38 protein-coding genes and 1 pseudogene are annotated in these 41915 nt (G+C 67.8%); 6 read left to right on the top strand and 33 right to left on the bottom strand.

Features of this window, described 5'->3' with window-relative positions; genetic code table 11:
- A partial coding sequence (locus AC1DR1_RS19100) for a glycerol-3-phosphate dehydrogenase/oxidase (protein WP_476993088.1) occupies positions 1-1777 on the bottom strand: 1777 nt, incomplete at its 3' end.
- A 123-nt stretch (positions 1778-1900) separates the two neighbouring features.
- On the opposite strand from AC1DR1_RS19100, the gene AC1DR1_RS19095 reads away from it, so the two are divergent.
- The 4 genes from AC1DR1_RS19095 (at position 1901) to AC1DR1_RS19080 (ending at position 5842) form a co-directional block, all read left to right on the top strand.
- Positions 1901-2863, top strand: coding sequence for a sugar-binding transcriptional regulator (locus AC1DR1_RS19095; RefSeq protein ID WP_476993087.1), 963 nt, complete (start codon positions 1901-1903; stop codon positions 2861-2863).
- Between the two features lie 83 nt (positions 2864-2946).
- Positions 2947-3816 carry an aldo/keto reductase gene (locus tag AC1DR1_RS19090; protein ID WP_290369397.1) on the top strand — a complete coding sequence of 290 codons (870 nt, stop codon included), beginning with the start codon at positions 2947-2949 and terminating at the stop codon, positions 3814-3816.
- Between the two features lie 11 nt (positions 3817-3827).
- Complete coding sequence (locus tag AC1DR1_RS19085; protein WP_229995424.1) at positions 3828-4754, top strand: alpha/beta fold hydrolase; 927 nt, start codon at positions 3828-3830, stop codon at positions 4752-4754.
- Positions 4751-5842, top strand: coding sequence for a glycosyltransferase family 4 protein (locus AC1DR1_RS19080; protein ID WP_476966318.1), 1092 nt, complete (start codon positions 4751-4753; stop codon positions 5840-5842). The genes AC1DR1_RS19085 and AC1DR1_RS19080 overlap by 4 nt, the downstream gene beginning before the upstream one ends.
- Positions 5843-6132: 290 nt before the next feature.
- Here AC1DR1_RS19080 and AC1DR1_RS19075 read toward each other — a convergent pair whose 3' ends face one another.
- From AC1DR1_RS19075 to pyrR, 13 genes are all read right to left on the bottom strand, one after another.
- Entirely contained in the window at positions 6133-8307 is a 2175-nt protein-coding gene (locus AC1DR1_RS19075; protein ID WP_229994563.1) for a primosomal protein N', read from the bottom strand.
- A 168-nt stretch (positions 8308-8475) separates the two neighbouring features.
- On the bottom strand, positions 8476-9711 hold the full coding sequence (gene metK / locus AC1DR1_RS19070) for a methionine adenosyltransferase (protein ID WP_229994564.1): 1236 nt from the start codon (positions 9709-9711) through the stop codon (positions 8476-8478).
- Positions 9712-9788: 77 nt separating this feature from the next.
- Positions 9789-11105: a bifunctional phosphopantothenoylcysteine decarboxylase/phosphopantothenate synthase gene (locus tag AC1DR1_RS19065; protein ID WP_476966320.1), complete on the bottom strand. Its 1317-nt coding sequence runs from the start codon at positions 11103-11105 to the stop codon at positions 9789-9791.
- A 52-nt stretch (positions 11106-11157) separates the two neighbouring features.
- Positions 11158-11418, bottom strand: coding sequence for a DNA-directed RNA polymerase subunit omega (gene rpoZ, locus AC1DR1_RS19060; protein ID WP_229994566.1), 261 nt, complete (start codon positions 11416-11418; stop codon positions 11158-11160).
- Positions 11419-11457: 39 nt separating this feature from the next.
- The gene (gene gmk, locus AC1DR1_RS19055; protein ID WP_229994567.1) at positions 11458-12030 is read right to left on the bottom strand and encodes a guanylate kinase; all 573 of its coding nucleotides are present in this window, start codon (positions 12028-12030) and stop codon (positions 11458-11460) included.
- A gap of 39 nt (positions 12031-12069) precedes the next feature.
- The gene (gene mihF, locus AC1DR1_RS19050; protein WP_229994568.1) at positions 12070-12387 is read right to left on the bottom strand and encodes an integration host factor, actinobacterial type; all 318 of its coding nucleotides are present in this window, start codon (positions 12385-12387) and stop codon (positions 12070-12072) included.
- Positions 12388-12599: 212 nt separating this feature from the next.
- Positions 12600-13466 (bottom strand): orotidine-5'-phosphate decarboxylase, encoded by an 867-nt coding sequence (pyrF, locus tag AC1DR1_RS19045; protein ID WP_229994569.1) that lies wholly within the window; start codon positions 13464-13466, stop codon positions 12600-12602.
- Positions 13459-16758 (bottom strand): carbamoyl-phosphate synthase large subunit, encoded by a 3300-nt coding sequence (gene carB / locus AC1DR1_RS19040; RefSeq protein ID WP_090581086.1) that lies wholly within the window; start codon positions 16756-16758, stop codon positions 13459-13461. Before carB ends, pyrF begins: the two co-directional genes overlap by 8 nt.
- Positions 16758-17990 (bottom strand): glutamine-hydrolyzing carbamoyl-phosphate synthase small subunit, encoded by a 1233-nt coding sequence (gene carA / locus AC1DR1_RS19035; protein ID WP_476993089.1) that lies wholly within the window; start codon positions 17988-17990, stop codon positions 16758-16760. The genes carB and carA overlap by 1 nt, the downstream gene beginning before the upstream one ends.
- Before the next feature lie 19 nt (positions 17991-18009).
- A complete protein-coding gene (locus AC1DR1_RS19030; RefSeq protein WP_229994570.1) occupies positions 18010-18531 on the bottom strand; it encodes a PH-like domain-containing protein in 522 nt (173 codons plus the stop codon).
- The gene (locus AC1DR1_RS19025) at positions 18528-19916 is read right to left on the bottom strand and encodes a dihydroorotase (RefSeq protein WP_476966322.1); all 1389 of its coding nucleotides are present in this window, start codon (positions 19914-19916) and stop codon (positions 18528-18530) included. Before AC1DR1_RS19025 ends, AC1DR1_RS19030 begins: the two co-directional genes overlap by 4 nt.
- Positions 19916-20968, bottom strand: a complete 1053-nt coding sequence (locus AC1DR1_RS19020) for an aspartate carbamoyltransferase catalytic subunit (protein ID WP_229994572.1) — start codon at positions 20966-20968, stop codon at positions 19916-19918. The genes AC1DR1_RS19025 and AC1DR1_RS19020 overlap by 1 nt, the downstream gene beginning before the upstream one ends.
- A complete protein-coding gene (gene pyrR / locus AC1DR1_RS19015; RefSeq protein WP_290369379.1) occupies positions 20965-21564 on the bottom strand; it encodes a bifunctional pyr operon transcriptional regulator/uracil phosphoribosyltransferase PyrR in 600 nt (199 codons plus the stop codon). The genes AC1DR1_RS19020 and pyrR overlap by 4 nt, the downstream gene beginning before the upstream one ends.
- A 136-nt stretch (positions 21565-21700) precedes the next feature.
- Here pyrR and AC1DR1_RS19010 point away from each other — a divergent pair, with 136 nt between their 5' ends.
- Positions 21701-22963 carry a PrsW family intramembrane metalloprotease gene (locus tag AC1DR1_RS19010; RefSeq protein ID WP_476993086.1) on the top strand — a complete coding sequence of 421 codons (1263 nt, stop codon included), beginning with the start codon at positions 21701-21703 and terminating at the stop codon, positions 22961-22963.
- Positions 22964-23016: 53 nt separating this feature from the next.
- Here AC1DR1_RS19010 and nusB read toward each other — a convergent pair whose 3' ends face one another.
- The 15 genes from nusB to AC1DR1_RS18935 all read right to left on the bottom strand — a co-directional run bounded on the left by nusB (position 23017) and on the right by AC1DR1_RS18935 (position 37593).
- Positions 23017-23427: a transcription antitermination factor NusB gene (gene nusB / locus AC1DR1_RS19005; protein WP_018773145.1), complete on the bottom strand. Its 411-nt coding sequence runs from the start codon at positions 23425-23427 to the stop codon at positions 23017-23019.
- Positions 23427-23990 carry an elongation factor P gene (efp, locus tag AC1DR1_RS19000; RefSeq protein ID WP_018773146.1) on the bottom strand — a complete coding sequence of 188 codons (564 nt, stop codon included), beginning with the start codon at positions 23988-23990 and terminating at the stop codon, positions 23427-23429. Before efp ends, nusB begins: the two co-directional genes overlap by 1 nt.
- Before the next feature lie 155 nt (positions 23991-24145).
- A complete protein-coding gene (locus AC1DR1_RS18995; protein WP_229994574.1) occupies positions 24146-24664 on the bottom strand; it encodes a tetratricopeptide repeat protein in 519 nt (172 codons plus the stop codon).
- Positions 24664-25755, bottom strand: coding sequence for a 3-dehydroquinate synthase (aroB, locus tag AC1DR1_RS18990; protein ID WP_229994575.1), 1092 nt, complete (start codon positions 25753-25755; stop codon positions 24664-24666). Before aroB ends, AC1DR1_RS18995 begins: the two co-directional genes overlap by 1 nt.
- Entirely contained in the window at positions 25755-26363 is a 609-nt protein-coding gene (locus AC1DR1_RS18985; protein ID WP_290369380.1) for a shikimate kinase, read from the bottom strand. Before AC1DR1_RS18985 ends, aroB begins: the two co-directional genes overlap by 1 nt.
- Positions 26363-27562 carry a chorismate synthase gene (gene aroC, locus AC1DR1_RS18980; protein ID WP_229994576.1) on the bottom strand — a complete coding sequence of 400 codons (1200 nt, stop codon included), beginning with the start codon at positions 27560-27562 and terminating at the stop codon, positions 26363-26365. Before aroC ends, AC1DR1_RS18985 begins: the two co-directional genes overlap by 1 nt.
- Before the next feature lie 26 nt (positions 27563-27588).
- Positions 27589-28566 carry a shikimate dehydrogenase family protein gene (locus AC1DR1_RS18975; RefSeq protein WP_229994577.1) on the bottom strand — a complete coding sequence of 326 codons (978 nt, stop codon included), beginning with the start codon at positions 28564-28566 and terminating at the stop codon, positions 27589-27591.
- Positions 28563-30335, bottom strand: a complete 1773-nt coding sequence (gene mltG / locus AC1DR1_RS18970; protein WP_229994578.1) for an endolytic transglycosylase MltG — start codon at positions 30333-30335, stop codon at positions 28563-28565. Before mltG ends, AC1DR1_RS18975 begins: the two co-directional genes overlap by 4 nt.
- Positions 30332-30916, bottom strand: a complete 585-nt coding sequence (ruvX, locus tag AC1DR1_RS18965) for a Holliday junction resolvase RuvX (RefSeq protein WP_229994579.1) — start codon at positions 30914-30916, stop codon at positions 30332-30334. The genes mltG and ruvX overlap by 4 nt, the downstream gene beginning before the upstream one ends.
- A gap of 10 nt (positions 30917-30926) precedes the next feature.
- Positions 30927-33605 carry an alanine--tRNA ligase gene (gene alaS / locus AC1DR1_RS18960; protein ID WP_229994580.1) on the bottom strand — a complete coding sequence of 893 codons (2679 nt, stop codon included), beginning with the start codon at positions 33603-33605 and terminating at the stop codon, positions 30927-30929.
- Positions 33606-33772: 167 nt separating this feature from the next.
- Entirely contained in the window at positions 33773-34039 is a 267-nt protein-coding gene (locus tag AC1DR1_RS18955; protein ID WP_229994581.1) for a DUF6167 family protein, read from the bottom strand.
- A gap of 19 nt (positions 34040-34058) precedes the next feature.
- Entirely contained in the window at positions 34059-34433 is a 375-nt protein-coding gene (locus tag AC1DR1_RS18950) for a DUF948 domain-containing protein (protein ID WP_229994591.1), read from the bottom strand.
- Between the two features lie 167 nt (positions 34434-34600).
- A complete protein-coding gene (rpsD, locus tag AC1DR1_RS18945; RefSeq protein ID WP_018773157.1) occupies positions 34601-35227 on the bottom strand; it encodes a 30S ribosomal protein S4 in 627 nt (208 codons plus the stop codon).
- Positions 35228-35414: 187 nt separating this feature from the next.
- Positions 35415-35813 carry a cupin domain-containing protein gene (locus tag AC1DR1_RS18940; protein ID WP_229994582.1) on the bottom strand — a complete coding sequence of 133 codons (399 nt, stop codon included), beginning with the start codon at positions 35811-35813 and terminating at the stop codon, positions 35415-35417.
- A gap of 244 nt (positions 35814-36057) precedes the next feature.
- A complete protein-coding gene (locus AC1DR1_RS18935) occupies positions 36058-37593 on the bottom strand; it encodes a replication-associated recombination protein A (protein WP_229994583.1) in 1536 nt (511 codons plus the stop codon).
- Positions 37594-37658: 65 nt separating this feature from the next.
- On the opposite strand from AC1DR1_RS18935, the gene AC1DR1_RS18930 reads away from it, so the two are divergent.
- Positions 37659-38306 (top strand): acVLRF1 family peptidyl-tRNA hydrolase, encoded by a 648-nt coding sequence (locus AC1DR1_RS18930; protein ID WP_229994584.1) that lies wholly within the window; start codon positions 37659-37661, stop codon positions 38304-38306.
- A gap of 78 nt (positions 38307-38384) precedes the next feature.
- Here AC1DR1_RS18930 and AC1DR1_RS18925 read toward each other — a convergent pair whose 3' ends face one another.
- The 4 genes and pseudogenes from AC1DR1_RS18925 to AC1DR1_RS18910 form a co-directional block, all read right to left on the bottom strand.
- Positions 38385-38708, bottom strand: coding sequence for a 2Fe-2S iron-sulfur cluster-binding protein (locus AC1DR1_RS18925; RefSeq protein WP_229994585.1), 324 nt, complete (start codon positions 38706-38708; stop codon positions 38385-38387).
- Between the two features lie 16 nt (positions 38709-38724).
- The gene (locus AC1DR1_RS18920) at positions 38725-39978 is read right to left on the bottom strand and encodes an NAD(P)/FAD-dependent oxidoreductase (protein ID WP_229994586.1); all 1254 of its coding nucleotides are present in this window, start codon (positions 39976-39978) and stop codon (positions 38725-38727) included.
- Positions 39971-41248 carry a cytochrome P450 gene (locus AC1DR1_RS18915; protein WP_476993085.1) on the bottom strand — a complete coding sequence of 426 codons (1278 nt, stop codon included), beginning with the start codon at positions 41246-41248 and terminating at the stop codon, positions 39971-39973. The genes AC1DR1_RS18920 and AC1DR1_RS18915 overlap by 8 nt, the downstream gene beginning before the upstream one ends.
- Before the next feature lie 237 nt (positions 41249-41485).
- Positions 41486-41915: pseudogene (locus AC1DR1_RS18910) on the bottom strand (hypothetical protein); the annotation flags it as partial.

The raw sequence follows: 41915 nt of genomic DNA, 5'->3' as shown, positions 1-41915 counted from the left end.
CGACCAGGCTGTGGACCTGGACGCGGTGGAACCGCTGAAGCACCTCCTGCGTGTGGCTGATCTCCTTGGCCCGGCGAGCCGCGTCCCAGCCGAGCGGGCCCGAAAGTATATCGGCAACTTCGTTCAGCAGTTCCCCGGTCACGAGTCCCCGGAAGGCCAACGAGGTGCGGCGGATGAGGACGTCCACGAGGTGTCCGACCTGCTCGTGCGCCGCCATGAACTCCAATTCACGCGTGCTGAGTTCGCGTGTTGAGTGCAGCAGCCTGTCCGGCGCACCTGCCCGGTCCGCATCCAGGAAACGGATGACTTCCTCGGCGCGGGTCCCGTAGCGGGTCAGCAGCCCGGTAACGCGGGCGGCGTCGCGGCCGGCCGACATGTGGGCCTTGATCCAGCGCTGGATGCCGTCCTCGCTGTCAGGGAACCCGGCGCCGCCGCCGATGGCGAGCTTCGCCGTCGAGACCTTCCGTTCCATGCCGAGTTCGGCCAGGACGTCGTTGCTCAGGTGCTCGGCGAGGGCCCGGAACGTGGTCCACTTGCCGCCCACGAGGCTGAGGACGGCCCCGCCCGCCGCCGCACGGCGTTCGATCCGGTAGTCCCGGCTGACGAACCCGGGCTGGGTGGCGTCATGCCTCGGAAGCGGGCGCACACCGGAGAACGTGTAGACAATCTGTTCCCGGTCCACGGGGATGCCCGGGAACACGTGGCCGATCAGGTCAAAGAAGTAGTCGATTTCCGCCTCGGTGCAGACGGCGTCCTGGGCCATGTCGGCGTCGACGTCGGTGGTGCCGACCAGGACGCGGTCCCCCATCGGATAGATCAGCACGATCCGGCCGTCGGTGTGTTCGAAGAAGATTTCCCGGCCGTTGCACGCCGCGAGCAGCTCCGGATGGTCCAGCACGATGTGCGAACCTTTGGTTCCGCCCATGAACGACGACGCCGCCCCCATCGCCTCGTTGGTCAGGTCGACCCAGGCGCCGGTGGTGTTCACGATGACGTCGGCGGTGAAATCGAACACTTCGCCGGTCTGCTCGTCGCGCAACTGGACTGTGGTTCCGGTTCCGGTGGTGCCGGTCCCGCTTGTGGCGGCGCCCGCGTTACCCGGCGAGAGGAACGAGACGTAGTTGCTGGCCCGGGCCATGCCGCCGCCGGCCTTCTCGCCGTCCTGGAGCACATCCAGGGTGAGGCGCTCGGGGTTGTGGACCGAGGCGTCAAAGTAGGTGGCCGCGTATTTGATCCCGGGGTGCAAGCGGGGCAGCTCGGCGAGGGCGCGCTTGCGTCCGCGGAACTGGTGGCGCGGAACCGTGCCGCCGTCGCGGGAGAAGAAGTCGTACATGCTGAGGCCGAGCTTGATCAGGAACGCTCCGCGCTCGGTGTGCTTGCCCTGCTTGTGGGTGAGGAAGCGCATCGGGGCGGCCAGGACTCCGGAGAAGGTGCTGAAGATCGGGATCGTGGTCTGCAGCGGTTTGACGTAGTGCGGTGCGATCCGCAGGAGCCTGTTGCGTTCGACCACGGACTCCTGGACGAGGCGGAACTCGCCGTTTTCGAGGTACCGAATGCCGCCGTGGATCATGTGGGAGGAGGCGCCACTGGCTCCCTGGCAGTAATCGCCGCGCTCAACGAGCGCCACGTCGACGCCCTGCAGCGCCAGGTCACGGAACGTGCCCACCCCGTTGATGCCGCCGCCGATGATCAAAACCTGCGCGTGCCGCCGCGTCCGCAGCTTCTGCACCGAGGCGCGATCGTTCGCCGCTGTGCCGACTGAGTCCTTCTGTCCCAAAACTGCTCCCTTGGGTTTGGTTCTGTGCGGCACGCCCGTGGCGCGGCGCCGTTCAACACTATTCTTTGGACTAATGGAAAATGGAGTCAAGCACTATGCACAAACGTGCAGACGGGAAATTTCATGACGCATTCACGCCAGTCCGACGCCCTCCGCGCGGCCCAGCTGTATTACCTCCAGGACCTGACCATGGACGCCATTGCCCGCGAGCTCCGGACGTCCCGGTCCACGGTTTCGCGGCTGTTGGCGGCGGCACGCGATTCGGGTCTGGTGCAGATCCAGATCCGCAGCCCGCTGGACACCGGGCCCGAACTCGAGGGAATGATTCGCGCCGAATACAAGGTGGATGTACATGTTGTTCCGGTGGTGGACACCCTCAATGAGGCGGAAACACTGGACCGGGTGGCCATGCAGGCCGCCCGGACGATCGGACCGCTGGTGGACTCCAACGCCACCATCGGCGTCGCGTGGGGCTCCACCCTGAGCGCCGTGAGCCGGCACCTGACCCGCAAGATCACCCACGACAGCGTTATCGTCCAGCTCAACGGCGCCGGCAACATGCAGACCACCGGCATCACCTACGCCTCCGACATCATGCGACGGTTCGGCAGCGCCTACGGTGCACGGGTGGAACAGTTTCCCGTGCCGGCCTTCTTCGACCACGCCGCGACCAAAACGGCCATGTGGAATGAGCGCAGTGTTCAGCGGATCCTGGAGCTGCAGGCCCGGATGAGCATCGCGATCTTTGGTGTCGGATCGGTCGACGCCGACTATCCCAGCCACGTCTACGCCGGCGGCTACCTCGATGAAGACGACTTGAGCGTCCTCGCGAACTCCGATGTGGTGGGTGATGTTGCCACGGTTTTCTTCCGCGCTGACGGGTCCTCGGACGGCATCACGCTCAACAAGCGGTCCACCGGCCCGGACCTGGCCCAGCTCCGCCAGGTGCGGCGCCGCATCTGCGTCGTGTCCGGAGCCTCCAAAATCAACGGGCTCCGGGGCGCCCTGGCAGCAGGACTGGCCACCGACCTGATCCTGGATGAGGCCAGCGCCCGCCGGCTCGTCCGGTTCGACGGACTGTCCTGAGCGGCCGCGGTGCGCGGCGACCGATGCGGCCGCCGGCACCCGCGGTCCGTCGCTCGCCAGCGCCAGTAGGTAAAGTCATTGTCATGAAACTCTCCTCCCAGCTGACCCTGAACAACGGCGTATTGATCGACCGGCTGGGATTCGGGCTGTACAAGGTCCCCCCGGCCGACGCCGCCAGCCTGGTGACCATGGCGGTCGAGGCCGGCTACCGGCACTTCGACACCGCCGCCATGTACGGCAACGAGACCGGCGTCGGCAAGGGAATCGGTGCCCTGTCCGGATTTGAGGGCACGGGCGGAGGCCCCGGGGAAACCGCCCCCTACGTTTCCCGCCAGGACCTCTTCGTCACCACGAAGGTCTGGAACGACGACCACGGCTACGACGCCACGATGCGGGCGTTCGACACCTCCATCTCCAACCTCGGCCTGGAATACATCGACCTCTACCTGATCCATTGGCCGTGCGCGCGCCGTGGCCTGTTCCCGGAAACATACCGGGCCCTGGAGACGCTGTACCGCGAGGGCAAGGTCCGGGCGATCGGCGTCTGCAACTTCCAGCCGCAGCACCTGGACCGGCTCCTGCAGACAGCGGAGGTGGTACCCGCCGTGAACCAGATCGAGCTTCATCCCTGGCTGCAGCAGGACGAACTGCGGGAACAGCACGAGGTCCTCGGCATCCGTACTGAGGCGTGGAGCCCCCTGGGCCGCGGCCAGGTGCTGAAGGACCCCGTGATCCTGGCCCTCGCCGCCGAACACGACCGCACCCCGGCGCAGATCATCCTCCGCTGGCACCTGCAACTTGGCAACATCGCCATCCCCAAGGCCAGCTCGTCCGGGCGGATCCGCGAAAACTTTGAGGTTTTCGACTTTGAGCTCACCCCGCTGGACATGTCGGAGATCGGCGGCCTCGAACGCGGATTCCGGACCGGCTCCCACCCCGACAACGTCGCATAGGATTCGAACCAATGGAACAAGTGGATACCGGGTCCTCACGCACGCCCCTGTTCAGCGGCGGACTTGACGCCCGCACCCGTGCCGCGTCCGTCGAGGTTGACGGCGCCCGGATCGCGTACTGGGTGTACGAACCCGTCCGCGTCACCCCGGAGACCCGCACCATCCTGGTGGTACACGGTTTCCGCGGCGACCACCACGGCCTGCTCCGGGTAGCGGACCAGCTGACGGACATGCGCCTGATCATGCCGGACCTKCCGGGCTTCGGCAGCTCGGCAGCCTTCGAGGGGACCGGGCACAGCGTTCGTGCCTACGGCAGTTTCCTCGGCGATTTCATGGCCGCGCTGGGCCTGGGCGCGGATACGGTCCTGCTGGGACATTCATTCGGGTCGATCATCGCCAGCCACTTCGTGGCAGCCAATCCCGGCGCCGTGGCCGAACTGATCCTGGTCAATCCCATCGCGGCGCCCGCCCTTGAAGGGCCCAAGGGCCTGATGACGAAGCTTGCCGTGCTGTACTACGAGGCTGCGGCGCGCCTTCCCCAGCGGCCCGGACTGGCCCTGCTGCGCAGCCAGGCGATCGTGCGGGTGATGAGCGTGACCATGGCCAAGACCGGGGACAAGGACATCCGCCGGTTCGTGCACGCCCAGCACAGCGCCTACTTCTCTTCGTTCGCGGACCGCGACAGCCTGCTTGAGGCCTTCAAGGCCTCGGTCGGCAGCAACGTCAGTGAGGTGGCCAGCGAACTGACGTTGCCCGTGCTGCTGATCGCGGGAGAGAAGGACGAGATCGCCATGCTGGCGGACCAGCACAAACTCGCGGCGCGGCTTCCGGACGGGAAGCTGGAAGTCATTCCCGGCGTCGGGCACCTGATCCACTACGAAACCCCTGAACCGGCAGCCCGCTACATCCGACGCTTCCTAAAGGACCACGCCGCATGAAGATTCTCATTGATGCCCGCTTCACCCGGCTGGACCAGCACGACGGCATCAGCCGCTACGGCGCCAGCCTGATCGCGGCGGCCGCCAAGATCGCCGACGTCTCGATGCTGATCAGCGACCCCCGCCAGCTCGCGCTCCTGCCCGATGTCCCGTACACCGTGATCAACAGCCCGCTGTCCCCGGCCGAGCTCTTCGTGGCCGCAAGGGTCAACAAGCTCGGCGCGGACGTGGTGGTGTGCCCCATGCAGACCATGGGCAGCTGGGGCCGGAAGTACGCCCTGGTGCTGACCCTGCACGACCTCATCTACTACGAGCACCCCGCCCCACCCGGGTTCCTGCCAGCCCCCGTCCGGATCCTGTGGCGCCTCTACCACAAGGCCTTCTGGCCCCAGCGGGTCCTGCTGAACAGGGCGGACATCGTGGCAACCATCAGCTCCACCACGGCGGCCCTGATATCGAAGTACCGGCTCACCCGGCGTCCCGTCAGGATTGTCGGCAACGCCCCCCAGCACGGCCACACACCGCGCGACCCCGGGGCGGGGGCCGACAAGACGCTGCTCTACATGGGTTCGTTCATGCCCTACAAGAACGTGGAAACCATGGTCCGCGGCATGGCGGAACTCCCGGACATGACCCTCCACCTGCTCAGCCGCATCACCCCGGAGCGGCGGGCCGAGCTCGAGGCGCTGGCCCCGCAGGGCGCAAACATCGTCTTCCACAACGGCGTGACCGACGCCGAGTACGAGGCCCTCCTGGCGCGCACCACCGCCCTGATCAGCCTGTCCCGGGCCGAGGGCTATGGCCTGCCGCTCGTCGAGGCCATGTCGCACGGCACGCCTGTGATCGCCAGCGACATCCCGATCTTCCGGGAAGTCGGCGACGACGCCGTCAGCTACGTGCATCCCGACTCGCCGTCGGAGTTTGCCGAGGCAGTGCGCGAGCTCGAAGACCCCGCACTGTGGAAGGCCCGTTCAAGCCGCTCAGTGGAGCGGGCCGGCGACTTCAGCTGGGACGAGTCGGCACGGCGGCTCGTGGCCGTCGCCGAAGAGGCCGTCGCGCTCCGGGGCCGCCCTCGCAACCGGAAATAGCCGGGACGGCTGTCAGTCGCCGGCGCGGAGGGCCACTCCGCGCCGCACCCGCATCGAGGCCGGGATGACGCCGGGGGCAGCGCGTCGAGGAGCACCCATTTGCCGCAGAGGGCCGCAATGGGAGCCGCCATTCCGGCCAGCTGTGGCGAATGGCCGTTGGCGACACGCCGAAAATGGCGAGTGTTCTTATGATGCAGACCCAGCTTCCGTGTCCTCGGCATCAAGGAGGTCGCAGGAACGCAGGAACGCAAGGACGCAAGGACGCAAGGACGCAAGGACGCAGCGGAATTTTAGAGGACGTCCACGCCGTCCAGGCGCAGCTGCACCGGGTCGTCGCTGCGCTTGGCTGCGGCTGATGCCTTGACGGCCCGCATGACCGCCGTGGCGTCCGCGGCCTGGGCGTAGGGGATGAACAGCAGGGTCCGGACCTCCTCGCCGGAATCCCGCGCCGCAGAATCCCGCGGCGGCGTGCGGCCGGCCCCCGCGGCCGCCGGCAGGATGAGGGGCGCGGGCCCGGCCGTCCGGAGGACGGTTCCCTGCGCCGCCAGCCGCTGCTGGATGGCCTCCGTGAAATGTCCGACGGCGGTCCTGCCGCCGGTGACGGAGGCTACCCGCACGGCGGGCGGCAGCTGCAGCTCCTGCCGCAGTGCCAGTTCCCGGCTGGCGTACCCGGCCGGATCCCACCGCAGCAGGGCACCAACCCCGGCGGCGTCGTCGGCGGTAATGACCACCAGGCCGCCGTCGGGTGCCGGCCGCACCAGGGCCGCCGCGTTGAACCAGCGGCGGACTGCGTCCTCCCCCGCCCTCAGGTTTTCCCGGCGCAGCAGCGAGTCGCCGTCGAGCAGCAGGGCCGCGGCGTACCCGCCGGTGGCGACCGGCTCGGCACCGACGGTGGCAACCACGAGGGCTTTCGTCTCCGGAACGGTGGCCTTGATCTGGTCTCCGGAGGAGGTGATGACCGGTTTTCCCGGAAACGCCCGGCCCAGCTCCTCCGCCGTGCGCAGGGCTCCCGTGGCGCCACGCCGGAGCCTGGCACCGTTGCACGTGCCGCACCGCCATGCCGGGGCCGGGGACGAGCACCAGCGGCATTGCGGCACGGCGCTGCTCCCGCCCGGGCCGGCAATCGCCAGGGGCCCGCTGCAGGCGGTGCAGCGCGCCGGTTCCCGGCAGGTTTCGCACACCAGCGAGGGAGCGTAGCCGGCGCGGGCCACCTGGACCAGGACCGGACCGCGTTCCAGGCCCTCCTTGGCGGCCCGCCAGGCCGCCGCGGGGAGGCGGGCGACGCGGGCAAGCGGGTCATGTTCGAGTTCATAGCTGTCGGCCGTGTTCAGGACGCGCGGGACCGTCCGGCGGAGGACGGTCCGCTCCGCTTCCACGGCCTGGGCCCAGCCGGAGGCGACCAGCCGCTCCGTTTCGGTGCTGCGTGAATGGGCCGCGAGCAGGCACGCGGCCCCCTCCTGGCCCGCGCGGAGCAGGAGGACTTCGCGGGAGTGCGCGTACGGGGAGCGCTGCTCGATGTGGAGGTCGTCGCCGTCGTCCCAGCAGACCACGAGCCCGAGGTTCGGCACCGGCGCGTAGGCCGCGGACCGTGTGCCCACGGCGACCCCGGCCGCGCCGCTGAGGACGCGCAGGAAACTGCGGTAGCGCGGCGTCTGGCCGTCGTCCGCGGTGAGCCGGGCGACGTCGCCGGCAGGGAGGAGTTCCAGCAAGGCAGACTCCACGCGGTCGAGGTCCCGGTAGTCGGGCACCACAACGACGGCGCCGCGGCCGGAGATCCGGACCGCGGCCACCGCTTCCGCGATCATCCGCGGCCAGCCGCCGTGCCCGTACCCCTGGAGGGCGGTCAGCACGGCCCGGGGCGACTCCCCCGCGGCGAGGTGGGCGAGGAACGCCGGACCGTTGCGGTACGTGGCCCAGACGCTGCCAGCGGCCGGGGACGGAAGCGACACGTCGGTCGCAAGACCGAACATCTCAGTACCGAAAAGCGCGGGGTCGAGCCGGCCGTCCGGGGCGAATTCCCTTTCGAGTTTGGCCATGCGGGGCGGCACGGCAACGCGCAGGACGTCGCTGACCGTTCCGGCGTAACGCGAGGCGATCCGGCCGGCGAGCTCGGCCACCGCAGGGGTCAGGACTGGGACGGGAGAGAGCACTTTGTGCAGCGGCACGAGGGGGTGTCCGGCGTCGGACCCGGCCGTGCGCTCCAGCAGGTATCCGGCCAGCTCCTGCCCGTTGAACTTGACCTTGACCCGGACGCCGGGCACGGCCTCGGCGTCGAGGGCGGCAGGCACGCTGTAATCGAAGGGCCGGTCCAGGTGTGGCAGCGAGGATTCGATCAGCACCCGCGCCACCGGCAGCTGCGCAGCAAGGGCGGGTCCGGAGGCTTCCGCGGCGGAGGCGGGAAAGCCCTGGAGAAGGGACAGCTGCTGGGGTTCGCCGGGCGCGCCGCCGGCAGGACTGGGACTCACGGCTCGCACCTCCCTCGGGATCGTTCGACAAATGCACTGTTTTCCCAAATGCACTGTTTTCCCAAATGCACTGTAGCCAGGCCACTGGAGAGTGGCCTGGCTACAGTGCATCACACAGGACTGACAAAAACGCGCCGACGAGTCGGGCTCAAACGTCGTGGCCTAAACTCAGGCGTTGAAGAACGCCTTCAGCTCGTCCACCCGGTCCAGGCGTTCCCAGGTGAAGTCCGGGTCTTCGCGGCCGAAGTGCCCGTGGGCGGCGGTCTTGGTGTAGATCGGGCGCTTGAGGTCGAGGGCGTCGATGATGGCCCGGGGGCGCAGGTCGAAGATCTCGGCGATCGCGGCGCTGATCCGTGCCGGGTCCACGGTTTCGGTTCCGAACGTCTCAACGTAGGTTCCCACCGGGCGGGCCTGTCCGATCGCGTAGGCGATCTGGATTTCGGCGCGCTTGGCGAGGCCGGCGGCCACCACGTTCTTGGCGACCCAGCGCATGGCATAGGCGGCCGAGCGGTCCACCTTCGACGGGTCCTTGCCGGAGAACGCGCCGCCACCGTGGCGGGCCATGCCGCCGTAGGTGTCGACGATGATCTTGCGGCCGGTGAGGCCGGCGTCGCCCACGGGGCCGCCAATGACAAAGGCGCCCGCGGGATTCAGGATGTTGCGGGTCCGTGAGGTGTCCAGGTTGGACAGCGCCATGACCGGTCCCACCACATGCTCGGCGAGGTCGGCCCGGAGCCGGTCCAGGCTGGTGCCTTCGGCGTGCTGGCTGGAGATGACGACAGTCTCGACCGAGACCGGACGGTCGACGTCGTAGCCCACCGTGACCTGGGTCTTGCCGTCCGGGCGCAGGTAGGCGAGTTCGCCGTTCTTGCGGACCTCGGTCAGGCGCTCGGAGAGCCGGTGGGCGAGCCAGATCGGCACGGGCATGTAGGACGGCGTCTCGTCACTGGCGTAGCCGAACATGAGTCCCTGGTCGCCGGCGCCCTGGAGGTCGTAGTCGTCCTCCTGGCGTCCCTCGCGGGCTTCGAGCGAGTTGAACACGCCGCCGGCGATGTCGTTGGACTGCTGGCCGATGGATACCGAGACGCCGCACCGGGCGCCGTCGAAGCCGTTGGCCGAAGAATCGTACCCGATGCCCAGGATGGTCTCCCGGACAATCTGCGGGATCTCGACGTAGGCGTCCGTGGTGACCTCGCCGGCGACGTGGACCAGCCCGGTGGTGGCCAGCGTCTCCACGGCAACCCGGGACTCGGGGTCTTTGTCGAGCAGGGCGTCAAGGATCGCATCGCTGATCTGATCACAGATCTTGTCGGGGTGGCCCTCCGTCACCGACTCGGACGTGAAGAGCCGGAGCGCGGCGGGCGTGGACCCGTGGAAGGCGGGGATGTGCAGCGGTAAAGTCACTCAACTACCTTACTGGTTGGAAATCGGACGTCCGGCGGCGTGTGTCCCCATGCTAAGGAGATGTTGGTTACGCCGGGCTACGCCGGCGGTACAGCCCGGCTCAGCTCGGCGCTGATCCGGTCGATCACGGCGGCGGCGACGTCGGATTTGGAACCCGACGCCTCTTGGGGTTCGGAGCCGTCGCGGGAAAGGATGACTACGGAGTTCGTGTCTTCGCCAAAGACCATGTCCCGGCCCACCTGGTTGACGACCAGCAGGTCACAGGCCTTCCGGCGCAGCTTGTCCCGGGCATACTCGAGGACGTCGCCCCCGGCGTCGCCGGTCTCGGCGGCAAAGCCGACGATCAGCTGATCCCGGGACGCGGCGTCGCGGACCTCGACGATTTCCCGCAGGATGTCGGGGTTGCGCACCAGGTTGATCACCGGATCGGCGACGTCGTCGCGCTTCTTGATCTTGGTCCCGGAGACGTCCGCCGGGCGGAAGTCCGCGACGGCGGCGGCCATGATGACGACGTCGGAGTCGGCGGCCGCATGCAGCGCCGCCTTCCGCAGTTCCAGGGCAGTCTCGACCTGGACGACCTCGACGCCGGCGGGCGCCGGGACCTCCATGTGGGCGGCCAGCAGGCGGACGCGGGCGCCGGCTTCGAGGGCGGCTGCGGCCAGAGCCACGCCCTGCTTGCCCGAGGAGCGGTTGCCGAGGAACCGCACGGGGTCCAGCGGTTCCCGGGTGCCGCCGGCGCTGATGGTCACAGTGAGCCCGGCCAACGGCGGCACCACCGGCTGTGCCGCTGACGGACCTGCGGCCAGGACCGCGTTCACGTCCTGCTCCGCGGCAGGGTCGGCCAGTGCCCCTGCCGCAGCAACAGATGCCCCGGCAAGAGCCAGTGCGGCGGTGAAGATCGCCTCGGGCTCGGGCAACCGGCCGGGACCGGAGTCGGCGCCGGTCAGGCGGCCAATCGCGGGTTCCAGCACGGTGACGCCGCGGCTGCGCAGGGTTTCGACGTTGGCTTCGGTGGCGGGGTGCTGCCACATTTCGGTGTGCATGGCCGGGGCCATGAGCACCGGGCAGTCGCCGGCCATCAGCAGGGTGTTGGTGAGGAGGTCATCGGCCTGTCCGGTGGCCGCGCGGGCCAGGAGATCGGCCGTGGCGGGGGCCACGACGATCAGTTCGGCGTCGTGGCCGAGCCGGACATGGTTGACCGTGTGGACGGCGTCGAACACGCTGTTGCTCACCGGGTGCCCGGACAAGGCCTCCCACGTGGCGACGCCGACGAAGCGGGTGGCCGCCTCGGTGGGGATGACCGTGACGTCATGCCCGGCTTCAGTAAAAAGCCGGAGGAGCGATGCCACCTTGTAGGCGGCAATCCCTCCCCCGACTCCGAGGACTATGCGCACGTGATCTCCGTCAACAGGCAGTCTGTTTACTTGGCTCTTCCCGCGGAGGGAATTACTCTGTGGCTTCGATCGGCGTGGAGACGAGCTTGCCTTCGTTGATCTCGCGCAGCGCGATCGACAGGGACTTCTCGTTCAGCTTGGTGTCGACCAGCGGACCCACGTACTCAAACAGGCCCTCGTGCAGCTGGGCGTAGTACGCGTTGATCTGGCGTGCGCGCTTGGCACCAAAAATCACCAGTCCGTACTTCGAGTCGGCGGCCTTCAGCAGCTCGTCGATCGGCGGGTTGATGATTCCTTCAAGGTTCGTGGACACGAATTCTCCAAATTCTAACGGGCTGATGGCTTCCCGCGGCTAGCGCGGGTGGGGGGTCAGCCCCATGAGTGAAACAAGCTCGTCCGCTGCCCGGCGAACGTCGTCATTAATAACGGTGTGGTCGAACTCCGGTTCAGCAGCAAGCTCTACTTTACCGGTTTCCAGCCGCCGCTGCTGTTCCTCGGCACTTTCCGTGCCGCGGCCCACAAGCCGGCGCACCAATTCGTCCCAGCTGGGCGGCGCAAGGAACACGAACTGCGCATCCGGAACGGCCTGCCGTACTTGGCGTGCTCCCTGCAGATCGATTTCCAGCAGCACCGGCCGACCCTCGGCGATGGCCTGGTTGACCGTGCTCTTCAGGGTGCCATAGGTGTTCTGCCCATGCACCACGGCCCATTCGAGCAATTCGCCTGCAGCCACCAGGGACTCGAACTCTTCCTTCGACTTGAAGTAGTAGTGCACTCCGTCGATTTCCCCGGGCCGCGGAGCCCGGGTGGTAGCCGAAACGGACAGCCACACCTCGGGATAGTTATCGCGGATATAGGTGGACACGGTGCCTTTGCCAACAGCCGTCGGGCCGGCGAGGACTGTCAGTCCCGGTTTCTTGGTCACATATTCCTTTGGGCGGTGGTGGCAGCTCGGCGGACCGGGCTATTTGTCGTCAATAAAATCTACCAGCGCGCGGCGCTGGTGGATTCCCAGGCCGCGGACCCGCCGGGATTGCGCGATGCCAAGCTGGTCCATGATGGCCGCCGCCCGGACCCGGCCGATCCCGGGCAGGGCTTCGAGCAGCTCCACGATTCTCATGCGGGCAATGGCGTCGTCGGTTTCGGCGGCGCTGATGACGTTGGCGATGCTTAGTTCTCCCGTTTTGAGGCGCTCCTTTGCCTCGGCCCTGGTGGCCCTTGCGGCAGCGGCCTTGCGGAGGGCGTCGGAACGCTCCTGCGGAGTGAGGGGTCTCAAACTCACTGGAAGTCCTCCCTGCATGGCGGGACGGGGCACTCATGCCCTTGCCCCGAACCTACAGTCTGGCGGCGGCAGAAATCAATGGAAATCTGCTTGCCCCGGTACGGGAAAACTCAGGACGGGAAAACTCAGAACGGGAAAACTCAGTCCCCGAACGGGACAGCCCGCGGCCCGGGTCCGGCAGCGCCGGTCCCGGGCCGGCTGGGCGGCTGCCGCTAGGCGGCGAGGAGTTCGTCGAGGGTGCGCCGTGCGGCATCGCGGAGGGACTGCAGCTGCGGTCCGGCGCCGAGGATGTCCCGGCTCGAGGTGCCCAGAACCTGGGGGTAGGCCGCACCGAAGGTACGGCGCAGGTCCGCGGCCGTGGCGCCCTGCGCACCCAGCCCCGGGGCAAGGATGGGCCCGCGGACCGCCGCCAGGTCGAGATCCAGTGTGGTGAGGGCGGAGCCCACCGTGGCGCCGACCACGAGGCCCACTGAACCGAGGGAACCGTCATAGCGGCGGTTCTCCGCCGCGGCCGCTTCCGTGATCCGCCGCGCGACGGAGTCCGCCCCGCCGACGTGCTGGACCGAGGCACCTTCCGGGTTCGAGGTCAGCGCGAGGACGAACACGCCGCGCCCGGTCTCGGCCGCCAGGTCCAGGGCGGGCCGCAGTGACTCAAAGCCCAGGTACGGGCTCAGCGTGACCGAGTCCGCTGCCAGGGGTGAGCCGTCCCGCAGCCAGGCGTCGGCGTAGGCGGCCATGGTGGAGCCGATGTCGCCGCGTTTGGCGTCGGCAATGCTCAGCACGGACGCTTCCGCCGCCGCGGCAAGGGTGCGTTCGAGCACGGCGATTCCAGCCGAACCGTGCCGCTCGTACAGGGCCACCTGCGGCTTCACCGCGGCAGCGAGGGAGGCCACGGCCTCCAGGACGGTCAGCGAGAAGCGTTCCAGCCCGGCGGCGTCGTCAGTCAGGCCCCAGCGCTGCAGGAGTGCCGGGTGCGGGTCGATGCCGACGCACAGCGGGCCCCGGTCCGCCATGGCCCGCCCCAGCCGGGAGCCGAAGGACTCCCGGCTTGCCGTTTTGGCGGTGGGGGCCTCAGGCATCCTGCAGGGCCTTCAGGTTCGCGGCGTGCTCCTGCAGGCTCGTGACGGACCATTCGTAGGTGCGCAGCGCCTCGATCGCCTGGACGGCGGCGTTGAACTCGGCCACGGTGGTGATGCACGGGATGCCGATCGACGTCGCGGCGGCACGCAGTTCGTAGCCGTCGCTGCGGGCCTCGCCGCCGGAGGGGGTGTTGAAGACCATGTCGATCTCGCCGGCGATGATGAGGTCCGCGATGGTGCCTTCGCCCTCGGCGCTGGAGCCCTCGGCGACCTTCCGGACCGGGGTGGCCTGGATGCCGTTGCGGCGCAGCACGTCGGCCGTGCCGCCGGTGGAGACGATCTCGAAGCCGAGGTCCGAGAGCCGCTTGACGCCCATGATGACCGAGCGCTTGTCCCGGTTCGCCACCGACACGAAGATCTTGCCCTCGGTGGGCAGCGCGTTGTTGGCGGCCGCCTGGCTCTTGGCGAAGGCCGTGTCGAAGTGCTTGTCGATGCCCATGACCTCGCCCGTGGAGCGCATTTCCGGGCCGAGCAGGGAGTCGACCACCTTGCCCTCGGGGGTGCGGAAGCGGCTGAACGGCAGGACGGCTTCCTTGACCGAGACCGGGGCGTCCAGCGGCAGGGAGGAGCCGTCGCCGCTCTCCGGCAGCATCTTGTAGGCGCTGCGGAGCTGGTTAATGGTGACGCCGGTGCCGATCAGGGCCGCGGCCTTCGCCATCTGGACACCGGTGGCCTTGGAGACGAACGGCACGGTGCGTGAGGCGCGGGGGTTGGCTTCGAGGACGTAGAGCACGTCGGAGGCCAGGGCGAACTGGATGTTGATCAGGCCGCGGACGCCCACGCCCTCGGCGATCGCCAGGGTGGCAGTCCGGACCCGTTCCAGCACGTTGCCGCCCAGGGTAATGGGCGGCAGCACGCAGGCCGAGTCGCCGGAGTGGATGCCGGCCTCCTCGATGTGTTCCATGATGCCGCCGAGGTACATCTCCGTGCCGTCGTAGAGGGCGTCGACGTCGATCTCGACGGCGTCCTCGAGGAAGCGGTCGATCAGCACCGGGTGGTCCGGGGTGATTTCGGTGGCGTTGGCGATGTAGCGGGAGAGGTTGGGCTCGTCGTAGACGATCTCCATGCCGCGTCCGCCGAGGACGTAGGACGGGCGGACCAGGACCGGGTAGCCGATCTCGTCGGCGATCTTCTTGGCGTCCTCGAAGGACACTGCGGTGCCGTTCTTCGGCGAGACGAGCCCGGCCTTGTCAAGTACGCGGGAGAAGGCGCCGCGGTGTTCGGCGAGGTCGATCGCCTCCGGCGAGGTGCCGAGGATCGGCACGCCGGCGTCGGCGAGCTGCTGGGCCAGTTTCAGCGGGGTCTGGCCGCCGAGCTGGACGAAGACGCCCATGACGCCGCCGGTGCGCTCCTCGGCCGCGATGACCTCGAGCACGTCCTCCAGGGTGAGCGGCTCGAAGTAGAGCCGGGTGGAGACGTCGTAGTCCGTGGAGACAGTTTCCGGGTTGCAGTTGACCATGACGGTCTCGTAGCCGGCCTTGCGCAGCGCCATCGAGGCGTGGACGCAGGAGTAGTCGAATTCGATGCCCTGGCCGATCCGGTTGGGGCCGGAACCGAGGATGATGATGGACGGCTTGGCGTGCAGCGCGACCTCGTCCTCCTCGTCATAGGAGGAGTAGTGGTACGGGGTGTAGGCGGCGAACTCGGCCGCGCAGGTGTCCACGGTCTTGTAGACGGGACGGATGCCGAGGGCCTGCCGGACGCCGCGGACGACGTCCTCGGAGTTGTGGGTCAGGGCACCGATCTGCTCGTCGGAGAAGCCGTGGCGCTTGGCGCGTGTCAGCATCTCCGGAGTCAGTGCCGCGGCCTGCCGGATTTCGAGGGAGATCTCGTTCAGCAGCTGGAGCTGGTCCAGGTACCAGGGGTCGATCTTGGTGGCCTCGAAGAGCTGTTCCACGGTGGCGCCGCCGAGCAGGGCGCGCTGGACCTGGTGCAGGCGGTCGGTGGTGGGACGCTTGGCCTTCTCGATCAGCTCAGCAACTTCCCATTCCGGGACGTGGCTGAAGTCCAGCTGGGAGCCCTTCTGCTCCAGGGAGCGCAGGGCCTTCTGCAGCGCCTCGGTGAAGTTCCGGCCCATGGCCATGGCCTCGCCCACCGATTTCATGGTGGTGGTCAGGGTGGGGTCCGCCGCCGGGAACTTCTCGAAGGCGAAGCGCGGGACCTTCACCACCACGTAGTCCAGGGTCGGTTCGAAGGACGCCGGGGTCTTCTGGGTGATGTCGTTCGGGATCTCGTCCAGGGTGTAGCCGAGGGACAGCTTGGTGGCGATCTTGGCGATCGCGAAGCCGGTGGCCTTGGAGGCGAGGGCGGAGGAGCGGGAGACGCGCGGGTTCATTTCGATCACGACGACGCGGCCGGTGTCCGGTTCGACGGCGAACTGGATGTTGCAGCCGCCGGTGTCGACGCCGACCTCGCGGATGACGGCGATCGAGATGTCGCGCAGCCGCTGGTATTCGCGGTCGGTCAGGGTCAGTGCGGGGGCGACGGTGATGGAGTCGCCGGTGTGCACGCCGACCGGGTCGAAGTTCTCAATGGAGCAGACCACCACGACGTTGTCGTTCTTGTCCCGCATCATCTCGAGCTCGTATTCCTTCCACCCGAGGATGCTCTCCTCGAGCAGCACCTCGGACGTGGGGCTGTACTGCAGGCCCTGGCCGACGATCCGGCGCAGGTCGCCCTCGTCGTAGGCCAGCCCGGAGCCGAGGCCGCCCATGGTGAAGGAGGGCCGGACGACCATCGGGTAGCCGAGGTCCCCGGCTGCGGCGAGTGCCTCGTCCATGGTGTGGATGATGTGGCTGCGGGCCGACTCGGCGCCGCAGCGCTCCACGACGCCCTTGAACTTCTCGCGGTCCTCGCCGAGCTCGATCGCGGCAATGTTGGCGCCGATCAGCTCAACGTTGTACTTCTCCAGGACGCCGTTCTTGTCCAGGGCGATGGCCGTGTTGAGGGCCGTCTGGCCGCCAAGGGTCGGCAGTAGCGCGTCGGGGCGCTCCTTCGCGATGATCTTCTCCACCACTTCGGGGGTGATCGGCTCGATGTAAGTGGCGTCCGCGAACTCGGGGTCCGTCATGATCGTGGCCGGGTTGGAGTTGACGAGGATGACCCGCAGGCCTTCCTCCTTGAGGACGCGCAGTGCCTGGGTGCCGGAGTAATCGAATTCGGCCGCCTGGCCGATCACGATCGGGCCGGACCCGATGACCATGACGCTCTTGAGGTCAGTTCTCTTGGGCATTACTTCTTGTCCTCAGTCTTGGAATCGGTGGCAGTTTTTGTGCCTGTCTCTGTCTTTGAAGAAGCGTCCGCCATCAGCTCGATGAAGCGGTCGAAGAGGTAGGCGGCGTCGTGCGGGCCGGCGGCAGCTTCGGGGTGGTACTGCACGGAGAAGGCCGGGATGTCGAGGCAGGCGAGGCCTTCGACGACGTCGTCGTTGAGGCTCACGTGGCTGACCTCGACCCGGCCGAAGCGTTCCTCGGGGGCCTGGGTGGCGCCGTTGAGCGGGGCGTCGACGGCGAACCCGTGGTTCTGCGAGGTGATTTCGACCTTGCCGGTGCGGCGGTCCATCACCGGCTGGTTGAGGCCGCGGTGGCCGTAGCGCAGCTTGTAGGTGCCGAATCCGAGGGCGCGGCCCAGGATCTGGTTGCCGAAGCAGATGCCGAAGTACGGGATCTTCTCATCGAGCACGGAGCGCAGCAGCGCCACCTGGTTGTCCGCGGTGGCCGGGTCGCCGGGGCCGTTGGACATGAAGAAGCCGTCGGGGTTGACGGCCTGGACGTCGGCGAGGGTTGCCGTGGCGGGCAGCACGTGCACCCGGACACCGCGCTCGGCGAAGCGGACCGGGGTCATGCGCTTGATGCCCAAGTCGATGGCGGCAATGCTGAACCGCGGCTCGCCGTCCCAGCCGAAGTCCTTGGGCTCCACCGTGTACGCGGCGTCCACGCTGACTTCCTCGGCGAGGCGTGAGCCTTCCATCGGCGCGCTGGCCAGGACGGCGTCGAGAAGTTCCTTGTCCGTGGCGCGGGCGGCGTCGCCGGAAAAGATGCCGGCGCGCATGGTCTTGTGTTCGCGCAGGTGGCGGGTGATGGCGCGGGTGTCGACGCCCTGGATGCCGACGATCCCCTGCTCGACGAGCTCGTCATCCAGGGAACGTTCGGAACGCCAGTTGGAGGGCCGGCGCGCGGCGTCGCGGACGATGTAGCCGGCCACCCAGATGCGGCGGGACTCGGCGTCGTCGGTGTTGACGCCCGTGTTTCCAATGTGCGGCGCGGTCTGGACCACGAGCTGGCGCGCGTAGGAGGGGTCGGTGATGGTCTCCTGGTAGCCGGTCATGCCGGTCGCGAAGACCGCCTCGCCGAGCGCCGTTCCGGTGGCGCMGTAGCTGGTGCCGCGGAAAAACCGGCCGTCCTCGAGTACGAGGACTGCGGGGGTGGATGCTGCTGCAGCGGGTGCAGTGGGGTTTGCTGTCACTTTGGGGTCCGTCACGTTGTTACTTTCCACTATCGGCTTCTGCCTGAGGGGCTGCGGAGATCAAATCTTGGAGGGTGCTGAGGAGCACGGCCTTGTCCTCGGCACGGCGGGTCCGGTAGCCGGTGTCCAGCTCGTGGGAGCCGAGCATCCAGCTGAGCACCAGCAGGCCGTCTTTCTCGACGAACTTTCCGGCCATGCCGCTTTCCTGCCGCACACCGGTGAGGCGTCCGGCCGGGATGAACACCGGGCCGGCGCCTGAGCGCTCGAACAGGACGCCTTCGGGGTGCACGCTGAGCTTGGCGTTGGTGCGGACGCCCAGGTTGTGCACGGCGATCCGGTCCAGCCAGTCGCCGGCGGTGGTGGATGCGACGTACTGGCCGTCGGCGGCGGCCAGCGGGGCGCCAAGCCCGGCGGGAACCTCGGGGAGGGGCTCGACGTCGGACTGGCGGCGCAGGCGGTTGCGCCAGCCGACGGCGATGAGGGTAAGCGCGACGCCGATCAGGACGAGGGTGAAGAGCAGGGAAAGGTCCTTGACCGTCATGGGCGGAGGCCCGCCGGTCCGGCGTCGACGGCGTCGACCGGCCACCGGTACGGGGTGTTGAGTTTTCCGTCGAGAACGGTCGGGTGGCCCTTGAAGAACGTCGCCACTACCTTCCCTGGCAGTTCCCGGCCGGCAAACGGAGAGTTACGGCCCATGGTTGCCATCTTAGAAGGGTCCACGGTCCAGCGCGCAGCCGCGTCCACGAGTATGACGTTGGCGGGCTCACCGGCCTCGAGCGGGCGGCCCTGGTCCCGGACCCGGCCGATGGCGGCCGGCGCCGTGGAGGTCACGCGGGCAAAGTCTTCCCAGCCCATCAGGCCGGTTTCGATCATGGTGTGCTGCACCACGGACAGCGCGGTTTCCAGCCCGGTCATGCCCATGGCCGCCTGCGCCCACTCGCATTCCTTGTGTTCGCTCGGGTGCGGGGCGTGGTCGGTGCCGACGACGTCGATCGTGCCGTCGGCCAGGGCGGCGCGGAGGGCCTGGACATCGGCGTCGGTGCGCAGCGGCGGGTTGACCTTGTAGACCGGGTCGTAGCTGCGGGCGAGCTCATCGGTGAGCCAGAGGTGGTGCGGGGTGACCTCGGCCGTGACGTTGACGCCGCGGGACTTGGCCCAGCGGATGATCTCCACGGACCCTGCCGTGGAGACGTGGCAAACGTGCAGGCGGGAGCCGACGTGCTGGGCCAGCAGCACGTCCCGGGCGATGATGCTCTCTTCGGCGACGGCCGGCCAGCCGGCCAGGCCCAGGACGGCGGAGACCTCGCCCTCGTTCATCTGGGCGCCGGCGGTGAGGCGGGGTTCCTGGGCGTGCTGGGCCACGACGCCGTCGAACGCCTTGACGTATTCGAGTGCGCGGCGCATCAGCACCGGATCGTGCACGCAGATGCCGTCGTCGGAGAACACCCGCACGTGCGCGCGGGAGTCGGCCATGGCGCCGAGTTCGGCGAGCTGCTCCCCCGCGAGTCCCACGGTCACGGCGCCCACCGGGCGGACGTCCACCCAGCCGGCGGTCCGGCCCAGGGTGAGGACTTGTTCGACGACGCCGGCGGTGTCCGCCACCGGGGTGCTGTTGGCCATCGCATGGACTGCCGTGTAGCCGCCCAGCGCGGCGGCGCGGGTGCCGGTTTCAACGGTTTCGGCGTCTTCGCGGCCGGGTTCGCGCAGATGGGTGTGGATGTCCACCATGCCCGGGAGCGCAATGAGGCCTGCGGCGTCAATTACCGTTGCGTCCCTCACCCCGGCGCTGTCGGCGTCCAACTGCCGGCCGCGGGCGGCGATCACGCCGTCCCGGATCAGCAGGTCCTCGGCTGCCCCGCCCAGGATCGCGGCGCCTCGGATGAGGTAGGCGCCGCTGTTGTCTGCGTGCTGTTGCTGTTCGGCCATCAGTGGCTCTCCTGGTGGGAATAAGTGAGGTTCGGATTGGCGGCGGGGGAGGTTGCGGCAGATACAGATACAGGTGCGGCGGCCGGTTCGCGGTTCTCCCCGGAAAGCAGCAGGTACAGCGCCGCCATGCGGATCGAGACGCCGTTGCGGACCTGCGCCAGCACGGTGGAGCGGGGCGAGTCGGCCGCGGCCGCGGAGATCTCCAGGCCGCGGTTCATCGGACCCGGGTGCATGATGATGGTGTCCTTGAGCCCGAGGCTGTCCAGGGCCCGGAGCCGGTTGTCGTCGAAGCCCCAGCGGCGCGAGTACTCGCGGGTGGTCGGGAAGAAGGACGCATTCATCCGTTCGCCCTGGACCCGGAGCATCATCATGGCGTCCACTCCCTGCGCGAGCGTCTCGTCGAGGTCGAAGCTGACGGCGCACGGCCATTTTTCGACGCCGATGGGCAGCAGCGTGGGCGGCGCGACGAGCGTGACCTCGGCGCCGAGGGTGCGCAGCAGCCAGACGTTGGAGCGGGCCACCCGGGAGTGCAGCACGTCGCCGGCGATGGCGACGCGCATGCCTGTGAGGTCCGCCCCGGCCGACGGCGTGCCGGCGAGCTTCGACCAGTGCCGGCGCATGGTGAACGCGTCCAGCAGCGCCTGGGTGGGGTGTTCGTGGGTGCCGTCGCCGGCGTTGATGACGGCGGCGTCGATCCAGTCGGTCGCAGCGAGCCGGTGCGGGGCGCCGGAGGCCCAGTGCCGGATAACCACCGCGTCGGCGCCCATCGCGGCGAGGGTCTGGGCGGTGTCCTTGAGTGACTCGCCCTTTGAGACGGAGGAGCCCTTCGCGGCGAAGTTGATGACGTCGGCGGAGAGCCGCTTGGCGGCGGCTTCGAAGGAGATCCGGGTGCGGGTGGAGTCCTCGAAGAACAGGTTGACCACGGTGCGCCCGCGCAGGGCGGGGAGCTTTTTGACTTCGCGCTCCCCCACGGCCGACATTTCCTCGGCGGTGTCCAGGATGCGGATGGCGTCATGCAGGCTCAGGTCTTCGGTGGAGAGCAGGTGCCTCATGCGGTGGCCTCGATGACCACTTCATTGATGGGGGCGCCGTCCACAGAGTCGGTTTCCTCGAGGCGGACGCGGACCTTCTCGGACGAGGACGTGGGCAGGTTCTTGCCGACGTGGTCCGCGCGGATGGGCAGTTCCCGGTGGCCGCGGTCGATCAGCACGGCCAGGCGGACAATCCGCGGGCGGCCGAGGTCGATGATGGCATCGAGGGCTGCCCTGATGGTGCGTCCGGAGTAAAGGACGTCGTCGATCAGCACAACAACTTTGTTGTCGATCCCGGTCCGCGGGAGCTGGGTGGGGTACGGCGGCCTGGTGGGCTGGTGCGAGAGGTCATCGCGGAACATGGTGACATCGAGCTGGCCGACTATCGCGGCGGCGTCCACGGTGGGGTCGGCGGCAGCGATCTTGGCGGCGAGGCGGACGGCCAGGGGATAGCCCCGGCGCGGGATGCCCAGCAGGACGAGGTCCTGGGAGCCCTTGTTGGCCTCGAGAATTTCATGGGCGATACGAGTGAGGGCGCGGTCGATGTCAGCCTGGTTGAGGACAACCCGGGTGAGCATCACCTTCGCCGGACCCGGTGCTGAGGGCACAGAAGTCAAAGCTCGTCTCCCCTTTCCCCGCCTCACGGGACGGAATTAAAAAAGGATTATTTGCTCTTTCAAATTACCACAGCGGGGCTGACGCCCCGTCGCCGCCGGAATGCGTTTAACCTCACACGGACATAGGCTCGGTTCCATGACGACGAACGAGCCGCGCCACCGGCATGACCACCCCGGCGCCTCCGGTGAGCGGCCGCTGCCCCAGCAGGCCAACCCGACGTGGCTGGGGCACGTCCAGCCGGCGGATTACCAGAGGGCCCCTGCCAACAGCCGCGGCCAGTTCGAGCCGGCATTCCCTCCCGCCCTTCCGGCGGTCGCGGGCGGCCGCCGTTCCGCCGGCGTTCTTGGCCTCGTGCTGGCCGGCGGATTCCTCGCGTTCATCAGCCTCTTCCTGGTCCTGCCCTTCCTCCTGGAAAGGACCGGAATCTCGGGCTTTGTCATTGGCTTCATCGCCTCCCTGATTCCGCTGGGCACCGTGTTGCTGACGGTGCGCTTCATCGACCGCTGGGAGCCTGAGCCCAAGCCGCTGCTGCTTTTCGCCTTTGCCTGGGGAGCTGTCGTCTCGATAGCGGTGACGATGCTGATCCAGCCCTATTTTTCATTGGTGGCGGGACCTGCCTCGGGACTGGACTATACGACGTTCGCGGTGACGGTCCAGGCGCCGGTGGTCGAGGAATTCGCCAAGTCCCTGGGGCTGCTGGTGCTCCTGCTCTTCGCCCCGAGGCACTTCAACGGACCGGTGGACGGCGTGGTGTTCGCCTTCACCATCGCGGCAGGCTTCGCGTTCACCGAGAACATCCTTTACTTCGGCCGCGCCATCGCCGAATCGTCCGACCCCGGCACGGACCTCGCGGTGGTGTTCTTCCTCCGCGGGGTCATGTCCCCCTTCGCCCACGCAATCTTCACGGGAACCACCGGCCTGATCATGGGCCTCGCCGCGACCCGCGGGCGGACCGGCCTGTCCGTGCTGGCGTTCGTCGTCGGCCTCGTCCCCGCGATGCTGCTGCACAGCGGCTGGAACAGCATGGGCCAGGACTTCCTGGCCCAGTATCTGCTGGTGCAGGTGCCGATCTTCGTGCTGGCGGTCCTGGTCATCGTGCTGCTGCGGGTGGCGGAGCGCAGGCTCACCCGCCAGCGGCTTATGGAATACGCGGCCGCGGGCTGGTTCACCACGGCCGAGGTGGAAATGCTGGCCACCGCCGCGGGCCGCCGTTCTGCGCTGCGCTGGGCAAAGTCCGTCGGGCGGGGCGCACAGATGAGGTCTTTGCTCGATGCAGCCACCCAGCTTGCCTTCACCCGGCAACGGATTCTCAGCGGCCGGGACGTGCCGGCGCACCAACGCGATGAGCAGCACCAGCTCGCCGAGATCGCCGCGCTCCGGGCCGCCGCCGTCGGCTAACGAAAGAACCCCGCCCAGGATGTCCTGGGCGGGGTTCTTTGCGGTGCGGGGTCTCAGGCCAGCAGCGAAGGCTTCAGCTGCTGCAACCGGCCCAGCAGGCCGTTGATGAACGACGGCGACTCGTCCGTGGAGAGCGTCTTGGCCAGGGCCACAGCTTCGCTGACTGCCACGCCGTCCGGGACGTCGTCGTTGTAGAGCAGTTCCCAGGTGCCGATCCGCAGGATGATGCGGTCCACGGAGGGCATGCGCTCCAGGGTCCAGCCCTGCGAATAGGTCTCGAGGAACTCGTCGATGGCCACCTGGTGCGACACCACGCCTTCGACAATTTCGAGGGTGTACGGGTTGACGATCTGGTCGGTCTGCTCGCGGCGGGACTTCAGGACGTCGAACGCCGAGGCAGAGCGCTGCTCGGCCTCAAAAAGCACATCGAGGGCCCGGTTCCGGGCCTTACCGCGCGCACTCACTAGTCGTTGACCCGGCCGAGGTAGCTGCCGTCGCGGGTGTCGACCTTGACCTTGGTGTTGTTCTCGACGAACAGCGGCACCTGGATCTCGTACCCGGTTTCGAGGGTGGCAGGCTTGGTGCCGGCCGAGGAGCGGTCGCCCTGCAGGCCCGGCTCGGTGTAGGTGATCTCGAGGACGACGCTCGGGGGCAGCTCGATGTAGAGCGGGTTGCCCTCGTGGATGGCGATGTTGACCATCTGGTTTTCGAGCATGAAGTTGGTGGCGTCGCCGACGGTGGCGGCCGAGACGGTGAGCTGGTCGAAGTCCGAGGTGTCCATGAAGACGAAGTCGGCGCCGTCCTGGTACAGGTACTGGTAGTCGCGGCGGTCCACGGTGGCGGTCTCAATCTTCAGTCCGGCATTGAAGGTCTTGTCGACGACCTTGCCGGACATCACGTTGCGCATCTTGGTGCGCACGAACGCGCCACCCTTGCCGGGCTTGACGTGCTGGAACTCGATGATGTTCCAAAGCTGGCCCTCAAGCTTAAGGACGGTTCCGTTCTTGATGTCGTTAGTGGTTGCCACTGTATCCTCTTAGTTTCTCTCTGGTTCCATCGGGCCGGTGCTATCGGCCAGACGTTCTATGCCGGGCCGGCATGCCAAGCGGCCCGCCAACGCGTATTTGTCAAAAATCCAAGATCTATTCTACCGGTTCCCGCGGACAGCTGGCTGACGGGGGCTCAGGACTGCTGTTCCAGCACGTCCCGCGCGCGCTGCAGCGCCACCGTGGACGCGTAGATCAGGGCCGCATCGGCGGACCCGGCCACGCGCAAATCCAGCGCCTTGGCGAAGGATTCGACGGCGGCGCCAACGTTCCCGCCGGCGAAGTAGGACCGGCCGAGGTGCTGGCGGACGGCCGCCTCCTCCAGGGTGCCCTGGGTCTCGGCGAGGAGCTGGCGGAACACCTCAACGGCCCGGTCGAACCGGTTCGAAACCCGGAGCACGTCCGCTTCGAAGATCCGCAGCCGGAGCGAGCCGGGGTCCTTGTAGCGCGCCTCGGCGAGGAGCTCGGCGGCTTCGCCCGCGTGCCCTTCGACGAGCCGGACCAGGATCCGGTCCCCGGGGTCGGTGGAGGCCGCCAACGCCTCGGCCAGGACCTCGTCATTGACGATCTGGGGCATCAGGGACTGCGGGTTGATCCGGACCCCGGGCAATCCCGCGTCCGGCCACTCGCTGGTGCCGCCCTTGATCATGTTCATCAGGAGGCAATCTCCTGGTAGGCGGCAAACAGCAGTGACGTGTCCGGGACGTCGAGGATGCCGGGCCTGCCGACGCCGTCGAGCACCACGAAACGCAGCAGGTCACCGCGGGACTTTTTGTCCCGCCGCATGCCGTCCAGGAGGGCCTGCCAGCGGTCGCGGCGGTACGTGATGGGAAGCCCCAGGCTTTCGAGGATGCTGCGGTGCCTGTCGGCGTCGGCGTCGCTGAGCCGGCCCACGCTGCGGGCGAGTTCGGCGGCGAACATCATGCCCACGGAGACGGCGGCGCCGTGGCGCCAGGAGTAGCGCTCGGCGAGTTCGATCGCGTGGCCCAGGGTGTGGCCGTAGTTCAGGAACTCGCGCCGGCCGGTTTCCTTCAGGTCCTCGGAGACTACCCGGGCCTTAACACTGATGGCTCGTTCAATCAGTTCCCGCAACAGGTCCGAGCGGGGATCGGAGACCGCGGACGGGTCCTTTTCGATCAGGTCCAGGATGGCCGGGTCGGCGATGAAGCCGCATTTGATGACCTCAGCCATGCCGGAGATGATCTCGTTCTTCGGCAGCGTCTCCAGCGTGTCGAGGTCCGCGAGGACGCCGGCGGGCGGGTGGAACGCGCCCACCAGGTTCTTGCCCTCGGCGGTGTTGATGCCGGTCTTGCCGCCGACCGAGGCGTCAACCATGCCCAGCAGGCTCGTGGGCATGTGGATGACCTTGACGCCGCGCAGCCAGGTCGCGGCGACAAAGCCGGCCAGGTCCGTCACGGCGCCCCCACCGACGGCGACGACGGCGTCGGAGCGGGTGAAGTCGTTCTGGCCCAGCACCTGCCAGCAGAAGGAGGCGACCTCGATGTGCTTGCCCTCTTCGGCGTCGGGGATTTCTGCGGTCAGTGCGGTGAAACCGGCGGCGGCCAGCTCTTCCCGGACGGTGTCCCCGGTAAGCCGAAGCGCCCGGGGGTGGATGACCAGGACGCGCTTGACGCGTTCACCCAGCAGGCCCGGCAGGCTTGCCAGGAGGCCACGGCCCACTACGACGTCGTAGTTCTCACCCGGCGTTTGTCCGGTGACTTTGATGACGGTTGATTCGGTACTCACTATTCAACTTCCTTTGTCGCCGCCGGGGTAGGCACGGCCGCGGTCTTCGACACGGTGTGCTCCCCCAGCGCATCTTCCAGCCGGTGGGCCAGCTCCGGCACGCTGCCGGTCCGGACATCGAGGACGAGGTCGGCGAGACGTTCGTAGACCGGCCGCCGGGTGGCGAACAAGGTCCGCCACCGGCCCATGGCGTCGCCGGCCAGGAGCGGCCGGCCCGAATTTCTGGCGATGCGTTCCGCCACAGTCTGGGCGTCGCACTCAAGGTAAACAACGGTACAGCGGCCCAGGAGCTGCTGCGTACCGGAGTCAAGGACAGCGCCGCCGCCGAGCGAGATGACGGTGGTGCTCCCCAGGGCTTCCTCAATGGCCTGCGCCACGGCCCGCGCCTCAAGCTCACGGAAGGCGTGCTCGCCCCGGCTGGCGAAGATCTCGGCGATCGTCCCGTGCTGGGCCACCACGAGGGCGTCGGTGTCCACGAAGGCGCACCCCAGGTGCTGCGCGAGCTGCTGTCCGATCGCCGATTTGCCCACGGCCATCGGTCCGATCAGCACCACCGGGCCAATGTGCGTTGCCGCGGCGGAGAGCCCGCCGGTGTTCCCGGCCGGCACTAGTGGCCGATCGAGTCCAGGGACGCCGGAATGCTGTCCAGGTAACCCTTGATGTTGCGGGCGGTCTCCTGTACGGAGTCACCGCCGAATTTTTCGGTGACGGCTTCGGCGATCACGAGGGCCACCATGGCCTCGGCGACGACGCCGGCGGCGGGGACGGCACAGACGTCGGAGCGCTGGTGGTGGGCCTTGGCCGCCTCCCCCGTGCTGACGTCGACCGTCTTGAGCGCGCGGGGCACGGTGGCGATCGGCTTCATGGCGGCACGGACGCGCAGGACATCGCCGATGCTCATGCCGCCCTCGATCCCGCCCGCGCGGTTTGATGTGCGGATGATCTTGCCGTCCGCGTCCTTGACGATCTCGTCGTGGGCGGCCGAGCCGCGGCGCGCCGCGGTACGGAAGCCGTCGCCGACCTCAACGCCCTTGATGGCCTGGATGCCCATCAGTGCCGCAGCCAGGCGCGAGTCGAGTCGCCGGTCCCAGTGGACGTAGCTGCCCAGTCCCGGCGGGAGCCCGTAGACAAGCACTTCCACGACGCCGCCGAGGGTTTCGCCTTCCTTGTGCGCGACGTCGACCTCGGCCACCATGGCGTCCGAGGTTTCGCGGTCGAAGCAGCGCAGCGGATCGGCGTCCAGGGCGATCACGTTGCCCGGGACCGGCAGCGGCCGGCCTTCCGGCACGGCAACGCTGGCGATGGACACGGTGTGGGAGACGAGTTCGATTCCGAGCTGCTTGAGGAACGCCGCGGCGACCGTGCCGAGCGCCACCCTCGTGGCCGTCTCGCGGGCGCTGGCGCGCTCCAGGACCGGGCGGGCCTCGTCGAAGCCGTATTTCTGCATTCCGGTGAAGTCGGCGTGGCCGGGCCGGGGCCGTGTCAGTGGGGCGTTCCGGGCCTGGTCGGCCAGGATTTCCGGCTCCACGGGATCGGAGGACATGATCTGTTCCCATTTGGGCCATTCGGTGTTGCCGACCTGGACGGCGACAGGGCCGCCCTGGGTCAGGCCGTGGCGGACTCCGCCGAGGATCGTGACCACGTCCTGCTCGAATTTCATCCGGGCGCCGCGGCCGTAGCCGAGCCGCCGGCGGGCCAGGGCCTCGCTGATGTGGGCGCTGGTGAGTTCCACACCGGCGGGCACGCCTTCAATTATTCCGACCAGTGCCGGGCCATGGGATTCTCCGGCAGTCAACCAACGCAACATACATTCCATCCTGCCATGTCGAGCGGTTAGAACACCCGTCGGGGCGCCCCGACTGCGTCACACATCACATCTATGACTCCGGCCGGGAGGGCCTCGCCCAGTCCGGTGAAGTGCCGGACCTGCTCCACCGCCTGGTAGATGAGCATTTCAAGTCCCGGGACCACCGTGCCGCCGGCTTCCTGCCAGACCGCGGCGATCCGGCTGGGCCACGGATCGTAGGCGACGTCCAGGAGGACGCCCGGGCGGCCCGAGCCGCCCGAGGGTGTTGTCCGCCGTCGTCCGGCGGCATCGTTCCGAGGCACGGATTCTGCCGGCGGGGCTGGCGGCTCTTGTGCCAGTTCCGCGGCAAGCGCATCTGCCAGTTCCACGGCAAGCGGGTCTGCCGCGCGGGGCGGCAGCGTGGAGATGACGACGTCGGCCGCGGCGACGGCGGCGGCCGCACCGGCGAGGGGAAGCACCTGGACGGGGAGCCCCACGGCGGCGGAGGCCGCGCGGGCTTCGGCGGCGCGGCTGGGATCGCGCACGAACACCTCGGCAGACACTGCGCCCAGTTCTTTGAGCGCAGCGATGGCAGCAGCCGCGGTCCCGCCGCCGCCGAGGACCACGGCGGTGGGCGCCGGGGCGGCCCCCGCGTGCCGGAGCGCATTGACGATCCCGGCGACGTCCGTGTTGTAGGCGACCAACCGCGTGTGGTCAGCTCTGCCGCCGCCGGATTCGAAGGCAACGGTGTTGACGACGCCGAGTGCGCGCCCCACTCCCCGGACCTCGTCCACTTCCGCCACCATGGCCGATTTCAGCGGCATCGTGACCGAGAGCCCGCGCCAGAAACCGTCAGCGCGCGCCTCAACCCTGACCTGCCGCATGAAATCCGGCAGGTCGGCCTCTGTCACGTCAATGGCGGAGTAGGCGATGTCCACGCCCAGGTGCGCGTAGGCGGCGCGGTGCAGCGCCGGCGACTTCGAATGGCTGATGGGATGCCCGAGGACGGCCGCCCGCAGCGTCATACGCAGCGTCCCGGGTTGGCCTCGCACCAGGCGTTGTACTGCTCCACGTATCCGTTGTGTTCGGCCAGGGTCTTGGAGAATTTGGTCTCCTTGGTGTCCAGGTTGATGGTGACCCAGTAGAGGTAGCTGTTGGTCTTGGGCTTGGCGGCGGCGTCAATGGCCGTCTTGCCGGGAGAGCCAATGGGCCCGACGGGCAGCCCCTGGTTGGCATAGGTGTTGTACCGGTTCGACTTGTCAGCCTTCTGGACCTCGTCGATGTGGAAGCTGCGGATGCCCAGGCCATAGGTGACCGTGGCATCGGACTGGATCAGCCCGTTCGTCTCGGTGTTGTTCGGCTTGAGGCGGTTGTAGATGGCGCCGGCGACGTCACCGTATTCGGCCTGGCCGCCTTCGGCCTGCACGATGCTCGCTACCGTCACGACGTCGTACTGTTTCGCGGCATCGGTGACCCCCTGGGCCTTGAGTTCATCCAGGGTGTTGCCTACGAGCTTCTGCAGAATGTCCTTGGCGGAGGTGCCCAACGGGAAGCGGTACTCCCCCGGCGCCAGGTAGCCCTCGAGGTTCTTGGCCTTCGCCGGGACGCCGAACTGGGCGGGCGCATCGCTGAGCGCCTTCAGCTCCGGAACCGAAATCCCGGTGCCCTCGGAAATCGCCTGCAGGGATTCGCTGATCCGCAGCCCGGCGCTGAGCGCAAAGTACATGACCTTGCCCTGGTCCTTGTTAAGCAGGACGTCCACGGCATCGGAGTTCTTCATTTCCTGGCGCATCGAGAACGTGCCGGGGTTCAGGGCACCGCCGGAAGCGGTGAATTCCTTGAGGAACGTGTCCGCGTTCGCCACGACCTTCTTTGACTGCAGCTCGGTGGCCACGGACCTCGGCCCGGCGCCGGGTGCGACCGTGATGGTGACGTCGCCGGTCCCCGGGCCCGGGTAATCGGCCACGGTGTCCATGCCCAGGAGGGGCTTGAGGAACTGCGCGCCAACGGCGATTGCGACGACGAAGACCGTCAGGGTAAGCACCAGGGCCAGGAAGCGGCGGCGGCGGCGGACCTTCTTGGACGGAACCTTGTCGTAGCGGACCGCTCCGGCCATCAGCTCGTGGCCGGGTTCGCTGTGATATTCGGCGTCCGGGTGGCCCTGTGCCAGGTGTTCGCCGGAGTCGTCGTAAACATGGTGAGCCTCGTCGTGGGGGTGAGGAGCATAGCCATCGTGGGGGCCGGCGCCATGCGCAACCGCGTCGTGGCGGGCGTCGTGGCCAAGCTGGCCTGCCGACGCATAGACGGCGTTCCCGTGGCCGGCGTCTTCGTGGACGGGCTCTGAGTGGATGGGGATCATCCGCGTGAAGTCGTCGCGGACGGGCTCTTCGTCGGCGGGAACGTCCTGCACTGTTTCCTCGTGCAGGGGCTCTTCGTGGACGGCTTCGTTGTGCACGGGCTCTTCGTGCACGGGCTCTTCGTGCACGGGCTCTTCGTGGACGGGCTCTTCGTGGACGGGCACTTCGTGCACGGGCTCTTCAGCTGCAGCGTCTTCGTGCACGGTCGGTGCTGCTTCGGGGAGTTCCGGGGCGGCCTGCGGCAGCTCTCCCTCCGGTGCCCGTGCCGGTGCCGGCGTCGGAACATCCTGTCCGGTCTCAAAAGCCTGCGGCGGGATCACGTTGTGTCCCTGCGTCGCCAGGAACTTTTCCCGGGCCCGGATTTCTTTGCGCGTCAGCGCTCGGTCAGCACCAATAGGGGCGTCACCGGAGGAGTCATCACTGTTGACCGGGCTCACTGTAGCCTTCCATGTTCTGAAGAGTGCGTCTGTACTGCCGGGTCGGTCTGTGCGCCGTCCCCGGTCGGCCCCGGCGCAGACTCCGCGTACACGCGGTTTCCGACCTCCGTTCCCCTGGCCTTTTGCATATCAAGCGCATGTTGCAGAATACCTGCCGCCGCAACCTGATCAACTACTGTACGGTGATTTCTGCTGCTCATGCCAGCTTCATGCAGGTTGCGGTGGGCGGTCACGGTGCTGAGCCGCTCGTCAATCAGCCGCACGGGCACGTCGGAGCCGGCACCCTGCAGAGCCCGGACAAGCAGTTGTGCATAATCTGCGGCCATCCTGGCCGAGGCGTGCTCTTCGCCCTTCATGGTGCGCGGCAGTCCCACGAAAATCTCCACGACGTCCAGCTCCTCCGCCAGGGCGGCCAGGATCCGAACGTCTGTGTTCTTTTTCACATTCCGCTGCAGCGTGCGCAACGGGGTCGCCAGGATTCCGTCGCGGTCGCAGACGGCCACGCCCACGCGGACCGTGCCGACGTCCACCCCGAGCTTCACGCCCCGGGGATAGACGCCGGCCACAGCAGCTTCAGACACGTGGGATCCGCTATCGCCGCGTAATGGCGTCCACGACGGCGCCGAGGGCAGCGCCAACCTTGGCGGCGTCCGTGCCGCCGCCCTGGGCGACGTCGTCCTTGCCGCCACCGCCGCCGCCGAGGATGCCCGCGGCGAGACGCACCAGGGCGCCCGCCTTGACTCCGGCTGCCCGGGCGGCTTCGTTGGTGGCGATCAGGATGACGGGACGGTCGTTGCTGACACCGGCCACCGCGACGGCGGCGGGCTCGGAACCGAGACGCGTCCGCAGGTCCAGGGCCAGGCCGCGCAGATCGTCCGCGCCGCTGACCTGGCCGGCGTCGTGTGCAATGACCTTGACGCCGGCGGCGTCCCTTGCGGTGCCAACCAGCTGGGCAGCGGCGGCCGTGAGCTGCTCCTTGCGCAGCCGCTCGAGTTCCTTTTCGGCCGTCTTGAGCTTGGTCAGAGTGCTGGAAATACGGTCCGCGAGCAGCCCGGAGGGAACTTTCAGCATTTCCGTGAGTTCGGTGACAAGGGCACGCTCGGCGGCCAGGTGCCGGAAGGCGTCCATGCCCACGAAGGCCTCGACACGGCGGTTTCCCGAGCCGACGGACTGTTCGCCGAGCAGGGACAGGCTGCCGATCAGCGAGGTGTTCTCGACGTGGGTGCCGCCGCAGAGTTCGCGGGACCAGGCGCCGTCGATCTCCACGACCCGCACCTCGTTGCCGTAGTTCTCGCCGAACAGCGCCATGGCGCCGAGCGCCTTGGCCTCGGCGAGCCCCATGATCTTAGTTTCCACCCGGAAGTTGTTGCGGATGGCGATGTTGGAGACTTCCTCGATCTCGGACCGGGTGGCGGCGCTCAGGCCCTCGCCCCAGGCGAAGTCGAAGCGCAGGTAGCCGGCCTTATTGAAGGAACCGCGCTGCAGGGCCTCCGGGCCAAGGATCTGGTGCAGGGCCGCGTGCACAATGTGCGTGCCCGTGTGGGCCTGCTCGGCGGCGTGGCGGCGTTCCCGGTCCACGGCGGCCTGAACCAGCGAATCGGACCCGATTTCGCCTTCGCGGACAATCGCCTTGTGCACGCTCAGGCCCTTGACGGGGCGCTGGACGTCCAGGACCTCGACGACGAAGCCGTCGCCGGTGATCAGCCCGGTGTCGGCGGCCTGGCCGCCGGCCTCGGCGTAGAACGGCGTCTCGGCCAGGACCAGTTCGATTTCGTCGCCCGTGGAGGCCTGGGCGACTTTCCTGCCGCCGGACAGGATGCCGCGGACCTTGGACTCGCCCTGGAGTTCGGTGTAGCCGGTGAAGACGGTCTCGCCGGCGGACAGCAGCTCCTGGAACGCGCTGAGGTCAGCGTGCGAACCCTTCTTGCCCTTGGCATCGGCCTGGGCACGCTGGCGCTGTTCGAGCATGAGCTTGCGGAACTCGGGCTCGTCGACTTTCAGCCCGGCTTCCTCAGCCATTTCCAGAGTGAGGTCGATCGGGAAGCCGTAAGTGTCATGCAGGGCAAAGGCGTCGGCGCCGGAGAGCGGCTGGTTGGCGGCCTTGGACTCCTTGACCGCGTCCTCGAGCCGGGCGGTGCCGGAGGCGATGGTGCGCAGGAAGGCCTTCTCTTCGGCATAGGCGATCCGACTGATGCGCTCGAAGTCGGTCTCCACGATCGGGTAAACGCCCTTCATGGCGTCCCGCGAGGCCGGCAGCAGCTCGGGCAGGCAGGCCTTCTCGACGCCGAGCAGGCGCATGGAGCGCACGGCGCGCCGGATCAGGCGCCGCAGCACATAGCCGCGGCCTTCGTTGGAGGGGGTGACGCCGTCGGCGATCAGCATGAGGGCCGAGCGGATGTGGTCGGCAACGACGCGCATGCGGACATCGTCGGTGTGGTGCGGGTCCTCGGCGGACTCCGCCGAGGTGTACTCCCGGCCGGAAAGGGCCGCAGCGCGGTCGATCACGGGACGGACCTGGTCGGTCTCGTACATGTTCTCGACGTCCTGGAGGATCATCGCGAGCCGCTCCATGCCGAGGCCCGTGTCGATGTTCTTCTTGGGCAGCTCACCTGTGATGTCGAAATCCACCTTGGAGCGGACGTTGTCAATCTGGTACTGCATGAACACGAGGTTCCAGATCTCGACGTAGCGGTTTTCATCGGCGATGGGGCCGCCCTCGACGCCGTAGGAGGGGCCGCGGTCGTAGTAGATCTCCGAGCAGGGACCGGCCGGGCCGGGCTGGCCGGTGGACCAGTAGTTATCGGCCTTGCCCATCCGCTGGATCCGCTCGGCCGGCATGCCGGTGTTCTTCAGCCACAGCTGCTCGGCCTCGTCGTCCTCCTCGTAGACGGTGACCCAGAGCTTCTCCGGCGGCAGTCCGTACCCGCCGTCGTCCACGCCGGTGGTGAGGAGCTCCCATGCGAACTTGATGGCGTCTTCCTTGAAGTAGTCGCCAAAGGAGAAGTTGCCGCACATCTGGAAGAAGGTGCCGTGGCGGGCAGTCTTGCCCACTTCCTCGATGTCACCGGTCCGGATGCACTTCTGCACGCTGGTGGCCCGGGAGTAGGGGGCCTCCTCACGGGCCGTCAGGTACGGGATGAACGGGACCATGCCGGCCACGGTGAACAGCAGGGAGGGGTCGCTGGAGACCAGGGAGGCGGAGGGCACGGCGGTATGCCCCTTGCTGACAAAAAAGTCGATCCAGCGCTTGGTGATCTCCTGCGACTTCATGAGCTGATTTCTTACCCTTCAATATTCACTGCGTTATGTGGCCCGCGTCTGTGCTGAGCGGGACAAGCTGAGGACCGGCACGGATCCGGGCCCCGTCAATATGGGACTCGTTTTAGGTGGTGCCGGCGCGCCCGTGACGGGCACCCTACTTACTAATTCTCTCCCGGCTAGCGCCGGACCGCATCCCGGCGGGCGACGGCGCCGCCGGCAGCAATATCCGTTGCCGTCTCGATGCCGAGGGCCGAGCGGAGTTCGGCCTCCCGCTCGCCCATGCCTTCGCGGACGGCGTCGGCAAAGTCGAACAGGCCGTCAGCCAGCCGTCCCACTGCCCGGTTCAGGCCCTCGGGGCCGAGTGCGGACTGGGCTTCGGTGACCTTGCGGAAGGCGATGACGCCGATCGCGACGCCGATTCCCATCCAGATGATTCTGTTCATGTCAGGTTCTCCTGGAGGCTTAGCGGCTGCGCCGGCCGGTGGCGGTCTTTTTACGGGTGGAGAAGGCGGAGCGCACGCCGTAGCTGAAGGCGGCCACCTTGATCAGCGGCGAGCCGACAGTGGCGGCCATGAGCGAGGACAGCGCCGAGATGTTGGCGGAGGCGTCCGAGACGTTGGAGGCGATGCCATCAACCTTCTTCAGCTGCTCGTTGGTGGTGGTCACCGTGGCAGTGACTTCGTCCATGAGCGGGGTGGCGCCGTCGCTGATAGAGCGGATGGAGGTCCGCACTTCATCGAACACTCCCCCGAGCTTCAGGATCGGCACGGCGAGCAGCAGGACCAGCAGTGCAAACACTCCAGCCGCGATCAGGCCGGCAATATCGCCACCAGACATAGACACTCATCTCCTTGAACTGCAGTGGATACCTGCTTGTTGCGTCGGGTTCCGACGGTTTCAGCCGGCGGTCAGAACCGGCTCCCGGGGAACTCCCCCAAGTACCTTACATACAAAGAAGCCCGCGGCGCTTGCCACGGGCTTCTTTGTAGGTGGTGCCTTTGGAATTAGCGTGCGTAGAATTCCACGACGAGCTGCTCTTCGCAGGTCACGGGGATCTCGGAACGCTTCGGGCGGCGCACCAGGCGGGCCTGCAGGGCGTCAAGCTTGACGTCCAGGTACGCCGGAACGATCGGCAGGACGTCGCGGTGAGCGCCGGCTGCTGCAACCTGGAACGGAGGCATGGTCTCGCTGCGGCTGTGGACGTGGACCAGCTGGCCCTCGCCGACGCGGAAAGACGGGCGGTCAACGCGGATGCCGTCAACGAGGATGTGGCGGTGCACAACCAGCTGGCGGGCCTGGGCGATGGTGCGGGCGAAGCCGGCACGCAGAACGAGGGCGTCGAGACGCATTTCGAGCAGTTCGATCAGGTTTTCACCGGTCAGGCCCTTGGTGCGGCGTGCTTCTTCGAAGGCACGGGTCATCTGGGCTTCGCGGATGCCGTACTGGGCGCGCAGACGCTGCTTTTCGCGCAGACGTACGGCGTAGTCGGAGTCCTGCTTCTTGCGGGCACGGCCATGCTCACCGGGGCCGTACGGGCGGCGCTCCATGTACTTGGCGGCCTTGGGGGTCAGAGCGATGCCGAGTGCACGCGAAAGGCGTGCGGTACGGCGAGCACGAGTGTTGTTAGCCACTTGTGTCCTTCCAATATCTGCGGTGTGTCAGTGTTACTGGCCTCCACGATGGAGAGCATCGGCCAACCGCTGCCTTTTGCTACTGGGCACAGGGCAACCCTCATCAAATGCGAAGTTTCAATGGATTGTGCGTCCGTGCCTTGCCAGACAACGAACCAGCCTACCAGATCCGGCCGATGGACCGAAGTCAGATCCGGGCGTGCACGCCCCGGGCACCGCTGCGCCCGAAGGACGCCGCACCGAGGAATTCCACGGCCACGAACGGTTTCGGGCCCACCACCCATTCGTCGTGACCTGGCGGAATCGCGTAGGTGTCGTTGGCGTGAATCGTGGAGTGCAGCCCTTCGGCCGTTTCGACTTCCATTTCTCCGGAAATGCAGAAACCGAGATGGTGGTGCAGGCAGACGTCGGTGTGCTCATAGGGCCGGGTGTTTTCCGACCACCGCCAGCCCGGGCCCAGGATCAGTCGGGCCACCGAGTAGTCGTTCACTGTGCAGAGGTCGAATTCGGCCTTGTCCGGGCACCGTTTCTTGTCCGGCACATCGAAGGATTTCACTGCCATGGCTGTAACGAAGTTGATACTCATGGGACACTACCTGGGGACGGGGCGGGGACGCTCGCGCTGGATGACCTGGAATGGAGCGAAGTCGGCTGCCGTTCCGGGGTCCGGATAGCGAGAGCCGGCGATGTGAACGCGCTGTCCCCTGCGCCGCACGGACGGCCAGCAGATCAATGCTGACGTAATTCCACGTTAGACCTCTTGGGCCCCATGTCAACGGCGGATTCCGGCGCTGCAGGCCGCGGCGGACCAGCCGCTGGTCACAGGCCGGTCACGTGCCGCGGATGATCCTCCGAAGCCGCTCGAGCCGGGTGGCGATGTCGCGTTCGGCTCCGTTGGCGGTGGGCTCGTAATAGTTGCGACCGACGAGGTCGTCCGGCGGGTACTGCTGGGTGGCCACGGCATGCGGGGCATCGTGGGCGTACTTGTAGCCCTTGCCATGACCCAATTGCTTTGAGCCGGGGTAGTGGGCATCGCGCAGGTGGGCCGGGATGCCGTTCCCGAGCCCGGCCCGGACGTCAGCGATCGCCTGGTTGATCCCCATGTACGCGGCGTTGGACTTCGGCGCGGTGGCCAGATGCACCACGGCCTCGGCGAGGATGATGCGGCCTTCCGGCATGCCGATCAGCTGCACGGCCTGGGCCGCCGCGACGGCGGTCTGCAGCGCCGTCGGGTCCGCCATGCCGACGTCCTCGGCTGCGGAGATCACGATCCGGCGCGCCACGAACCGGGGGTCCTCACCGGCCTCCAGCATCCGGGCGAGATAGTGCAGGGCGGCGTCGACGTCGGAGCCCCTGATCGACTTGATGAACGCGCTGGCGACGTCGTAATGCTGGTCCCCGGCCCGGTCGTAGCGGACGGAGGCGACATCCAGGGCCCGCTCCGTGTGCCGCAGCTGGATCGTGACGGGCTCCGCCGTTCCTGCGCGGGAGTCTGTGCCGGTATCGGCTGCGACTGTGCCGGTATCAACTGCGACCGTGCCGGTATCAACTGCGTCGATGTCATCCGCGTCTCCGAACGCGACGCCGGCGGCCGCTTCCAGGGCAGTCAGGGCGCGGCGGGCGTCGCCGCCGGAGAGCCGGACAAGGTGCGCCAGTGCGTCGGCGCTGAGTTCGGCCTTCCCGTTCAGTCCGCGGACATCCGAAACGGCCCGCTGCAGCAGCGCCTCGACGTCGGCGTCGGTGAGAGGTTTCAGGGTCAGCAGCAGCGAGCGGGACAGCAGCGGGGACACAACGGAGAACGACGGGTTTTCGGTGGTGGCCGCCACCAGCACCACCCAGCGGTTCTCGACGCCGGGAAGCAGCGCGTCCTGCTGGGCCTTGTTGAAGCGGTGGATCTCATCGAGAAAGAGGACGGTGGTGGTCTTGAAGAGGTCGCGCGCGGTCAGGGCCTCATCCATCACGCGGCGGACGTCCTTGACGCCGGCGGTGATGGCGGAGAGCTCGACGAATTTCCGGCCGGGACCCTTGGCAATGACGTGGGCAAGGGTGGTCTTGCCGGTGCCGGGAGGACCCCAGAGAATCACCGAACTCGGGCCCGCAGGGCCGGTCGCATCGGAGCCGGCGGCCAGCTGGCGCAGCGGGGAGCCCTGGCCGAGCAGGTGCTGCTGGCCAACGACGTCATCGAGGGTGCGCGGCCGCATCCGGACGGCGAGCGGGCTCCGCGGCGAGGCTGACCCGGCGCCAGACCGGGCTCGGCTCCGGGCTTGGCCGGAATCGTCCGCGCCGCCGTCGGCAGCACCGTCGGCTACGCCGAGGTCGTCGCTTCCGTCGGCGTTGTCCCGCCCTGCGCCAAAGAGATCATCCACATAGATAGGCTACTTCTAGTTCCTGCCCGCCTTGTCACCATCGCCCCCGCAACGGAGAACCTGCCATGCCCAGCCCCGAGACCCGTGTGGCCTTCGTCTCCGGCGGCCGGCTGCCTGGCTGGGTGGACCGCTTCGCCGCGAGCCATGGCGCACTGGTGGAGGAGGAGCTCGACGCCGGCTTGCAGCTGCGCGCCGCGGACGGCGCCGTGGCAGTGCTGCGGGCGCCTTGGCCCGTGGACGGCCGGCCCGGGAGCGGCCAGGACGCCCTTTCGCGGCTGGCCTCGCTGGCCGGGCAACCCCGGAGCATCGGCGCCGTACTGGTCCGGCGCGGCGGATATTCGGTGGCTGTGGTCAGCGCCGGCGCCGTGCTGGCGTCCAAGACCGGCACCCGCCACGTCCAGTCCCGGACGGCCGCCGGCGGCTGGTCCCAGCAGCGGTTTGCCCGGCGGCGCGCCAACCAGGCAGATGCCCTCGTGGAAGCCGTCGCCGAGCACGCCGGAAGGATCTTCGCGGGGCACCGGGTCGAATACCTCGCGGCGGGCGGCGACCGGACGCTGGCGGACCAGGTGCTCGCCGAACCCGCCCTGAAACGCTACGCCGGCCTGGCACGGCTCGCGTTCCTGGACGTCCCGGATCCGCGCGCAGCGGTCCTGAAGAAAGCTGCCGCGGAGCTGTGCTCGGTGCGGATCCTGGTGACCGACCCGGCGGCGTAGGAACGGCCGCCGTTCCATCCCCCAATGTATGCAGATGGAACGACGGCCTCCTCGCTATCCGGCTGCCGGAAGCGGCGGCTACTCTTCCGGCGCCAGAGTGACGGTGACGCCGTCGAGGTCCTGGCTGAAGTCGAGCTGGCAGGAGAGCCTGGAGCCGCATTCCTGGTAGCCCTCGGCCTCGGCCAGCAACTCGAGTTCGTCCTCGCTGCGTTCGGCCAGGGTGTCAAAGACCTCCTTTTCCAGGAAGACGTGGCATGTGGCACAGGAGGCCGTGCCGCCGCAGGATGCCAGGACCGGGAGGTCGTTGTCGCGGAGGGCCTCCATCAATGTCTGGTCCGGCTCCCATTCGAGGTCGTGCGTGGACCCCTCGCGGTCGATGACGGTGAGTTTGTTGTTGCTCATGGTGGTTCCTTAGTTTTCAGGCAGCTGCGAACACAGCGGCGGTCAGTGGAGTGCCGGGATCGGCGGCGAGCAACGGGTCAATCCGCGCTTTCTGGGCTATCAGTTTCTTGGCCGGCCGGAAGTCAGCCAGGCCTGCGATGGTGTCGACGGCGGCGAGGCACCCGTCCCGGAGATAGACAACCGAGAACTTGCCGTCAGCCGGGGCGCCTCGCACGATCACCTCGTCATCGGCGCGGCGGACCCCGGCCGTCTGTAGCCGGACACCGTGCTGTACTGTCCAGAACCACGGGATTTCCGTCTCCGCGGCGTCCTGCCCGGTGATGTCCGCGGCCACCTGGTCAGCCTGCGCCATCGCGTTCTGGATGCATTCGAGGCGCTGGCTGGTGCCGTCGATAGTGCTGGTGAAGCGAGTGACGTCACCCGTGGCATAGATGTCCGGAACGGAGGTCCGCCCATGCCCGTCCACGAGGATGCCGTCCTGGCAGAGAAGTCCGGCGTCAGCGGCGAGTTCCTGGTTGGGCACAACGCCGATGCCGGCGAGGACGACGTCGGCCGGGTAGGAGGTGCCGTCGGCGGTGACGACCCGCTCGGCCCGATCGACCCCTTCGATGGCGGTGACCGCTGCACCGAAGACGAACCGGACGCCGTTTTGCTCGTGAAGTTGCTCGAAGAAGCGGGATACGGGTTCGGAGGTCACACGGCTCATCACGCGGTCCTGGAATTCGAGTACGGTGACCCCGCAGCCCTTGGCGGAAGCGGCGGCCGCGACTTCCAGCCCGATGTAACCGGCGCCGATGATGGCAACCCGGGCGCCTGGGACGAGCGCCAGCTTGAGTTCAAGGGCGTCATCCCGGGTCCGCAGGGCCTGCACTCCGGGAAGGCGGGCCCCGGGGACCGTCAGGGACCTGGCGCGCGAACCGGTGGCTATGACGAGGCGATGGTAGCCCAGGCGGCTGCCGTCGGACAGCTGGACGGTCCGGCCGGCGGGGTCGATGGCGTCGACAGCGAGCCCTGCCCGCCGGCCAATGCGTTTGTCCTGGTAGAACTTCTCTTTGCGCAGCACGGTGGACTCATCCGGGGCGCCTGCCTTCAGGAGCTCTTTGGATAGTGGAGGGCGTTCGTAGGGCGTCTCCTTTTCGGCTTCGAGCAGCAGGATGTCCCCGTCCCAGCCGCGGGTGCGCAGTCCTGCGGCCACCGCGACACCGGAGTGGCCGGCGCCAACGATGATGATTGGATTCAGGTGGTTCTCTGTGGGCTGCTGACTAGGCATTGAAGATCTCCAGCTCCACGTAGAGGTGTTCCGGGCCTGAGTTGGTCAGGTTGTTGCCCCGGACGTATTCGATCGGTTTGTCCTTGTTGAGGGTCAGGGAGCCAAGCTTTGAGGCGAGGAGTTCCACAGTCACCACGGTTTCCAGTCTGGCCAGCGGGGCGCCGAGGCAGCTGTGCACACCGTGGCCGAAGCCGAGGTGGCCGTCGGTGTTGCGGTCGATGTTGAAGGTCTCGCCGTCGGGGTACTTGGCGCTGTCGCGGTTCGCGGCGGCCGGCAGCAGCCGGACGATGGCGCCGGCAGGGATGCACACGCCGGCGACCTCGACGTCTTCGGTTGTGATCCGGCTGGCGCGCTGCACCGTTCCGCGGAAGCGTGCCAGTTCCTCGACGAACAGGTWCGCATCGGCGGGGTTCTGCCGGATCCGGTCCAGCAGTTCGGGCTGTTCGCTGAAGACCCGGAATGCGTTGGCCAGCAGGATGGTGGTGGTGTCGTGGCCGGCAACGAAGACGAAGGCGCAGAGTTCCTTGGCTTCCTTCTCGCTGAGCAGGCCGTCCTTCCACATCCGGGCGATGTGGCCGCCCACGGACTCGTTTCCCTCCACGTAGAGGCGCTCCATGGTGTCTTTCAAATACGCGAAGAACTCGAAAGTGCTCTGTTCGTCGGTGCCCGTGCCTTGCGCGTTGCGGGCCAACCGGCCGAAGTAGCTGAAGGTCTCGTCGGACCAGAACTTCATCTTCTCGAAGTCCGACGCCGGGACGTCCAGCAGGGCACTGATGGTGGACATGCTCAGCGGGATCGCGTAATCGTCGACGGCGTCGCCGCCGCCGGCCGCGATCATCGGGTCCAGATACTTGTGGGCGTTCTCGCGGACCCGTTCCTCGAAGCGGGCGATCGCCTTGGGGGTGAAGGCCTGCGCAACGACCTGGCGCAGCCGGGTGTGGTTCGGGGCATCGAACAAGGTCAGAAAGGTCAGCGGCACCGGGTCCACGACCTGGGAGGAGAAGACCTTGGGGGCGCGCATGGCTTTGCGCACGTCGTCGTAGCGGGTGATGAACCAGACATCCGATACCGGTGAGGCGGCCCGGAGGACCGGGGCGTTGTCGCGCATCCATGCGTAGTGCGCGTATGGGTCCCCCTGCGTTCCGTCGTCGACGACCTTGAACGGTGCCATGCCATCCGGCCACGCGAGGTCATGGGAGTATGGGGGCAGTTCGGCCGGCCCGGAGGGAGACTCTGCTACGGGCGATAGTTCTGTGGTGGCGGCAGACATCGTTGTCCTTCTTTCGTGCGTGACTGTTCCGGGTGAATTCCCTGGATGAGTCGACGTGATCCACGTCTCACTCAAGAGTGCCCACGGGCCCCGCGTCGGCCCCATAGGGCTTCCGTTCATCGGTTGTGAAAGTCGCCCGGCAGCTCTTGTCCGCAGGCGAGGGCGATTGTCAGCGGCAGGGCTGCGGGCCACCAAAGAAGTTCGATTACCGCACTGAACCGGCACGCAACTGGTCGGTCAGGCGGATTGATACACGACGCATTCCCGGATCGGGTCGTCGAGGGGTGCTGACCAGCCCGGATCGTCCGTGTCCACCGACGGTAGTGGGTGCGCGGCGGTGAATTGGTGCCATTCCGGGAAGGGGTCCGGGGGCAGGTCCGGTTCGGGACCTTGGCCGGGATCCCGGCCGGTTTCCTGGCCGGGTTCCTGGCCGGGGTGCCCGATGAATGCCGGGTCCGGACGAAGTCCTGGACCCGTGGGCAGGCTGCGGTCCGGGAGCGTGTCTGCGGCCGGGATATTGCGTGGCCAGCGGGGCGGTTCCCAGTCCTGGTGCTCGCTGGGGTAGTGCCGGCCGGACGGTGAAATCCAGCCCGGCGGGTGGTCCTTGCCGGCCCGGGTGGGTTGCCAGGCGGAGCCGTGTTTGAGCCGGTGGTGTCTGGGGCAGGGC

The organism is Arthrobacter sp. P4_F10 (assembly GCF_056401435.1).
This window is presented reverse-complemented; position numbering and strand designations above follow the sequence as displayed.

Coding starts and splice junctions, on each gene's coding strand:
- AC1DR1_RS19095 (WP_476993087.1), top strand. CDS start 1,901: ATGACGCATTCACGCCAGTCCGACGCCCTCCGCGCGGCCCAGCTGTAT.
- AC1DR1_RS19090 (WP_290369397.1), top strand. CDS start 2,947: ATGAAACTCTCCTCCCAGCTGACCCTGAACAACGGCGTATTGATCGAC.
- AC1DR1_RS19080 (WP_476966318.1), top strand. CDS start 4,751: ATGAAGATTCTCATTGATGCCCGCTTCACCCGGCTGGACCAGCACGAC.
- pyrF (WP_229994569.1), bottom strand. CDS start 13,466: ATGCCTGAGGCCCCCACCGCCAAAACGGCAAGCCGGGAGTCCTTCGGC.
- carB (WP_090581086.1), bottom strand. CDS start 16,758: ATGCCCAAGAGAACTGACCTCAAGAGCGTCATGGTCATCGGGTCCGGC.
- AC1DR1_RS19030 (WP_229994570.1), bottom strand. CDS start 18,531: ATGACGGTCAAGGACCTTTCCCTGCTCTTCACCCTCGTCCTGATCGGC.
- AC1DR1_RS19025 (WP_476966322.1), bottom strand. CDS start 19,916: ATGGCCGAACAGCAACAGCACGCAGACAACAGCGGCGCCTACCTCATC.
- AC1DR1_RS19020 (WP_229994572.1), bottom strand. CDS start 20,968: ATGAGGCACCTGCTCTCCACCGAAGACCTGAGCCTGCATGACGCCATC.
- AC1DR1_RS19010 (WP_476993086.1), top strand. CDS start 21,701: ATGACGACGAACGAGCCGCGCCACCGGCATGACCACCCCGGCGCCTCC.
- AC1DR1_RS18995 (WP_229994574.1), bottom strand. CDS start 24,664: ATGAACATGATCAAGGGCGGCACCAGCGAGTGGCCGGACGCGGGATTG.
- aroC (WP_229994576.1), bottom strand. CDS start 27,562: ATGTTGCGTTGGTTGACTGCCGGAGAATCCCATGGCCCGGCACTGGTC.
- AC1DR1_RS18975 (WP_229994577.1), bottom strand. CDS start 28,566: ATGACGCTGCGGGCGGCCGTCCTCGGGCATCCCATCAGCCATTCGAAG.
- alaS (WP_229994580.1), bottom strand. CDS start 33,605: ATGAAGTCGCAGGAGATCACCAAGCGCTGGATCGACTTTTTTGTCAGC.
- AC1DR1_RS18955 (WP_229994581.1), bottom strand. CDS start 34,039: ATGAACAGAATCATCTGGATGGGAATCGGCGTCGCGATCGGCGTCATC.
- AC1DR1_RS18950 (WP_229994591.1), bottom strand. CDS start 34,433: ATGTCTGGTGGCGATATTGCCGGCCTGATCGCGGCTGGAGTGTTTGCA.
- AC1DR1_RS18940 (WP_229994582.1), bottom strand. CDS start 35,813: ATGAGTATCAACTTCGTTACAGCCATGGCAGTGAAATCCTTCGATGTG.
- AC1DR1_RS18930 (WP_229994584.1), top strand. CDS start 37,659: ATGCCCAGCCCCGAGACCCGTGTGGCCTTCGTCTCCGGCGGCCGGCTG.
- AC1DR1_RS18925 (WP_229994585.1), bottom strand. CDS start 38,708: ATGAGCAACAACAAACTCACCGTCATCGACCGCGAGGGGTCCACGCAC.
- AC1DR1_RS18920 (WP_229994586.1), bottom strand. CDS start 39,978: ATGCCTAGTCAGCAGCCCACAGAGAACCACCTGAATCCAATCATCATC.